General features: G+C 69.8%; 61 protein-coding genes (2 of these 61 only partly in view). 42 read left to right on the forward strand and 19 right to left on the reverse strand.

The window, feature by feature from the left end; all coding sequences use genetic code 11:
• Nucleotides 1-435, forward strand: the 3' portion of a protein-coding gene (locus tag QLQ12_RS17440; protein WP_282761140.1) for a response regulator. Its footprint begins 285 nt before the window's first position; 435 of the gene's 720 nt are visible here — the last part of the coding sequence; its start codon lies beyond the left edge, outside the window; the stop codon is at nucleotides 433-435.
• Nucleotides 436-488: 53 nt separating this feature from the next.
• On the opposite strand, the gene QLQ12_RS17445 is transcribed toward QLQ12_RS17440, so the two are convergent.
• Nucleotides 489-1,952, reverse strand: coding sequence for a peroxidase family protein (locus QLQ12_RS17445; RefSeq protein WP_282761141.1), 1,464 nt, complete (start codon nucleotides 1,950-1,952; stop codon nucleotides 489-491).
• A gap of 195 nt (nucleotides 1,953-2,147) precedes the next feature.
• Between QLQ12_RS17445 and QLQ12_RS17450 the strand changes: the two genes are divergently transcribed.
• From QLQ12_RS17450 to QLQ12_RS17485, 8 genes are all read left to right on the forward strand, one after another.
• A complete protein-coding gene (locus tag QLQ12_RS17450; protein WP_282761142.1) occupies nucleotides 2,148-2,924 on the forward strand; it encodes an AfsA-related hotdog domain-containing protein in 777 nt (258 codons plus the stop codon).
• Nucleotides 2,921-3,634, forward strand: coding sequence for an HAD family hydrolase (locus QLQ12_RS17455; protein WP_282761143.1), 714 nt, complete (start codon nucleotides 2,921-2,923; stop codon nucleotides 3,632-3,634). The genes QLQ12_RS17450 and QLQ12_RS17455 overlap by 4 nt, the downstream gene beginning before the upstream one ends.
• Nucleotides 3,631-4,563, forward strand: coding sequence for a 3-oxoacyl-ACP synthase III family protein (locus QLQ12_RS17460; protein ID WP_282761144.1), 933 nt, complete (start codon nucleotides 3,631-3,633; stop codon nucleotides 4,561-4,563). Before QLQ12_RS17455 ends, QLQ12_RS17460 begins: the two co-directional genes overlap by 4 nt.
• A gap of 6 nt (nucleotides 4,564-4,569) precedes the next feature.
• Entirely contained in the window at nucleotides 4,570-5,550 is a 981-nt protein-coding gene (locus QLQ12_RS17465) for a ketoacyl-ACP synthase III family protein (RefSeq protein WP_282761146.1), read from the forward strand.
• Nucleotides 5,551-5,673: 123 nt separating this feature from the next.
• Nucleotides 5,674-6,045, forward strand: a complete 372-nt coding sequence (locus tag QLQ12_RS17470; RefSeq protein WP_282761147.1) for a hypothetical protein — start codon at nucleotides 5,674-5,676, stop codon at nucleotides 6,043-6,045.
• 30 nt (nucleotides 6,046-6,075) lie between these two features.
• Nucleotides 6,076-6,537: a DoxX family protein gene (locus tag QLQ12_RS17475; protein ID WP_282761149.1), complete on the forward strand. Its 462-nt coding sequence runs from the start codon at nucleotides 6,076-6,078 to the stop codon at nucleotides 6,535-6,537.
• Between the two features lie 380 nt (nucleotides 6,538-6,917).
• Nucleotides 6,918-9,605, forward strand: a complete 2,688-nt coding sequence (locus QLQ12_RS17480) for an RICIN domain-containing protein (protein ID WP_282761151.1) — start codon at nucleotides 6,918-6,920, stop codon at nucleotides 9,603-9,605.
• Nucleotides 9,606-9,628: 23 nt separating this feature from the next.
• On the forward strand, nucleotides 9,629-11,047 hold the full coding sequence (locus tag QLQ12_RS17485; protein WP_282761152.1) for an endo-1,4-beta-xylanase: 1,419 nt from the start codon (nucleotides 9,629-9,631) through the stop codon (nucleotides 11,045-11,047).
• Here the strand turns inward: QLQ12_RS17485 and QLQ12_RS46890 are convergent.
• Complete coding sequence (locus QLQ12_RS46890) at nucleotides 11,030-11,224, reverse strand: RCC1 domain-containing protein (protein ID WP_328518287.1); 195 nt, start codon at nucleotides 11,222-11,224, stop codon at nucleotides 11,030-11,032. The two genes, QLQ12_RS17485 and QLQ12_RS46890, sit on opposite strands and share 18 nt — an antisense overlap.
• Before the next feature lie 92 nt (nucleotides 11,225-11,316).
• On the opposite strand from QLQ12_RS46890, the gene QLQ12_RS17490 reads away from it, so the two are divergent.
• The 9 genes from QLQ12_RS17490 (at nucleotide 11,317) to QLQ12_RS17530 (ending at nucleotide 18,131) form a co-directional block, all read left to right on the forward strand.
• A complete protein-coding gene (locus QLQ12_RS17490) occupies nucleotides 11,317-11,841 on the forward strand; it encodes a hypothetical protein (RefSeq protein WP_282761153.1) in 525 nt (174 codons plus the stop codon).
• Between the two features lie 233 nt (nucleotides 11,842-12,074).
• Complete coding sequence (locus QLQ12_RS17495) at nucleotides 12,075-12,560, forward strand: TIGR03618 family F420-dependent PPOX class oxidoreductase (RefSeq protein WP_282761154.1); 486 nt, start codon at nucleotides 12,075-12,077, stop codon at nucleotides 12,558-12,560.
• Nucleotides 12,561-12,671: 111 nt separating this feature from the next.
• On the forward strand, nucleotides 12,672-13,547 hold the full coding sequence (locus QLQ12_RS17500; RefSeq protein ID WP_282761156.1) for an alpha/beta fold hydrolase: 876 nt from the start codon (nucleotides 12,672-12,674) through the stop codon (nucleotides 13,545-13,547).
• 156 nt (nucleotides 13,548-13,703) lie between these two features.
• Entirely contained in the window at nucleotides 13,704-14,501 is a 798-nt protein-coding gene (locus QLQ12_RS17505) for a phytanoyl-CoA dioxygenase family protein (RefSeq protein WP_282761157.1), read from the forward strand.
• A gap of 185 nt (nucleotides 14,502-14,686) precedes the next feature.
• Nucleotides 14,687-14,833: a hypothetical protein gene (locus QLQ12_RS17510; RefSeq protein ID WP_282761158.1), complete on the forward strand. Its 147-nt coding sequence runs from the start codon at nucleotides 14,687-14,689 to the stop codon at nucleotides 14,831-14,833.
• Between the two features lie 28 nt (nucleotides 14,834-14,861).
• The gene (locus QLQ12_RS17515) at nucleotides 14,862-15,158 is read left to right on the forward strand and encodes a GAF domain-containing protein (RefSeq protein WP_282761253.1); all 297 of its coding nucleotides are present in this window, start codon (nucleotides 14,862-14,864) and stop codon (nucleotides 15,156-15,158) included.
• 57 nt (nucleotides 15,159-15,215) lie between these two features.
• Complete coding sequence (locus QLQ12_RS17520; RefSeq protein ID WP_282761160.1) at nucleotides 15,216-15,632, forward strand: methyl-accepting chemotaxis protein; 417 nt, start codon at nucleotides 15,216-15,218, stop codon at nucleotides 15,630-15,632.
• Between the two features lie 167 nt (nucleotides 15,633-15,799).
• Nucleotides 15,800-17,527, forward strand: a complete 1,728-nt coding sequence (locus QLQ12_RS17525) for a hypothetical protein (protein ID WP_282761161.1) — start codon at nucleotides 15,800-15,802, stop codon at nucleotides 17,525-17,527.
• Between the two features lie 244 nt (nucleotides 17,528-17,771).
• Nucleotides 17,772-18,131: a hypothetical protein gene (locus QLQ12_RS17530; RefSeq protein WP_282761163.1), complete on the forward strand. Its 360-nt coding sequence runs from the start codon at nucleotides 17,772-17,774 to the stop codon at nucleotides 18,129-18,131.
• A gap of 178 nt (nucleotides 18,132-18,309) precedes the next feature.
• Here QLQ12_RS17530 and QLQ12_RS17535 read toward each other — a convergent pair whose 3' ends face one another.
• Together QLQ12_RS17535 and QLQ12_RS17540 are read right to left on the reverse strand one after the other, a co-directional pair.
• Nucleotides 18,310-18,888 carry a hypothetical protein gene (locus QLQ12_RS17535; protein WP_282761164.1) on the reverse strand — a complete coding sequence of 193 codons (579 nt, stop codon included), beginning with the start codon at nucleotides 18,886-18,888 and terminating at the stop codon, nucleotides 18,310-18,312.
• Between the two features lie 9 nt (nucleotides 18,889-18,897).
• A complete protein-coding gene (locus tag QLQ12_RS17540) occupies nucleotides 18,898-19,197 on the reverse strand; it encodes a choice-of-anchor L domain-containing protein (RefSeq protein ID WP_282761165.1) in 300 nt (99 codons plus the stop codon).
• 39 nt (nucleotides 19,198-19,236) lie between these two features.
• Between QLQ12_RS17540 and QLQ12_RS17545 the strand changes: the two genes are divergently transcribed.
• The 4 genes from QLQ12_RS17545 to QLQ12_RS17560 all read left to right on the forward strand — a co-directional run bounded on the left by QLQ12_RS17545 (nucleotide 19,237) and on the right by QLQ12_RS17560 (nucleotide 21,988).
• A complete protein-coding gene (locus tag QLQ12_RS17545) occupies nucleotides 19,237-19,407 on the forward strand; it encodes a hypothetical protein (RefSeq protein WP_282761166.1) in 171 nt (56 codons plus the stop codon).
• 66 nt (nucleotides 19,408-19,473) lie between these two features.
• On the forward strand, nucleotides 19,474-20,193 hold the full coding sequence (locus QLQ12_RS17550) for a hypothetical protein (protein WP_282761167.1): 720 nt from the start codon (nucleotides 19,474-19,476) through the stop codon (nucleotides 20,191-20,193).
• 172 nt (nucleotides 20,194-20,365) lie between these two features.
• Complete coding sequence (locus QLQ12_RS17555; RefSeq protein WP_282761169.1) at nucleotides 20,366-20,692, forward strand: type VII secretion target; 327 nt, start codon at nucleotides 20,366-20,368, stop codon at nucleotides 20,690-20,692.
• Between the two features lie 27 nt (nucleotides 20,693-20,719).
• On the forward strand, nucleotides 20,720-21,988 hold the full coding sequence (locus tag QLQ12_RS17560) for a DUF6973 domain-containing protein (RefSeq protein ID WP_282761171.1): 1,269 nt from the start codon (nucleotides 20,720-20,722) through the stop codon (nucleotides 21,986-21,988).
• Between the two features lie 60 nt (nucleotides 21,989-22,048).
• On the opposite strand, the gene QLQ12_RS17565 is transcribed toward QLQ12_RS17560, so the two are convergent.
• Nucleotides 22,049-22,603: an SgcJ/EcaC family oxidoreductase gene (locus tag QLQ12_RS17565; protein ID WP_282761173.1), complete on the reverse strand. Its 555-nt coding sequence runs from the start codon at nucleotides 22,601-22,603 to the stop codon at nucleotides 22,049-22,051.
• A gap of 93 nt (nucleotides 22,604-22,696) precedes the next feature.
• Entirely contained in the window at nucleotides 22,697-23,209 is a 513-nt protein-coding gene (locus QLQ12_RS17570; protein ID WP_282761175.1) for a hypothetical protein, read from the reverse strand.
• 205 nt (nucleotides 23,210-23,414) lie between these two features.
• Between QLQ12_RS17570 and QLQ12_RS17575 the strand changes: the two genes are divergently transcribed.
• Complete coding sequence (locus tag QLQ12_RS17575; RefSeq protein ID WP_282761176.1) at nucleotides 23,415-23,780, forward strand: YybH family protein; 366 nt, start codon at nucleotides 23,415-23,417, stop codon at nucleotides 23,778-23,780.
• Between the two features lie 93 nt (nucleotides 23,781-23,873).
• Nucleotides 23,874-24,161 (forward strand): DUF4287 domain-containing protein, encoded by a 288-nt coding sequence (locus tag QLQ12_RS17580; RefSeq protein ID WP_282761178.1) that lies wholly within the window; start codon nucleotides 23,874-23,876, stop codon nucleotides 24,159-24,161.
• Nucleotides 24,162-24,188: 27 nt separating this feature from the next.
• On the opposite strand, the gene QLQ12_RS17585 is transcribed toward QLQ12_RS17580, so the two are convergent.
• From QLQ12_RS17585 to QLQ12_RS17595, 3 genes are all read right to left on the reverse strand, one after another.
• Nucleotides 24,189-24,548, reverse strand: a complete 360-nt coding sequence (locus tag QLQ12_RS17585; protein WP_282761179.1) for a hypothetical protein — start codon at nucleotides 24,546-24,548, stop codon at nucleotides 24,189-24,191.
• Nucleotides 24,549-24,614: 66 nt separating this feature from the next.
• Entirely contained in the window at nucleotides 24,615-24,791 is a 177-nt protein-coding gene (locus QLQ12_RS17590) for a hypothetical protein (RefSeq protein WP_282761180.1), read from the reverse strand.
• Between the two features lie 84 nt (nucleotides 24,792-24,875).
• Nucleotides 24,876-25,427, reverse strand: coding sequence for a hypothetical protein (locus QLQ12_RS17595; protein WP_282761182.1), 552 nt, complete (start codon nucleotides 25,425-25,427; stop codon nucleotides 24,876-24,878).
• A gap of 179 nt (nucleotides 25,428-25,606) precedes the next feature.
• Between QLQ12_RS17595 and QLQ12_RS17600 the strand changes: the two genes are divergently transcribed.
• Nucleotides 25,607-26,185: a GNAT family N-acetyltransferase gene (locus QLQ12_RS17600; protein WP_282761183.1), complete on the forward strand. Its 579-nt coding sequence runs from the start codon at nucleotides 25,607-25,609 to the stop codon at nucleotides 26,183-26,185.
• 75 nt (nucleotides 26,186-26,260) lie between these two features.
• Here QLQ12_RS17600 and QLQ12_RS17605 read toward each other — a convergent pair whose 3' ends face one another.
• Complete coding sequence (locus QLQ12_RS17605) at nucleotides 26,261-26,869, reverse strand: YdeI/OmpD-associated family protein (RefSeq protein WP_282761184.1); 609 nt, start codon at nucleotides 26,867-26,869, stop codon at nucleotides 26,261-26,263.
• Nucleotides 26,870-27,184: 315 nt separating this feature from the next.
• On the opposite strand from QLQ12_RS17605, the gene QLQ12_RS17610 reads away from it, so the two are divergent.
• The 7 genes from QLQ12_RS17610 to QLQ12_RS17640 all read left to right on the forward strand — a co-directional run bounded on the left by QLQ12_RS17610 (nucleotide 27,185) and on the right by QLQ12_RS17640 (nucleotide 35,206).
• Entirely contained in the window at nucleotides 27,185-28,465 is a 1,281-nt protein-coding gene (locus tag QLQ12_RS17610) for a low temperature requirement protein A (RefSeq protein WP_282761185.1), read from the forward strand.
• Nucleotides 28,466-28,812: 347 nt separating this feature from the next.
• On the forward strand, nucleotides 28,813-30,600 hold the full coding sequence (locus QLQ12_RS17615; RefSeq protein ID WP_282761186.1) for an AGE family epimerase/isomerase: 1,788 nt from the start codon (nucleotides 28,813-28,815) through the stop codon (nucleotides 30,598-30,600).
• Between the two features lie 33 nt (nucleotides 30,601-30,633).
• Nucleotides 30,634-30,996, forward strand: coding sequence for an STAS domain-containing protein (locus QLQ12_RS17620; RefSeq protein ID WP_282761187.1), 363 nt, complete (start codon nucleotides 30,634-30,636; stop codon nucleotides 30,994-30,996).
• Nucleotides 30,993-33,134 carry a glycogen debranching protein GlgX gene (gene glgX / locus QLQ12_RS17625; protein WP_282761188.1) on the forward strand — a complete coding sequence of 714 codons (2,142 nt, stop codon included), beginning with the start codon at nucleotides 30,993-30,995 and terminating at the stop codon, nucleotides 33,132-33,134. Before QLQ12_RS17620 ends, glgX begins: the two co-directional genes overlap by 4 nt.
• A 52-nt stretch (nucleotides 33,135-33,186) precedes the next feature.
• A complete protein-coding gene (locus QLQ12_RS17630; protein WP_282761190.1) occupies nucleotides 33,187-33,507 on the forward strand; it encodes an anti-sigma factor antagonist in 321 nt (106 codons plus the stop codon).
• A gap of 2 nt (nucleotides 33,508-33,509) precedes the next feature.
• A complete protein-coding gene (locus QLQ12_RS17635; RefSeq protein ID WP_282761192.1) occupies nucleotides 33,510-33,935 on the forward strand; it encodes an ATP-binding protein in 426 nt (141 codons plus the stop codon).
• Nucleotides 33,936-33,979: 44 nt separating this feature from the next.
• Nucleotides 33,980-35,206 carry a PP2C family protein-serine/threonine phosphatase gene (locus QLQ12_RS17640; RefSeq protein WP_282761194.1) on the forward strand — a complete coding sequence of 409 codons (1,227 nt, stop codon included), beginning with the start codon at nucleotides 33,980-33,982 and terminating at the stop codon, nucleotides 35,204-35,206.
• A gap of 65 nt (nucleotides 35,207-35,271) precedes the next feature.
• Here QLQ12_RS17640 and QLQ12_RS17645 read toward each other — a convergent pair whose 3' ends face one another.
• Nucleotides 35,272-36,420 carry an IS701 family transposase gene (locus tag QLQ12_RS17645; RefSeq protein ID WP_282761254.1) on the reverse strand — a complete coding sequence of 383 codons (1,149 nt, stop codon included), beginning with the start codon at nucleotides 36,418-36,420 and terminating at the stop codon, nucleotides 35,272-35,274.
• Between QLQ12_RS17645 and QLQ12_RS17650 the strand changes: the two genes are divergently transcribed.
• From QLQ12_RS17650 to QLQ12_RS17685, 8 genes are all read left to right on the forward strand, one after another.
• Nucleotides 36,346-36,516, forward strand: a complete 171-nt coding sequence (locus QLQ12_RS17650) for a hypothetical protein (protein WP_282761257.1) — start codon at nucleotides 36,346-36,348, stop codon at nucleotides 36,514-36,516. The genes QLQ12_RS17645 and QLQ12_RS17650 overlap by 75 nt on opposite strands.
• A gap of 508 nt (nucleotides 36,517-37,024) precedes the next feature.
• A complete protein-coding gene (locus QLQ12_RS17655; RefSeq protein ID WP_282761195.1) occupies nucleotides 37,025-37,852 on the forward strand; it encodes a type 1 glutamine amidotransferase domain-containing protein in 828 nt (275 codons plus the stop codon).
• A 5-nt stretch (nucleotides 37,853-37,857) separates the two neighbouring features.
• The gene (locus QLQ12_RS17660; protein WP_282761197.1) at nucleotides 37,858-39,504 is read left to right on the forward strand and encodes a thiamine pyrophosphate-binding protein; all 1,647 of its coding nucleotides are present in this window, start codon (nucleotides 37,858-37,860) and stop codon (nucleotides 39,502-39,504) included.
• A 31-nt stretch (nucleotides 39,505-39,535) separates the two neighbouring features.
• Nucleotides 39,536-39,967, forward strand: a complete 432-nt coding sequence (locus tag QLQ12_RS17665; RefSeq protein ID WP_282761198.1) for a nuclear transport factor 2 family protein — start codon at nucleotides 39,536-39,538, stop codon at nucleotides 39,965-39,967.
• A 20-nt stretch (nucleotides 39,968-39,987) separates the two neighbouring features.
• Nucleotides 39,988-40,359: a nuclear transport factor 2 family protein gene (locus QLQ12_RS17670; RefSeq protein ID WP_282761200.1), complete on the forward strand. Its 372-nt coding sequence runs from the start codon at nucleotides 39,988-39,990 to the stop codon at nucleotides 40,357-40,359.
• A gap of 13 nt (nucleotides 40,360-40,372) precedes the next feature.
• Nucleotides 40,373-41,965: a GMC family oxidoreductase gene (locus QLQ12_RS17675; protein ID WP_282761202.1), complete on the forward strand. Its 1,593-nt coding sequence runs from the start codon at nucleotides 40,373-40,375 to the stop codon at nucleotides 41,963-41,965.
• Nucleotides 41,958-42,563 carry a DJ-1/PfpI family protein gene (locus QLQ12_RS17680; RefSeq protein WP_282761204.1) on the forward strand — a complete coding sequence of 202 codons (606 nt, stop codon included), beginning with the start codon at nucleotides 41,958-41,960 and terminating at the stop codon, nucleotides 42,561-42,563. The genes QLQ12_RS17675 and QLQ12_RS17680 overlap by 8 nt, the downstream gene beginning before the upstream one ends.
• Entirely contained in the window at nucleotides 42,560-43,015 is a 456-nt protein-coding gene (locus tag QLQ12_RS17685; protein ID WP_282761206.1) for a VOC family protein, read from the forward strand. The genes QLQ12_RS17680 and QLQ12_RS17685 overlap by 4 nt, the downstream gene beginning before the upstream one ends.
• A gap of 240 nt (nucleotides 43,016-43,255) precedes the next feature.
• Here QLQ12_RS17685 and QLQ12_RS17690 read toward each other — a convergent pair whose 3' ends face one another.
• Entirely contained in the window at nucleotides 43,256-43,606 is a 351-nt protein-coding gene (locus QLQ12_RS17690) for a nuclear transport factor 2 family protein (RefSeq protein ID WP_282761208.1), read from the reverse strand.
• Nucleotides 43,607-43,975: 369 nt separating this feature from the next.
• Between QLQ12_RS17690 and QLQ12_RS17695 the strand changes: the two genes are divergently transcribed.
• Both QLQ12_RS17695 and QLQ12_RS17700 read left to right on the forward strand, forming a co-directional pair.
• Nucleotides 43,976-44,695 (forward strand): type 1 glutamine amidotransferase domain-containing protein, encoded by a 720-nt coding sequence (locus QLQ12_RS17695; protein WP_282761210.1) that lies wholly within the window; start codon nucleotides 43,976-43,978, stop codon nucleotides 44,693-44,695.
• A 118-nt stretch (nucleotides 44,696-44,813) separates the two neighbouring features.
• Entirely contained in the window at nucleotides 44,814-45,119 is a 306-nt protein-coding gene (locus tag QLQ12_RS17700) for a putative quinol monooxygenase (protein ID WP_282761211.1), read from the forward strand.
• Nucleotides 45,120-45,182: 63 nt separating this feature from the next.
• On the opposite strand, the gene QLQ12_RS17705 is transcribed toward QLQ12_RS17700, so the two are convergent.
• The 7 genes from QLQ12_RS17705 to QLQ12_RS17735 form a co-directional block, all read right to left on the reverse strand.
• Nucleotides 45,183-47,498, reverse strand: a complete 2,316-nt coding sequence (locus tag QLQ12_RS17705; protein ID WP_282761212.1) for a CDGSH iron-sulfur domain-containing protein — start codon at nucleotides 47,496-47,498, stop codon at nucleotides 45,183-45,185.
• Nucleotides 47,499-47,835: 337 nt separating this feature from the next.
• Entirely contained in the window at nucleotides 47,836-48,993 is a 1,158-nt protein-coding gene (locus QLQ12_RS17710) for an XdhC family protein (protein WP_282761213.1), read from the reverse strand.
• Nucleotides 48,986-49,801 carry an FAD binding domain-containing protein gene (locus QLQ12_RS17715; RefSeq protein ID WP_282761215.1) on the reverse strand — a complete coding sequence of 272 codons (816 nt, stop codon included), beginning with the start codon at nucleotides 49,799-49,801 and terminating at the stop codon, nucleotides 48,986-48,988. Before QLQ12_RS17715 ends, QLQ12_RS17710 begins: the two co-directional genes overlap by 8 nt.
• Complete coding sequence (locus QLQ12_RS17720) at nucleotides 49,801-52,197, reverse strand: xanthine dehydrogenase family protein molybdopterin-binding subunit (RefSeq protein WP_282761216.1); 2,397 nt, start codon at nucleotides 52,195-52,197, stop codon at nucleotides 49,801-49,803. Before QLQ12_RS17720 ends, QLQ12_RS17715 begins: the two co-directional genes overlap by 1 nt.
• Complete coding sequence (locus QLQ12_RS17725) at nucleotides 52,190-52,666, reverse strand: (2Fe-2S)-binding protein (protein WP_282761218.1); 477 nt, start codon at nucleotides 52,664-52,666, stop codon at nucleotides 52,190-52,192. Before QLQ12_RS17725 ends, QLQ12_RS17720 begins: the two co-directional genes overlap by 8 nt.
• A 204-nt stretch (nucleotides 52,667-52,870) precedes the next feature.
• Nucleotides 52,871-55,036 carry a xanthine dehydrogenase family protein molybdopterin-binding subunit gene (locus tag QLQ12_RS17730; RefSeq protein WP_282761220.1) on the reverse strand — a complete coding sequence of 722 codons (2,166 nt, stop codon included), beginning with the start codon at nucleotides 55,034-55,036 and terminating at the stop codon, nucleotides 52,871-52,873.
• On the reverse strand, nucleotides 55,033-55,602 hold the 3' portion of the coding sequence (locus QLQ12_RS17735) for an FAD binding domain-containing protein (protein WP_282761222.1). Its footprint extends 435 nt past the window's final position; the window shows 570 of its 1,005 coding nt (coding positions 436-1,005); its start codon lies beyond the right edge, outside the window — the gene reads right to left on this strand; it ends in the stop codon at nucleotides 55,033-55,035. Before QLQ12_RS17735 ends, QLQ12_RS17730 begins: the two co-directional genes overlap by 4 nt.

Raw genomic sequence — 55,602 nt, forward strand, 5'->3', positions numbered from 1 at the left:
GTGATCATCCTGACCGGGCTGGGCTCCGCGCCCGAGGACGTCTTCGCCGCGCTGCGCGCCGGCGCCTCGGGATATCTGCTGAAGGACGCCGCCCCGACCGAGCTGGCCGCCGCCATCGAGTCGGTGGCGGGCGGACTGGCCTACCTCGCGCCCACCGTGACACCGGGCGTGATCGCGGACATCGCCAGCCGGTCCGGCCCGGTCCGCCCGGTCGTCGGCATCGTCGACCGGCTCACGCCCCGCGAGCGGGAGATCCTGATCCACATGGCGCACGGGCTGGGCAACGACGAGATCGCGAAGACCCTCTTCCTCTCGGTCGCCACGGTGAAGACGCACGTCTGCCGGATCATCATGAAGCTGGAGGTCACCGGTCGTACCCAGGCGGTGGTGGTGGCCTATCAGAGCCGCCTCGTCGAGCCGGGCGAGTCGGCATGACGACCGGCCGCCCGCCATGTCGTGGCGAGCGGCCGGTCGCGGTCGGCGGCGGGTCAGGACGCCGGGCCGGTGACCTCGTCGAGGCCGAAGCCGGTGAAGGCGATCAGGTCGGGCATGGTGAAGTCGCCCGCCACGGCGGACGGCAGGAACGGCCGCCACCCGGGTTCGACCCGCAGGTACGAGCCCGGGTCCTGGGAGAGCAGCCCGAGGATCACCTCGGCGACGATCCGGCCGCCGGCGGGCCCGAGGTGGCGGCCCTCCGCGATCAGCCGCGCCTCGCGGAGCAGGTAGTACCACAACGGCGCCGGGCCGGGCTCCGGCAGTTCCAGCTCCGCCGCGGTGAGCACCGGCAGTCCCATCAGCCGTGCCACGTCCTGCCCGGAGGGCAGCCCCAGGCGGACGCCGCGGGTGAGGTTGCGCAACGCGAGGTTGCGGGTGCCGCTGGCCACCTGCTCCGGCGGCATGTTCAGCAGCGGCGGCGCGAGCCGGGTGTCGATGAGGCGGGCGGGCTGCACCAGCGCCGGGTCCGCTCCGGCCAGCGGGAACAACCGGCGCCACTCGATCTGCCAGTGCGGCGGCAGCTGCCGGAATCCACCGAAGTGGGCGAGCGGCTCCGCACGACTCGACGCGCTGGTGAAGATCGGCAGACCGCTGACGAACGTGTTCAGCGAATAGCGGGCACGAACCATCGAGTGGCCGAAGCGATATGCCGCCACCGAGAACTCGACCGGCATGAACGCGTCGTTGCGCCACCGGAAGAACCGCAACCGGACCTGCTCCACCGGCCGGCCGCCGCCGATCAGCGGCTCCTCGCGCAGCACGTCACCGAGCGTGGCGTCACCGACGATCCGGCGCAGGAAGTCGTGCACGACCAGCCACTGGTAGTGCCAGCGGACGATCCGCTGCGCCGTGGTGAACCGGGTCTCGTCCGGCCGCGCCTGCTCGGGGAACTCGTCCAGCCGATCGATGACCTGGTTGTGGAACAGCTGCATGGTCAGATGGAGTTGGCTGACGAAGACGTTCTCGTCGTTGCGCGGGTCGCCGATCAGCGCGACCTGCTGCTCGTTGCGGGGTAGGTCCAGCTCGTCGTCGTGCCGTCCGACCAGCAGCCGGCCGGGCGCGTCGAAGTCATAGAGGTACGGCTGGTCGGCCGGGCCCCGGCCGTACACGTTGTCCAGATCGAAGCGCGGGGACCGGAAGTCGACGAGCGCGTCCGGATCGGCCTGCCGGGTCAGGCTGGAGACCGGGTCGAAGGTCAGGTCGTGGTCGACGAACTGACCGAGGTAGGTGTAGCCGGACGGGATCCGGTCGTTGTCACCGGCCGGGTCTCGCGCGTCCACCTCCGCCATCACCCCGGCGACGGCGTCGAGCTGACCGTCGGAGAGGTGCAGCGCGGGCAGGTGCGGGAACATCCGCCCGAAGCGGCCCTGCGGCAGCCGGGACCCGGGCAGCTGCCGGAGGCCGCGCAGTTCGTGGCGTCCGTGCCCGCTGGCGGCAGGCGTGCTCACATCATTCATGTCAATCCCCCGATGAGAAGTGGTTGCCATTCCATAATCGCCGCGGAAAGGCTCCGGGATCGTCCATCCGGCGCCGTCATCCGACGTAATACCGCAGCGGTACGTCGGGCCCTCGGATATACCGTCAGCGGCGGTCGAAAGAGCGGGCCGTGGTCACGCACCATCGAATTCCACAACGACCACGGGGGATCGAATATGAATGAGATCTGGATTGTCGGGGACCGTTTCGGCGCGTTCGCCGGGCACGACGGCGTGCTGACCCTGACCGGCTTCGTGCGCGGTCTGACGGCGATCGCCGCCGGCCGGGACCTGCTGCGGGTCCGGCTCGGCCAGGGCATCGGCGAGCACGAGCGGGCGTATCTGACCGAGGCCATCGAGCGGCACGGGCTGCGGGATCGCGTACGGGTCGCCGAGTCCCGGCCCACCGCCGCCGGCCGAGACCTCGTGCACAAGCATCGCCTCACGAACGTCCTGCTGGAGGACGTCCGCGAGGCCGACGGCGACCGGTTCCACGCCGGGCTGCGGGTCGCGAGCGACAACGAGCTGCTCCTGGACCACGAGAGCGGCGGGCACGTGCCCGGCATCGTGGTGGTGGAGGCCGCCCGGCAGATGATCCTCGCGGCCATGGAACTGCGCTACTTCCGGCGGCTGCGCGAGGAGGGCCACCGCGGCGAGTGGGCGATGGTCTGGGACGACGTCGAGGTGCGTTTCGCCTCGTTCCTCTTCCCGCTCCCGGCCGAGGTGCACTGTGAGCTGGTCGACCCGGCGCCGGCCCGGATGATGGCCGACCGGGTGCGGTGCACCGCCCGCATCGTGATCGTCCAGGCCGGTCGCGAGGCAGCCACCGCGCTGATCACCTGCACCGCCTTCGGCGCGGACCGGCTGGCGGCGGTGGAGCACCGCCGTGGGCTCCGGGCCGTGGCGGAGATCTCCACCGGCCCGGACGACGCCTCGACCGGGCTGGCCGCGTGAGGCGCGCCGGGACTCGGCCGGTCGCGTTCTTCGACGTGGACGAGACCCTGATCGCCGTCAAGAGCATGTTCGACTTCCTGGACTACCACCGCCGCCACGGCGGCGCCGCCCGCCCGGTGCCGCCACTGCCCGCCGGGTGGCGCGGGTCGCGCACCGAGCTCAACCGGGCCTACTACCGCGGGTACGCGGGCGTCTCCTGGGCCCGCCTGCTGGAGGAGGGCCGACGATGGTACGCCGACCTCTGCCGGCGGCCGCGCCCGTTCATCGCCGGCGGCCTCGACGCCCTGCACCGCCACCGGGCCGCCGGCCACGCCGTCGTCCTGGTCTCCGGCTCCTTCCTGCCCTGTCTCGGCCCGCTCGCCCGTCACCTCGGCGCCGACAGCCTCGTCTGCGCGCGCCCCGAGGTGACGGCCCTCGGCACGCTCACCGGTGAGATCCGGCGCCCGGTGATCGGGCCGGCGAAGGCCGCCGCCGCCGACCGGATCCTCGCCGAACGGCAGGTCCACCCGGACGACTGCTTCGCCTACGCCGACCACGCCAGTGACCTGGACCTGCTCGACGCCGTCGGGCATCCGCACGTGGTGGGCGACGACCCGGTGCTGCGCCGGCACGCCCGCGAGCGGGGCTGGCCGGTGCTCCCGGCCCATCTCGTTCCGGCGCCGCCCGCGACTTGCGGCCCCCACCTCGACCTGGAGGAGATGACCTCATGACGATCGCCATCCTCGGAACCGGCGCCTGCCTGCCGGAGCACCGCGTCGACAACGACCAGGCGGGGGCGGCCGCCGGGGTCGACCACGAGTGGATCCTCCGCAAGACCGGCATCCGGCGCCGCCGCTGGGCGCCGGACGGCCTGGCCAACGCCGACCTCGCCACCGAGGCTGCCCGGGCCGCCCTGTCCCGCGCCGGTGTTCCGGCCGACCGGGTCGGCCTCATCGTGGTCGCCACCTCGACGCCGGACCAGACTCAGCCGCCGACCGCGGCCACCGTGCAGCACCGCCTCGGCGCGACGGCGGCGGCCGCGTTCGACCTCAACGCCGTGTGCAGCGGCTTCGTCTTCGCGCTCGCCACCGCCGCCCGGATGATCGCCGGGACCGGGGGATACGCGCTGGTCATCGGCGCGGACATCTACTCGCGCATCCTGGACCACACCGACCGGCGCACCGTGGTGCTCTTCGGCGACGGTGCGGGCGCGGCGCTGCTGGGGCCGGCCCCGGCGCCCGGCCGCGGACTGATCGCTACCCGGCTGCACACCTTCGGCGAGCACCGGGACCTCATCGAGGTGCCGCCCGGCGGACACTTCACCATGCAGGGTCGCGCGGTCCGTGAGTTCGTCACCGGCCGGGTGCCCGGCCTGGTCCGCGACTTCCTCGACGAGGCCCGCGTGCCCGCGGCGAGCGTCCGGCACATCGTCGCCCACCAGGCCAACGGGGTGATGCTGGACGAGCTGATCTCCGCGCTGGACCTGCCCGGCGCGGTCGCGCACCGGACGGTCGAGACGCTCGGCAACACCGGCGCCGCGTCCGTGCCGATCACGCTGGACAGCGCCGACCGCCGGGGTCTGCTGGGTCCCGGCGACCGCACCCTGCTCGTCGCGTTCGGCGGCGGCATGGCGGTCGGCCTGGCCCTCCTCGACCGGTGACCTCCGATGAGACTGACCGGTCTGTCGCTGCACGCCGCACACCTGCACCTGCCCGCGCACCGGGAGACGGCCGATCCACGCACCGTCTCGCGTGACGGGTACCGGGCCCTCACCGTCAGCGCGGACCTTCCGCCACCCGAGCTGGCGGTGCGGGCCGCGACCGGGGCGCTCGTCGCGGCCCGGTGGCCGGCGAGCACGTTGGATCTGGTGGCGCACGCCTGGATCCACCACCAGGGGCACGATTTCTGGTCGCCCGCCCACTACCTCGCCCATCGGCTCGGCGCGGCGCGGGCCCTGCCGGTCGGCGTGCGGCAGATGTGCAACGGCGGCGTGGCCGCGCTGGAGCTCGCCGCGACCCGGATCATGGCCGATCCCGCGACCGAGCGCGCCCTGGTCACCACCGCCGACCGGTTCGCCGCGCCCGCGTTCGACCGATGGCGGGCCGACTACGGCGTCGCTTACGGCGACGGCGCCACGGCGCTGCTGCTGGCCCGGGGCGACGGGCCGTACCGGCTGCTCTCGGTCGCCTCCACGGCGGCGCCGGAGCTCGAGCTGATGCACCGCGGCGACGACTCCTTCGGGGCGTCACCGGGTGCGGTGATCGACGTGCGCCGCACCAAACGGGCCTTTCTCGCCGCCGGGCACGGGCCGCGCTTCACCCGTACCGCGAACGACGCGGTGTGCCGGGTGGTGCGGCAGGCCCTGGCCGAGGCGGGCGAGCCGCGGGTGCACGCGGTGGCCCTTCCACGGCTGGGGGGCGCCGTGCTGGACGACGGCTACCGTCCCGGGCTTCGTGCCGCCGGGCTGCGCCGGGCGGCCGTCCTCCGTTTCGGCCGCGGCACCGGTCATCTCGGTGCCGGTGACGCCGCGGCGAACCTTGCCGAGATGGCACACCTGCGCCTGCTGCGGCCGGGCCAGGTCGCGCTGGTGCTCAGCGCGGGGGCGGGCTTCACCTGGTCGTGCCTCGTCGTCCGGTGTGCGTACTGAGCGCCGCCGGAATACCGCGGCGGATGTAGGGCCCGCCAACCGCCCCGGGCTGACGCGGGAAGTGCTGCCGGAGACCAGAATATTTCCTGACGCAGTAATCACCCGATCGTTATGGAGAAGGCCATGCACGAATTCGATCGCAGCTCATTCACGACCCGCGCCTACGCTATTTTCCTCAGCGCCCTGGAAAGCGATTCGGCGCCCACCGCCGGTCAGGCCCGCGAGGCCGCTCGCCGTTCCTTCCGCCGTTTCGGTGGCCCCGGCGGATGCGTCGCCGCGGTCGCCTGGGCCTACGGCGACCACCCGTCGGAAGCGGCCCGCCGGATGCGCTGGGCACTGACCGTCGCCCGGTCGGTGCCGTACGCGGCGCCGACCGCCACCGTCAGCGGCACGCGATCGGCCGGCGGGAGCCGCCGGCGCCGAACAGTGAGCCAGCGCCGGCGGGGACGGCACCGGCTGACACGGCACCGGCAGGCACGGACATCCATCGGCTGACCACGATCGCACCGGAAGGAAACGAACCCGATGACCAACCCCGACATCCCGATCTCCCGCGCCGCGAGCCGTCACGGCCCGCTCGCGATCCGGCTCAGTCTCGGCATCGTGCTGTTCTGGTTCGGCGTACTCAAGTTCGTGCCCGGCCTCAGCCCGGCCGAGTCCCTGATGATCCGGACCGTCGAGGCGCTGACCTTCGGCGTTCTCGTCGGCGACACGGCCCGGCTGTTCGTGGCGGCCGTGGAGACACTCATCGGGGTGGCCCTGCTCACCGGCCGTATGCCGCACACCGCGCTGGCGGCCCTCGCCCTCCAGATGGCGGGCACGTTCGCCCCGCTGCTGCTCTTCCCGGGCGAGATGTGGCGGCACCCCTTTGTTCCCAGCTTGGAAGGGCAGTACATCGTGAAGAACATCGTCCTGGTCTCGGCCGCGTTCGCCTTGGCCGCCACGGTCCTGACCCGCCTCCCCGAGGGGGTCCCGGTCGAGTCGTGAGGCCGGGCGGATGCCCGGTGACGGCAGTCCGTACGGCGACGGCACTTCCATCGCCTCGAGGCCGGCGAGTTCGAGCCGGCTTCGAGAGCGAGCGAGGTGCCGTCGTTCTCGTCGATGTTAGCCATCACAAAGCACTCGCCCAAAGGTCAGAGATATGAGCGACATGATTTTCCATATCATGGTAAATGGACTTGATGACTGGTCGGCAAAAAGTGTTATGCGATGCCTCTAGTGATGGTCGAGGCCATGCGTTCCTTTGAAGATTGAAGAGATCGCTAGTCGCTTCGCGTTGCGAAATAAGCATTGACTTACATCATTGACTAATCCGCCAGTTAACGCTAACTTGGCGGCCACATAAATGTCGAGACGGAGGAGTTCGCATGAGGAAGGCGCTTCTGGCGGCTGCCATGGTCGTCTCCGCCGTGTCGACGGTCGCAGCCGCCACCGGAACGCACGTCACGGCCGCGCCCCGGACGGCCGTGGCCGCGATCCAGGCGACCTTCTATGTCGCTCCCGACGGCGACGACGGCAATGCGGGATCGATCACGTCACCCTTCCGCACCCTGCAACGCGCCCGGGACGCCGTGCGCACGGTGAAGACCACCATGACCGGCGACATCCACGTCTATCTTCGCGGCGGCAGTCACCCGGTGAGCTCCACGATCGAGTTCGGGCCGGCCGACTCCGGCACCGGCGGCCACCGGGTCGTCTATGCCGCGTACCCGAACGAGGTGCCGGTGCTCGAGGGCGGTGTCCGGGTGACCGGATGGACCCAGCACAACGGCAACATCTGGAAGGCTCCGCTGGACCGTGCCAACAAGCTCCGGGCGCTGTACGTCGACGGCAAGCGTGCGCACATGGCCGCGAAGACGATCAGCTCGGCCGGATGTCACGGGACGTACAACATCACCGCCGGGCAGGCCGCCTGGGCGTGGGAGTCGGGGTCACAGTGCGCCGGCGCCCGATACAGCGCCTCCGACTTCCCGGCGATCGCCGGCAACCAGGACGATGTCGAGATCGAAACCGCGACGACCTGGACCTCGGCCGTCGTCGGCGTTCGTCAGGTGACCACCGAGGGCGGCAACCGGGTGGCGCACTTCCAGCAGCCGGGCGCGGCGATCGCCCAGGGTGCGTTCAACGGCAACGCGCAGGTCGGTGGCGCCCACAAGGTCATGAACGCGTACGAGTTCCTGGACGCCCCGGGCGAGTTCTACTTCGACAGGTCGGCCCGGACGGTGTACTACTACCGGGCCGGCGCCGAGAACATGCCGGCCGCGACGGTCTTCGCGCCCGCCAACGTGACGACCCTGCTGCGGGTGGCCGGCACCTCGACGAGCGATCACGCGCGCGACATCACGTTCTCCGGCCTCACGGTGCGGCACTCCGACTGGAACCTCACGAACGTGGCCGGTTCCTCGTACAAGCAGGCGCAACAGGGCAACCTCAGCGCGACCGCCTACGCGAAGCAGAACTTCCACGCCTACCACTACCGCAACGTCGACGTGACCCCCGGCATCGTCCACCTGCAGAACGCCGACGGGATCCTGCTGCAGCGCAACCGGATACAGCACACCGGCGCCGACGGGATCAACATGATCAACGACGTGCAGAACAGTCAGTTGATCGGCAATCGCACCGACGACATCGCCGGATCGGCGATCACGGTGGGGCATCCCCAGCACGTCTACATCGGGGACCACACGCCGGCCAACCGCGAGAAGTACCCGGCCGGCACCGAGGGACTGTGTAGGAACATCGAGATCAAGAACAACTTTCTGTACGACAGCGCGGTGCTGTTCAACGGGCACAGCCCGATCTCGGCGTACTTCGTGGACACGCTGACGGTGACGCACAACCGGATCGAGAAGGCGCCCTGGGCCGGCATCACGCTCGGCTGGGGATGGTGGAACTTCGACGGGTCCGCGGGCTCGATCCTGCCCAACCGGCCCACCACGACGGCGCGGAACAACACCGTCAGCCACAACCAGATCGTCGACACCGTCCAGCGCCTCGGTGACACCGCCCCCATCTACACGCTCGGCAGTCAGCCGGGGACCACGATCACCGGCAACTATCTGCAGGGCGTCCCGTCCGGACACAGGTACGGGCTGCATCCGGACGAGGGCTCGGCGTACATGACGTTCCGCGACAACGTGCTCAGCGTCGACAAGAACGTCACGTGGCTCGTCAACTCCGACGACTTCGGGCGCAAGCACGATCTGAGCGTCACGCAGACGTACGGGCCGATCAACAAGGTCTCCAACAAGAACCTGCCGAACAGCACGATCCAGGACATCCTCGTCTCGTCCGACTATGTCTGGCCCGCCGCCGCGTACGCCATCGCCGTGGACTCCGGGCTGGAGGAGCCGTTCCGGGACATCCTCGCGCCGGGCGGTCCCGCCCTGCCGGACCACATCCTGCCGGCCAGCACGTTCGTCGCCGCCGGGACATCGTCACTGCGGATCCGCGGTGCCGGTGACGCGAGCAGAAGGATCTGGCTGGCCCCTTCCGGCACGACGAATTTCGTCGCCGGACCGACGATGACGACCGTGGACGGCGCCGCCGGCTCGATCGCCGTTCCGTCCTCACCCGGCGACTACCGGCTGTTCGTCCTCGACGCCCAGGGCAATCGATCAGCGGAGTCCACGTCGATCGTCCGGCGGCAGGGCGGCGGTCAGCGGAACGGGCAGATCGTGGGCGGCCAGTCGGGGCGGTGTGTCGACGTGCCCGGCGCCGCGACCGCCAACGGCACCCAGGTGCAGCTGTGGGACTGCGCCGGCAGCGTGCAGCAGCGGTGGACCCACACCGCGGGCAGGCAACTGACGGTGTACGGGAACAAGTGCCTGGACGCCACCGGCAACGGCACGGCCAACGGCACCGCGGTCATCATCTGGGACTGCCATGGCGCGCTCAACCAGCAGTGGAACGTCAACGCCGACGGAACCATCACGAGCGCCCAGTCCGGGCTCTGCATCGACGCCAACAACGCCGCCACCGCGAACGGCACCAAGGTGATCCTCTGGTCGTGCAACGGCGGAGCGAACCAGCGATGGACCCTGAGCAGTTGAGACTCCCAGGAGGAAGCGCACCGATGAACGAGGTCCCCGCCCGCTCGAAACGCCGTACCGTCGGCCGCGCCCGGCTGCTCGCCGGCGGCGTCGTCGCCCTGGTGACGGCCGTGGCGTCGGTGGCCATGGCCACACTCGCCCACGCCGATCTCAGCGGCCCGCCCGGAACCACGCTGAAGGCGGCCGCCGAGCGCAGCGGCCGGTACTTCGGCGCCGCCATGGGGGGAGACCGTCTCAACGACTCGGGCTTCCTCACCATCGCGAACCGCGAGTTCGACATGATGACGGCCGTCAATGAGATGAAGCCCGACGCGACCCAGCCCAACCGTGGCCAGTTCGACTTCCGGGCCGGCGACGCCATCTACAACTGGGCCACCCAGCGCGGCATGAAGGTTCGTGGCCACACCCTGGCCTGGCACGCACAGCAGCCGAGGTTCTGGGGGAGCCTCAACGGCAGCGCCCTGCGCACCGCGATGATCGACCACATCAACGGTGTCATGGGCCACTACCGGGGCAAGCTCTACGCCTGGGACGTGGTCAACGAGGCCTTCGCCGAGAACGGCAGCCGGCGGTCGTCGAACCTGCAGTCCACCGGCAACGACTGGATCGAGGCGGCGTTCCGGGCCGCGCGTGCCGCCGACCCCGGCGTGCAGCTGTGCTACAACGACTACAACATCGAGAACCGGACGTACGGCAAGACGCAGGGCGTCTACCACATGATCAAGGACTTCAAGGCCCGTGGCGTCCCCATCGACTGCGTCGGCCTCCAGACCCACTTCACCGGTGGCAGTTCACTGCCCGGCAACTTCCAGCAGACGCTGTCGAGCTTCGCCGCCCTCGGGGTGGACGTGGCGCTGACCGAGGTCGACGTCACCAACGCCTCCAGCAGCCAGTACCAGGGTCTCACCCAGGCCTGCATGAACGTTCCCCGCTGCGTCGGCATCACGACATGGGGCGTGCGCGACAGCGACTCCTGGCGCGGCAACGAGAACCCGCTGCTCTTCGACCGCAACAGCAACCCCAAGGCCGCCTACACCTCGGTCCTCAACGCCCTCAACGCCGCCTCCACCACGGTGCCGGGGACGAGCACACCGAGCGGCAGCACGTCACCGAGCACGCCGAACGACCCCGGGCAGCCGGGCGTCTGCACCGCGACGTACCGCTCGGCCGGCAGTTGGGGCGGTGGCTTCCAGGGTGAGGTCACCGTGAGCAACAACGGCTCCACCACCCTCAACGGCTGGACGGTGCGGATGACGCTGGCCGGCGGGCAGACCATCGTCAACGTCTGGAACGGCGCCAACACCGGCAGCACCGGCACGGTCAGCGTGCGGAACGCCGCGTACAACGGCTCCCTCGGCGCGAACGCCTCGACCAGTTTCGGCTTCCTGGCCAACGGAAGCACCAGCACGGCGCCCGGCGACATCTCATGCACCAGCCCCTGACCGGCGGCCACGAACCACACCCACGTCAGGGCGCTGGTACGGGCCGCCGGTGACCGTGGAATCGCCCAGCTGGCCCACGTCGTTGAAGCCCCAGCACCTCAGGCTCGCATCGGTGCGGATGCCGCAGTTCGCCGACGAGCCGGCGGCGACCCTCGTCCAGTTCCGTTCGCCGATGATGAGCCGGGGCGCGCCGAAGAGCGGATCGACACGGCGGTTTCCCGGCCGCCCGGCAAGCGCTCGTCGAGGGAGTCATCGCCGCCAAACGCGAAGTGGCCCGGCTGGGGATCGACACCCGGATCGGCTGCAACTCCACCGCCATCTTCGATCCGGACCAGGAGTTCTGGACCGACCTGGGCCGCCGGGGCGGTGAGGAATTCCGGTCCGCTCTCGACTACGCCGGCCTGGACTTCTTTCCCGACGTATTCCAGCCCATCCCGGCCGATCGCCTTTCCGAGGCGGTCACGGGGGTGCTGGCCCTCTTCCGCCGACAGAGTCTCGCCGCGGCCGGCATCGCCGACTCCGTGCCCATTCACATCACCGAGCACGGCTGGGGCACCGGCGTCGGGCGGCCGTATTCCCGTCAGGCTGACGTGCTCGACACCGTCGTGCGCGCCATCGACGAGCACAGCGAAGAACTCAACATCACCACCTACGAGCACTTCGCGCTACGGGACGCCGACAGCGACCATGACCATCCTCTGTTCCAGCTCGGCATCCTCGACTCCCACTACGAGCCCAAGCCGGCAGCCGCCACCTACCGAAACCTCATCGCCGAGCTCAGCGTGAGGGCATGAGGCGGATTCCGTACGAGATGAGTGGTTCAAGGGTCAGGCCGGCTCGCCCCTCCTTCCCGCCCGCGTCAATAAAGTGCTGAACTAGATAGTCTGCAAGCAGATTATCCGCTAGTGTCAGAGGCGAGCGGAAACGCTCACGACACCATCGCCCATGTCGTTCGCGGGCCGTGTGACGCCGGCGCCGCACGTACCACCCTGCTGACATCGCACCTTCCGGAAGGATCGACTCGCTGATGAGTGAGACCCACTACGGCCCCGGCCAAGGCCCCAGCGCCCGCGCCCTCACCGACGACGAAGTGATCCGGATCCTCGGCTCGCAGCAGTTCGGCGTACTGGCGACCGTCAAACGGAACGGCCACCCCCACCTGGCCTCGATGGTCTTCACCTGGGACGCCGACGAGCGGCTCCTCCGGTTCTCCTCGGCCGCCGGGCGCATCAAGGTGAGCCATCTGCGCCGCGATCCACGAGCCACCCTGCACGTGCAGGGCGGGAACGTCTTCTCCTATGCCGTCGCGGAGGGCGAGGCGCAGGTGTCGGAGCCGAGTGTGGAGCCCGGCGACGCGACCGGACGGGAACTGCTGGCCATGGTCGGCGGCCTTGGCGATGCGGCAGACGAGACGGCGTTCCTCGAGCAAATGGTGAAGGATCGGCGCGTGGTGATCAGCCTCAGGGTGTCTCGCCTGTACGGGACCGCCCTGGACGGACCGGTCGAATCCTGAACAGCAGCTCCCGAGCCGGAGCGCGGAGCGGGCCCGGCCGGGCGCGCTAGGGGTGGCCGGGCCGCCGGTAATTGCCGGCGGCCGGCAGGAGGCAGCCGCTACCGTGCCTCCATGGTGGATGCGCACGAGCGATTCGTGGCCTCCGGGCCGCTGCGGATCTGGACCGAGCGGGCCGGCGATCCCGAGCTTCCCGCCGTCTTGATGGTCCTGGGGTCGGCTGCTCAGGGTGTCAGCTGCCCCGACGCGCTGGTCGGCCGGCTGGTCGAGCGCGGGGTTCAGGTGATCCGGTTCGATCATCGGGACACCGGCCGGTCCAGCGTCGTCGACTTCGATGCTCAGCCGTACACGATCGGGGACATGGCTCGCGACTGCCTGGCCGTACTGGACGGTTATGGACTGGATTCCGCTCATGTGGCGGGGGCCTCGCTGGGCGGCATGATCGCTCAGTGGCTGGGTGTGCACGCGCCGGACCGGGTCCGGTCCTTGACGGTGATGTCCAGCTCGCCGATGGGTCATGATCCGAGTCCGGTGTGGGCGCGGGCGCGGGCCGGGGAACCGCCCGACCCGGATGATCTGCCGCCGCCGGCGCCGGAGTTTCTCGCACATCTGGCCGCCGGGCTGCCGTCGGGTGTGGAGTCCGACGTGGCCTTGTTCCGGCTCTTCAACGGGCCGGTCCGGCCGTTCGACGAGCCGGCCGCCCGGGCGATGCTGGACCTGGCGCTGTCACGGGCCACCGATCCGGCGGCCGCGGCCAACCATCACCGGGCCGTCTGGAGGGCCGACCCTGGCCTGCTCGCCCCGCTGTCATCGATCACCGCGCCGACCTCGATCGTGCACGGCGACCAGGACCCGGTCTATCCGCTCGACCACGGGGAAGCCCTGGCTGCCGCGATCCCGGGCGCAATACTGCACGTCGTACCCGGGATGGGCCATGTCATGACATCACCGGGCCTGCCCGAGGAGGTCGCCGAGCTGATCCGGCTGTGACCCGCCGTGCGAAAGGCGGGCCGTGCCGGTGAACAGCCACACGGTGAACCACCCCGCGATTGATCCATCGTGCGCCGTCGCTGCCGCCGCACACCCGACAGAAGCGGCGCAGAAGGTGTCGGACGATCGGCGCCGATGCGGCCGCACCATGGGGGCATGGATGACACGACCTTGGTTTCCCGCTTCCTTCGCGACGGCTTCGTGAAGCTGGAGGGTGCCGTCGCGCCGCGGGTGGCCGCGGACTGCACACGGCTGCTGTGGCGAGAGACGGGCTGCGAACCGGACGATCCATCGACGTGGCCACAGCCCGTGCACCGGGTGGCCGGCATGGCACAGGGACCGTTCGCCGCCGCACCCAACTCCCCGTTCCTCCACCACGCGTACGACCTCCTGGTCGGCGCGGGACGCTGGGAACCGCGCTACTCGCTGGGCACGTTCCCCCTGCGCTTCCCGCACCGAGAGGAGCCGGACGACGCGGGCTGGCACATCGAGGGCAGTTACCTGCCGGAGGGCGAGAGCTGGTACTTCACCAATGTGCGCTCCCGCGGCCGGGCGCTGCTGATGCTGTTCCTGTTCAGCGAGGTCGGTGAACAGGACGCCCCGACGCGGATCCGGGTCGGCTCACACCTCGACGTGCCGAAGGTGCTGGAGAAGTACGGGGAGGACGGGGCGAGCGGACTGGATCTCGCGCCCGATCTGGTGGCGGCGTCCGACCACCGGCCACTCGCCCTCGCCACCGGGTCTCCGGGCGACGTCTTCCTGTGCCATCCATTCCTGGTGCACGCGGCGCAACCGCACCATGGGACCCGGCCGCGCTTCATGGCCCAGCCCCCGCTGATGCCGGCCGCGCCGTACGTATTGGAGCGCGCCGACGGCGCGTACTCGCCCGTGGAGATCGCGATCCGCCGAGGCCTCGGACAGGACACCCCCGGTCCGGACACCAGACGGCACTGACGACAACGCCGGGTGACCGCGCTCAGCGCGGACTCGCCCCGCTCGACCCCGGCGCCCTGGCCGCGGCATTTCGGCTCTCGCTCGGAGAACCAAGGGACACCCGGATTGCAATGGACAGACCGATTCTCAACGAATCAAGTACGGATAGCCGCGGCCGAACTGGCTTGCAACAAGAGAGCGGCAGTGTGAACGAGGAGTTCCGGAAGGTGACGCTGGATGCCGCGTTCGCCGAGGGCGTCGGGCTGTCGGGACGTACCTGGCGCAGCCGGGACCTGGTCTTCGTGCACAACATCGCGGACGTGACCGACTGCGTGCGAGATCGAATCCGGTGACGCGGGAGCGGAGTTCCGGCAGGTGACCATGTCGGCCTCGTTCGCGAAAGGGGTCGGCTTGTCCGGCCGGGCATGGGCGCGCGACGACCTCGTGTTCGTGGAGGACCTCGGTGAAATCACCGACTGCGTACGCCGTCCCGCTGCTCAGGCGGCCGGTGTCAAGTCCGGCGTGTGCCTGCCCATCAAGATCGGCGGCCGGATCGTCGGCACGATGGACTTCTTCGCCACCCGAACCCTGATCATGACATCGAGCCGCGAAGCCGCTCTGCGTAACACCGCTTTCCTGGTCGGTCAGGCACTGGAGCGCTTCGCCTCGACCGAGTAGCTGCACGCTGTCGGCCGTGAACTGCTCGACTCGATCAGCGAGGTTCAGCGCAACGTCATGTCGGCCGAGTCCGTCGCCCACGAGGGCGGACGGCTCACCGACGAGGCGAACAAGCAGGTCGCCGCACTAGGCCAGGCCAGTGCCGAGATCAACCAGGTGGTGAAGACGATCCAGTCCATCGCCGCACAGACCAATCTCCTCGCCCTCAACGCGACCATCGAGGCAGCCCGGGCAGGCGACGCAGGCAAGGGCTTCGCCGTCGTCGCCGGCGAGGTCAAGGAGCTGTCCAGCGAAACCGAACGCGCCACGACCGAGGTCAGCACCAAGGTCAATGCCATCCAGGCCCGCGTCGACGCGGTCACCGCCTCGCTGGCCGACATCCACTCCGCGGTGGAGGAGATCAACCTGACGCAGAAACTGATCAGCGGCGTACTCACCGAACAGGTCGCCGTCACCGGCGCCATCCTCACCTGATGGGAGCCCTCAACCTCTGGTAGGCGCGCTGTACCACAGAGGTTTACCCAAGGATCAATCGCCCGATGGATGCATCGCCATGCATTGATCGCTAGCGTCGCGGCATGGCCGACGTCTGGGAGCCCCGATCCGATACCGCCGTCCATGTGGCGGGACCATGCATAGTGGTGTCCAGTGTGGTGGCGCTCTGTGCGCCCGGTTGGTTCGGAGTCGCCGCCCTGGCCGTGGTCTCCTTCACGATCGGCTATCTGATATACGGCACCGCGCGACACGGGAACCGCCTGACCAAGACGATCACGGTGGTGGGCGCGGTGGGCGTGCTGCTCGCGGCCGACGTGGCGGTGGGACTGGCCCTGCGCGGGATCATGCCGGACGCCTACCGGAAGATCGCGGGCACCCAGGTCGTGGTGCAGGCGACCGCGGACTGCGACATCGACCGGGGTCTGCCGACCCGGGTCCGGCGGCGTGCCGCGCGCACCAACACCAGCCCCGTCGACACCGTCCAGCCCACCGACGAGGCCAGTTGCAAGAACTCCACCTGGACCATCAACGGCCAACAGGTGGTGGGCACTGTCGAGGTCCGCGCCGGGGAGCTGCCCGACCCGCGCGGCCCGTTCCAGGTGACGGCCTGGGCGCTGGGCGACCATGCCAGCGCGGAGTCGCGGACCGGCCGCCATCCGCTCTGGATGCCGGCGCTGGTGGCATTGCCGTGGTGGCTCCTGCCGGCCGGTCTACTGGTGGCGTACCTCGCGTACAAGGCGATCCCGCGAGTGCGCAGACGCGGCAGGCAGGCGTCCGCCTCGGCCCGGGGCTGGACCTACCGGGAGCGGGATGCCGCGCTGCCCGGCGCCATGCCGGTCGCGGCGAACCCCTCCTCGTCGGCCTACGACGTCGTGGAGGGTGACCTCGACGGCGTACGCTTCACCGTCTTCGACTTCTCGAGCGCGGACGAGCTGCGCCCGACGGCGTACACCGCTGAATTGCCCGCCGAGTTCCCTGACGTTCACATCGGCCCGTACGCCGTCGCGGGAAGGGTTGTGGTGCGCTCCGGTCCGCAGTGGTCGGACCCGGAGGAGCTGTTGCGGCGCGTGGCGGACGTCCAGCGGTTCGGCGCGGAACTCGTGGCCGCGGCCTCCGCCGCCGACCCCGAACAGCAGCTTGCCGAGCTGGTGCGGCGAACCCCGCCCGCGAACCTCACCCGGGTACCCGTGCGCGCGTATCTCGGCCCGTTCATCGGCCTGACGATCGGACTTCTCATCCTGGCCGGAGCGATCTGGCTGATCGACGCGGGGTGGCCGGTGCTCGGCGGCATCATCGCGTTCGTCGCCGGCCTCTTCCTGCTGACGGGCGCGCTGAAGGTCGTCTCCCGGTGGCGTGCCCGGCACGGCCGTCGCCGGCTGGCGGCTCGGCACGGCTGGACCTTCCAGGCGACGGACCCCACGTTCCTGCAGCGGCTGAACCTGCCCGACTTCGCCGACTGCAGGCCCTCGGCCACGTCGGTCCTCTCCGGAACGGAGGATGGCGTGCCGTTCGCCTTCTTCGACTACCAGCGGAAGAACGGCAGCCACGAGACAGCCTGGCTGGCCAAGCTCGCGGAGCCCGTACCGGAGATGGAGCTCTACGGCCCCGCGAGCCGCAGCCGGGTCGCGCCGGCCACCACGCCGGAGGGCAAGGCGCTACTCACCCCGGAGCTGCTGCAGCGGCTCGATGAGGCGTATCAGGGACGGTTCAAGGTGACCCGTGAGTGGATTCACGTCGACAACCCGGGCACCCTGAGCCCCACACCGCGCCAGGCGGAGGAGACGATCGCCGCGCTGGCCCGGGTCAGCGCCATCCTGGCCGCTGCCGCCGTGCCCGCTGCCGGAACGGTCGACCGGTCAGCGGGGCAACCGTAGCCCTGCCGGCCCCCGTGCACCGCGAGTGAGCCAAGCGGACCTGCTCCACGCCCCGCGCGAGTACGATCATGCCGTTCGGTGGGGAGCCCTCACGGGGGACAGCGGGGCGGGCGCCGTTACGGTCAGGGCCCGGATGGATCAGTTCATCGGTGCGAGGCGCTCACGTGGGCGAAGCGCGTCGGTCACTGGTGAGGATTTCGGCAGTTACGCTGGGTCGTCAGCGAACCGAGGAGTGTGACTGCAGATGATCAATGTGCAGGAATTCGCCCGGCGGCTCAGCACCCTCGGGGCCAAGGCGTTCACCAGTGACGACGTCGTGGACCTGGCGATCGCCGCCGATGTGCGCGTCAGCCCTGATCTCGGGATCGACGCCACTGTGGCCCAGCGGATACTCGACCACATCTCGCCGCCGGTGCCGGTGACCGGGGCGCAGATCGCGGCGTCGGAGTGGCCGCCGCCGACGTCCAGCCGCCCGGCGGCGCCTCCGGTGGTGTTTTCCAGTCCCGGCGCCGTCGAGGGCCCGGGTGATCAGTCGGCTCGGCCCCGCGGTTCGGGCCCGGCACGTGCGGGGCAGCGCCCCGGCTCCCGACGAACGGGCAGATGAACCGGCATCCGACCGGCGATCCTCCGGGCGGGCGGCGAGTGGCTACGACGGCAGCGGCGCCGCTGGGAGCGGCCTTCATCGGTGGATCGAGTCTCAGGGGCGACGGCCGGCGGGATTGACTAGAGGCGTCAGCGGAGTCTCCTAGGACGCTGGGAAGACCCCGCTGACGGTGCCGGCGCTATTTCCTGTCGTAGTGACCGAGCCACTCCAAGCCGGTCCACAGCTCCCAGCGCCCTGGGCGATGCGGAGACGGATACATTCCGGGCGGATCGCCGCCGGGGACCGGGCCGCGCAGCACCGCCCCCGTCGAACCGTCGAGCAGCCAGAGGCCCCGGTAATCCCAGCGTGACACGACGTCTCCGCTGATGCTGGTGTAGCCCTCGCCGACCCAGAAGGTGCCCGACGGCACTTCGAGCGTGGTGTAACCGTGTCGGAGTTCGGCGACCAGTTGGTCGCCGATGCGGGTCACGAGCCGAAGAATCAGAACGAACAACAGTGTGCCGCCCAAGCTCACCGCGACCGTGACCGCGACGTCGGAGCCGGTGACCCATTCCAGGATCTTGAGGAACAGGATCAGGGTCAGGATGCCGCCGACCGCTGTCCCCAGCAGGGTGCGAAACACGGCCCGCGCGGTGGGAGCCACCGCGAGGCGCGGCGGGGTGGCCGGCACCCGGGGAATGAGGCCGGCGGCCCACGCCTCGGCATAGCCGGGAACCTCCCGCGGCGGTATCTTCCTCGCATTCCGGCGAGTCGGCACGATACCCGCCTAGTCCGACCAGATGCCGTTGACCAAGATCGCCATGACGTCATTGAACGCACTCCCGTCGTATTCGGGGTGCTCTTCGCTCACGAAGGCGTCCTTGACGTTGAGCGTGGACCCGGTGGGGATGATCGGCGTGAACCGCCGGCCCGTGCGATCTTCGACCTTGGTGCCGAAGTCTCCCTGTCGCACGAACAAGTCCCGAGCCGCGTCGAGGACCGCCCGGCGGGTGGCCTCGGCGTATCCGGCACGCCGGCTCCGAGGGTTGGTCTCGTCACGGGCGGGCGGCGGTGCCGCCGTCGCCAAGACTCTCCTGTACCCCGCGACTTCCTGAGGAGCCCAGACATGCGCAACCTGTTCGCCAGTGTGCCGGCCGCCGGGCACCTACCTACCTGCCTGCTGCCATTGATCGAGGCCGCGGGCCGCGCCGGTCACGAGGTGGCGCTGCTCACCGACAGGTCGATGCGCGCTGTTTCGGCGGCCGCGGCGCGCTCGACCTCTCGGACGGCGGCGTAACAGCTCCGCCCGCTCGCCGGAGAGTCCGCCTGCCGACGGCTCGACGGCATCGGACATCATCGAGGCATGGGCGACCTTCTGATCAATTTGCTGGCGAGTGTCATCGCCGGTACGGCCGTCTGGCTCGCGGGGTTCGTGCTGCGCCGCCGCAAGCTGAACCGGGAACGCGCCTTCTTCGGCCTCACCGCCGGAGCGAGCTGCCTGCTGGTGGTGTCCCGGCACGCGTCGTCGCCGCGCGAGTTCAGCGTTCACCGCCGCGACGTCGCCGCGCTGGTGGAGCTGGCGACCATCGCCCGGGAGTGCGGCGCGCACGCCGATCGGGTCGGCGAGCACCAGCCGAGCGGGGAGATCGGCCGACTGACCGAATTCTGCGTCGGCGGCCCCGGCGGCGCCAGCCCGCGCAGCGCCACGCACGTGCGCACGATCCTGCGCGGCGTGACCTACGAGGTCTTCGACGAGGAGAAGCGCCGGATGTCGTTCACGGTCGGCGGCACCGAGTACACCCTCAGCCCGGAGATCAGCTATGTGCTGCTCGCCCGGTTCTGGGGTCCGGCAGGTGGGCACCCGGTGTTCTTCATCGGTGGCCTGAGCGCGGGCAGCAACCTCGCCGGCGCCCGCTATCTGGCCTCGCGCCACTCCGAACTCGACCGCAAGTTCGGCGCCGACCGGCCGTTCGCGCTCGTGCTGCGCATCGTCGAGCCGGCCGCATACGGCACCGACTTCACCGAGTTGGTCGCCGACGTGTCCGACGTCGCGTTCCAGCCTGTTCCGCAGCCGGTGGAGTAGACCAGAGCCATGGAGGTCCTCGACGGCGGCCGCCACGACCAGATTGTCGAGAGAGCAACGAAGCGGCTTCACCCGGTGGCACTGGGAGCCGCGTCGTCCGACGAGTCCGAGCCGCTGTTGCCCGATGGAATTATGGTGGCCATGGTGTGTTGCGGGTGACGGAGGAGGTGCCATGAGCCTTCACGCGGTACCGCCTTCCATGGAAGGCGACGCGAACCAGCTTCTGGGTCTGGCCGGCCTCTACCAGGCGGGCCGGCCGGAGATGTCGATGGCGGAAAGACTCAGGCCGCCGCGCGGCCCGGAGGAGGTCGCCGCGGCGGTGCGGGACTTCGCCACATTCGCGAACGATCAGTACGAGGACGCGGTGGCACTGCTCGCCGCGTTGTCGACCAAGCTGTCGGAAGCGTCCGCCGCGTATGTGAAGGCGGACGACGAGGCCGCCCGGGCGATCGACGGGATCCTCATCGGGCCGAGATACCAGCCGGGCCACGAGAACTGACGTTCCTCCAGTCGACAGGGGGCGACCATGGCGACCTTCCGTGACGACGTCTTCTACATCGAGGAGATGCGGCCTGAGTACGTCGCCATGGCCGCCGACGATTTCTTCCGCGTCGCCCGGGTGATCGAGTCCGGCCTGCCGACACTGGACGGTCTGGTCGGCACGGTCGAATGGGGCGGAGAGGCGCACGCTCTGTACGAGCAGCGCCTCGGCGAGGCTCTCGACCTGGTGACCATGCTCGGTATCGGCTACCGCAGGGCGGGTGCGGCCCTGGAGGACTACGGTTCCGCCCAGCAGGCCGCGAAGGATCTCGTCAACACCGGGATCGTGATCGAGCGCCGCTTGGGTGACCTGATCGCGCCGCTGGTGGCCGTGCACGCCGGTATCAGCGCGGTCAGCCCGATGGCGCAATGGGACTTCCTGATCGGGCCGTCCGCCCTCGGCGGCGCCGAGATCGATCAGCAGCGGGAAGCGGTCCGCGATGAGGCCGACTACCTCTTCCGTGAGGCGGAGGGCTGTTACGCGAGGGCCATACCCACCGAGGGCGGCGCGCGGACGACGGCCGTCGCCGCGTTGCGGGCGGCGCGAGCCTTCCTGCCGGACTACCTGGCGGACAGCCGGAACACCGCTCGGGTCATCGCCACCGCGCCGGGGTTGAAGGAGGAGGTCTACCAGGCCGCGAAGCTGGATCCGAACGCCCGTAAGCCCGGCGAGCGGATCCTGAACGAATACCAGGTGGCCCCGGACGAAGGCCCGCGGCAGCAGTACCCGGGCGGCGGGCTCCTGGTCGATTTCGGGCTGGTCGAACCGTTGACCGTCACTCCGTCCGAGGCCCGCATCCTCAAGCAGATGCCGCTGGCCGACCAGATCACGTTCTACAACATCAGGCAGCAGGCCATCGACACGGCGAACGAGAACTTCCCCGAGGACAAGCAGGACGGCCACACCGACGCGTTCCGCCACGCCTACTGGAACGCCTTGCTGACCAGGCAGTTCGGCGAGGACTTCGCCAGGGCCATGACCACCGCGCACGAGGCCGTTCCGGACCACACCGCCGGCAGCGAGGCGATGGACCTGCACAATAACGAGGTGGGCCGGCAGATCGCCGTGGCGAACCCCGGCGCGTCACCGGAGGAACTGGCCGTCCTCATCCGCGAGGCCGTCGACAGCGGCCGCACCGTGGTCATCGACAAGGCGGGCGATCTCGCCTACAGCGACCAGGTGGCCCGCAACGACACCGGCCAGCCGAAGCCGGAGCAGCGAGAAGGAAAGCCGCAGCCCGACAGCGGCTACTGATCCCGCGTCCGACCCAGGGCGCCGAAGCCTTCGACCCGGCGGGAAATCCTTCCCCGGGGCCTAGGTGGTGGGGCGCAACGGCCTGATGCGGGTGTTCTGGAAAGAGGTGTAGAGCCAACGGCCGTGACGCTTCACGGCGACGTTCGTATTGACGGAGAGGGCCTCATCGGTGCAGGCCGTCTCACCCGGCCAGAGCACGCAGCCGGTCCGGACGATGACGGCCAGGTCGGGTTCGGGGAAGCGGATGCGCTCGTCCTGTTGGAGAAGGCGCGTGCCCTGCAGGTACGTCCTGAAGTAGTAACCCATTCCTTCCTCGATGCCGGCCCGGGTGCTCATGTGGTCGCCGTTGAAGGTGACCAGGTCGGCATCGGAGGTGTAGACCGCGGCATACGCTCGCGCATCGCCACGCTCCCAAGCCCGGTCCTGACGCTCTCGTAACTCCTGCAAGGCGACGAGGTCTCTGTCCTGCCCGGAGGTGGATGGGGGTTCGGCCGACGCGGAACCGGCTGAGCCGCCGAGCGCGGTGACGGGCACGGCGATCATGGCCACAACGGCGGCCTGCCACCTCGGAATGCGTTGGGCGGCGGTGATTGCGCGGTTGAGGTATCGACTCATGCCAAAACGGTAGGAGGCCCGACTGCTACGCCGAAACCTCCTGGAGAGGTATCTCGTAGTCCCCCTCGAGAGGTACGGATGTGGACGGCCCTTTCATGCGAGACTTTCCCGGCACGTCTCGTTGGTTCCATCCATGGGAATGGCAGGCGACGGTCGACCCGGTCGCTCGGAGTCAACCGTCCTCGAGTCGGCAGCTGGTGTAGAAACCGACGTACAGCCCGTGCCGCTCGCACGGCCGCAGGTACTCCGGATCGGGCGCGGCGGACCAGTCCTCACCGTCCGGACATAGTCATGGGCGTGCGGCGGGTCGTAGTCGAGTTCGTCCCACCGGTGTCGCGCGACGGCCAAGTCGAGCACGGCCAGAAAGAACGCCTTCTCGGCCGGCCAGTTCGCGGTCCACGGCAGCTCCGTCAGGTCGAACCCGGCCGTCCCCCGGTCGCCGCGGTGGCGGGTGGCGAACATGAGGATCAGGTGCTGCTCCCACGGGGTGCGCGCCAGGTGGCAGCCGGCGAGGGTGAGCACGTCGAACAGCACGTCGGTGCCGCCGTTCGACAGGTCGAGCATCGGACCGCCGCGTGTCCCGTCAGTTCTGAAGAGGTTGGCCACAGGCTCATACTCGCAGCGGCGGTCCATCGGCATCCTCGACGACCTTGGCATCGCCGGTGTCGCTCGACGCTCCTTGGAGCCGGCGGGCGATGCTCCGCGAAACTCCGACCCCGGAGAACCGCGGCAGGGACCCGCTTCATGTCTTACGCGCGGCGGCTAGATCAGTACGCCTTTCTTGTCGTACCCCACTGGCAGGATCGGCGATATGGATGCTGATGTGGAGCGCGCAGCGAGCCCCGAAGACCTCAGCCGCCTCATCGTCGCTCGGCTCAATGCCGGCGATGTCGACGGGCTTATCGCCCTCTACGAATCGGATGCGGTTCTGGCCCTGCCCAACGGTGAGGTCGCGAGCGGATCGGAGGAGATTCGCGGAGCCTTCCAGCGCTTGCTGGAGGGGCGGCCTTCTTTCGAACCGGGCACCCCACGTCCCACCCTGCGGGCCGGCGAGCTGGCCCTCACGTCGGCTCGACTAGCTGACGGAACCGTGACCGTCGAGGTCGCGCGCCAGCAAGAGGACGGAACGTGGTTGTGGGCAATCGACCAACCCGCTTTCACTCAGCCGAATACATGAGCCACGTCACATCGGTCCCACCGATGACATTTCTGCCTCGGGACGGTCTGACGACATGTCCCGAACGAACTTCTGAAGCGGAAGGCAGCAACCATGAGCTTCCAGGCGTACCTCGACAACATCGAGGCCAAGACCGGGCTGACCCCTCGCCAGTTCATGACGCTGGCCCATGAGCGCGGCCTCGACGAGCCATCGACCAAGGCGGGCCAGATCATCGCATGGCTGAAGGCGGACTACGGTCTCGGACGGGGACACGCCATGGCCCTGGTACACGTGATCAAGAACGGCGCCAAGATCAGCGACAAGCACGTCGGTAGGTCCGGCTCCCACCGCGACGACTCGGACAGGCTGTGGCTCGACGGCGTCGAGAACCGCCCCTGAGCCATCCCGGATGCGCCCACGACGCCGTCAATCGGCGGTCTGCCGGGCCAGCCACGTCGCGTAGGCCGCGGCCTCGGTCAGCGCGAACTTGATCTGCTGGCACGTCGGGCAGTCATGCTCGCCGCAGTCGCTGTGGGCCTTCGCGATCCCCAGCACTCCGGTGAGCAGCGTACTCACCATCCCGCTGCTGACGGCTTGGGCGGCGATTTCGCGGCCGTGCGGTGTTTCGGCCTTCGAGAGTTGCTCTGCGTACCGTGCGGAGATCTCCGTGAAGCAGGCCGCTACCTGCTCGGTCAGCTGGTAATGGGCGGCGATGAGGTCGAACTGGTTCTGCCGCCGCACGTCATCCTCGTGAAGTACAGCGATCAAATCATCTATCTCGCTCACGGGCGGAACCTCTCGGTTAGACGGCGAGGGTGGGCGTGTTCGCGCCTATCCGATCGTTTCACCTGGTCACCTCGGCAGCAGCGGAAACCGGCCCGATTGTTCGCTCACCCGGCCGAGGATGGTGGGGGCGTCGCCGCCGAGGCCGGTCAGGATGTGGGTGCCGTGCCGGACGATGCGCCGGGCTGGCGACAGGAAGGCCCGGGCCGCACTCGTCGACCTGCTGAAACAGCAAGAGTCTGCCACGTTTTCATCCCCCGCCCCGGGAACCGGTGCTACGACGGGAACGATCACACCGACAGCGCCGGTGCCGGGCCTGGCCGCCGCGAGTTACGTCAACGACGGTTCCTGGTCCGGCCGCCGAGCTCGGCGACGGACGTAGGCGACGGTCACCATCGTCACCAGCACGGGCCACAACGCGGCAGGCAGGTAACAGGCCGTCGCCAGCATCGTCCAGCCCGACGGCGGCCGCCCCGCCGCCCCGATGAGCACGTCCCAGTTCGCGGCGCTCATCACCACGATGACGGCGAGCGGCACCACACCGGCCGCCGCCAGCCCGGCCACCAGCCACGTGGGATAGCGACGGCCGCCGATCACCGGCACCCGGGCGGGGACTCGTTCGCCCCACGGATAGACCAGACCCAGCGTCAACGACGCGAACGCGATCGACAGAACACTGAGCGACAGCACGTAGACGGTGCCAGGACCTGGGATCTGTTGCAGTTCGCGCCACTGGTCGGACATGCCGAGCCCCGCACCGAGACCCACCGCGGACCGCCACACCGACGACGGGATCACGCACCACACCGTCGCCCACGCCGCGACCACCGCCCATCGCGGTGTCCCCGCCACGGGCCCCGATTCACCATCGATCAATCGCACGCACAGCCTCCCCGAAGGCATCACCATATCCACATGCGAGGATTCGGCGGGTCCCTTGCCAGGCGCCCGCATCTCGTTACGCGGGACGCGTTGCAGCACGCCTTGACGAGCCCTCCGATCTCCCCGCGTGCCGATCTGCCGTCCGAGGCGTCCGCCGGGCTCCCCTTAAGATCCGCTGCATGCCGACCACCACCACCCGGTTCGTCTGGCCGATCGGGGACGACGCCGTCCTGATACCGCGGACGCCGGCGATCACCACCGCCTACCACGCCCTGCTGGCCGCCAACCATGCCCGCCTGGCGGTCTGGTCACCGGCCTCCGAGAAGCCAACGCCGGAGACCACCCGCGCCGCGCTGGAACGCTCCGGGAGCGCCTGGCTTGACGGCACCCGCCTTCCGCTGGCGATCGGTGTGCGCACCGACAGCGGCCACCGCCTGGTCGGCGCGATGAATCTGACCATCGACAAGGCCGAGGGAAGCGCCGAGGTGGGTTTCTGGATCGACGCCGCCGCCGAGGGCCGGGGACTGGTCACCCGGGCGCTGCACGCCGTCCTCGGCCACGGCTTCGGCGACCTCGGTCTGCACCGTGTCGAGATGCGGACGCTGACCACCAACGACCGCAGCCGCCGCTTGGCGGAACGCCTCGGCTTCACTCTCGAGGGAGTCCTGCGCCGGGCGATCCGGTTCCCGGATGGTTACCGGGATGTGGCGGTGTATGCCGTCCTCGCCGACGAGTTCGCCGGGCCGGCGCAACCATAGACCGCCTCATCGGCGCCGCGAAACATCCGGCGCCGCCGCACGACATCCCCGGCCGGCCGCGGATGAACGGCAAGCTCAGGGACGAGGCGCCGCGGGCTTGGCCTTCTGCGGGTAGATGGTCTCGTGCCGGGCCAGCATCGCGACGAACTCGGCGATCTTCCGCTCGCGGGTCTCGGCCCGTTTGACGGCGTTGAGGCGGTGGATCAGGGCGAAGCGGTTGGTCTTGGTGAGGACGTCGAACATGGCCTGTGCGGCCGGATCGGCGGCGATCGCGGTCATGAGGTCGGCCGGCACCTCGGCCTCCGACGGCGGGGCGTACGCGGCCGCCCATCGCCCGTCCGCCTTCGCGGCCTCGACCGCGGCACGGCCCGCGGGCATCATCCGCCCCTCGGCCTCCAGCCGGGCGACGTGCATGACGTTGCGCTGTGACCAGATGCTGCGGGGCCGGCGCGGAGTCAACCGGATCCACGAGGTCTCGTCGTCACGCTTGCGGGCCTGCCCGTCGATCCAGCCGAAGCAGAGGGCTTCGTCGACCGCCTGCTGCCAGGTCAGCGTGGTGACGGTGCCGCCCTTCCTGGTCAGCGCCAGCCACACCCCCGGCGACGTCCCATGGTGAGCCGACAGCCACGTCCGCAGCTTCCCGGCGTCCGCGACGATCAGTTCTTCGAGCTCGGCACTTCCCATAGGGGGGAGGTTACCGAGCCGTCGCGCCGTTACCGGGTCGGGAGCGCTCTGCCATGTCGATGTCATGGTGTCAGTCTGCCCGCCATTGCGGTCGGAACCTGACCGTATCTCTGGGCCGACCGGCGTGAGCCGACGGTCGTGAGGACAGGCGGATCTGACGTACTACACCGCTGGACTTCCTTGTCTACGCGGAGGCGGTGTGACTACGCGCGGAGAGGAAGCCACTACGCTTCCATACTGCTACGGCGGGCACGGGGGTGAATTTCGCCCGAATAGCCACGCCGAGGACCAGCAGAGTGCCAGGGAGGGCATGAAGTGAGTCAGGACAGAGTTCCGGACCAGGACACGGACGGGCCGGCGTCACGCCCGAAACGAGCGGCCGGTGTGCTGTCGCGGCCGGTGTCCGAGGGTGATTCGGTCACCACCCTAGAGTTGTTCTTCGATCTCGTCTTCGTGTTCGCGCTGACCCAGGTGACGGCCAAGATGGCCGACGACCTCACGGTCGGTGGCCTGGTCCGCGGGCTGCTCATCATCGCGTTGCTGTGGTGGAGCTGGACCGCCTACGCGTGGCTGGGCAACCTCGTGCGCGCCGACGAGGGGATCACCCGGATCGGCATGTTCGCCGCGATGGCGGTCATGTTCGTGCTGGCGCTGAGCATTCCGGAGGCCTTCGACGACGCGCCGGGCGGTTTGAGCGGGCCGGTCGTCATCGCGGTGTGCTACTTCCTCTTCCGGGCGTTGCACCTGCTGTTGTTCTATGTGTCGTCGGCCGGCGACGCGGGTCTGCGGGCCCAGCTGCTGCGCTTCACCCCGGCGATGCTGGCCGGCACCGCGCTGCTGCTGGTCGCCGCGGCCACCGACGGCCCGGCGCAGACGTGGCTGTGGGTCGCCGCCCTGGCCGCCGACTATCTGGGCACCTATCTCGGTGGCGCGCGCGGGTGGCGGGTCGCCTCGCCGGGCCACTTCGCCGAGCGGCACGGGCTGATCGTCATCGTCGCTCTCGGCGAGTCCATCGTGGCGATCGGGGTCGGGGTGGCGGAGCTGCCCATCTCCTGGCCGATCGTGGTGGCGTCGGCGCTGGGCCTGGCCCTGGCCGGCTCGCTGTGGTGGGCGTACTTCGACGTGTCGGCGCTGGTCGCCGAGCACGCGCTGACCGCCGCGACCGACGAGCGGCGAGCCAACATGGCCCGGGACGCCTACAGCTTCGTACATCTGCCGCTGATGGCCGGCATCGTCATGCTCGCCCTCGGGCTGAAGAAGGTGCTGCAGTACGTCGGCGATGTGCATCACCACGATCTCGGCGACCCGCTCAAGGGCGTCGGGTTGGCCGCTCTGGTCGGCGGTGTGGTGCTGTACCTGATCGCGCACGTCGGCTTCCAGTTGCGCACCACCGGCCGGCTCAACCCGGCACGGCTGGTGGTGGCCCTGTTGCTGGTGCCGTTGGCTCTGCTCGGAAAGTCTCTGCCGGCGCTGGCCACGCTGGCGGTGCTGACCGCGATCGTCGTCGCGCTGATCGCCTACGAGTCGGTCCGTTACGCCGCGGACCGTCACCGCGCGCGCAACCACCACCGGCACGGCGTGGTGGCGTCCGAGTAAGACCCACGTCACAGGACCGCCGGACGCCGCCGCGTCCGGCGGTCCTTTGCGTCGCGGCCTTCTGCCGGATCGTCGCGGGGCGATGCGTGCCGCGAGTGTCCATAGACTTTCGAGCGACTTGACGAAGAGGACGCTGTAAGTGTTCTCCCTGCGGCCCGGCCTGGTTCGGAGCGTTGACGCCGTTTGTGCCCGAGCCGATGATTCATCAGGTATTCGAATCCGATGTCTCGGCGCCGCCGAGGGCCGGCTCGCCGAATTTCGGCGGCCGATGATCCGTTCACGTCGGTGACGAAACAATGTCCGAGGGCAACGACCAGACGGCAGGGGCCACCATGCATTTCCCTTTCATGGACACTATCGCCGGTTACGTCACCTCGTACGACGAGGACCGTGGCGTATTCGAGATGAGCACGAGGGCCGGCGACACCTATACGGTCCACATCACCAAGGACTGTTCGGCGGAGCTGCTGCGCAACCTCGACGAGCCCTACGTGGACGCGTGCTCGCATCTGCCGCAGATGCTCACCGCGGGTACCCACCTCTTCGTGTACGGCGTGTTCTACCCCGAGGGCGACGGTTACACGTTCGAGGCGAAGCGGATGGTCTTCCTCGGCCGCCAGCCCGGCGACTACAACTTCGAGAAGCACGGCTGGTGGATCAACCAGCTCGACTCGCTGGCCGGCTTCTACCGCAAGGCCCAGTTCGGCGCCGGGCCGGTCGACTACCGGCAGTACCGGACCAACATCCGGCTCGGTGGCGAGCGCACCGACAGCCACGTGCAGGAGACCGACACGATCTCCCGCATGGTCTACGGCATGGCGTCGGCCTACATGCTGACCGGCCGTGACGAATACCTGGAGATCGCCGAGAAGGGCACCCAGTATCTGCGGGACCACATGCGTTTCGTCGATTCCGACAACGACATCGTGTACTGGTACCACGGCATCAAGGTCGAGGGCGACTACGAGACGAAGCTGTTCACCTCGGAATTCGACGACGATTACGACGCCATTCCGATGTACGAGCAGATCTACGCGCTGGCCGGCCCGACGCAGACGTTCCGAATCACCGGCGACCGCCGTATCTCCAGCGACATCGATCACACGATGCGCCTGTTCGAGAATCACTTCCGCGACGTCGAGGGCGGGGGCTACTTCTCGCACATCGACCCGGTTCTGCTCAGCCCGGACCACGAGTCGCTCAAGTTCAACCGGGCCCGGAAGAACTGGAACTCCGTCGGTGACCACGCGCCCGCCTACCTGATCAACGCCTACCTCGCCACCGGCGAGGAGAAGTACCGCGAGATGTTGGAGCGCACGTTCGACACCATCGTGAAGTACTTCCCGGACTACGAGAACAGCCCGTTCGTCAACGAGCGGTTCTTCACCGACTGGTCGCACGACCTGGAGCACACCTGGCAGGGCAACCGGGCGGTGGTCGGACACAACCTGAAGATCGCCTGGAACCTGATGCGGATGAACTCCGTGACGCCGAAGGACGACTACAAGGCGCTGGCCGAGAAGATCGGGGCCATCATGCCGCCGGTCGGCAGCGACCAGCAGCGCGGTGGCTGGTACGACGTGGTCGAGCGGTTCAAGCAGCCGGGCCAGGAGTGGCACCGGTTCGCGTGGCACGACCGCAAGGCGTGGTGGCAGCAGGAGCAGGCGATCCTCGCGTACCTCATCCTGGCCGGCACGGTCGGCGGCGACGCCAACCTGGAGGAGGCGCGGCAGGCCGCGGCCTTCTACAACACCTTCTTCCTCGACCACGACGAGGGCGCCGTCTACTTCAACGTGCTCGCCAGCGGCATGCCGTACCTGCTGGGCACCGAGCGGCTCAAGGGCAGCCACTCGATGAGCATGTACCACTCGGCCGAGCTGTGCTTCCTGGCCACCGTCTACACCTCGCTGCTGATCACCAAGCAGCCGCTGGACCTCTACTTCAAGCCGCGCCCGGACGCCTCCCGGCTGCTGCGGGTCGCGCCGGACATGCTGCCGCCCGGCAGCTTCCGGCTGGAGAAGGTCGAGATCGACGGCAAGCCGTACGAGGTGTTCGACGCCCAGAACGCCACCGTGGAGCTGCCCGCCTCGACCGAGAGCCTCAGCGTCAAGGTGCAGCTCGTCCCCGTCAGCTGAAAGCCCGATGCCTCAAAGGAGGTGGCATGACAGATGGACATCAAGCAGAGCAGAAGTGACGACATCCTCGTCCTGAAGCTGATCGGTGATCTCGACGGGCGGACCGCTCCGGCGGCGCAGGCGCAGATCCTGGAGGTGTTGCCGTCGGACGAACGCGTCCTGCTCGACCTGAGCGAGCTGGGCGTGGTGACCAGTGCGGGGCTGCGGACGATGCTGCTGGTCTACCGGCAGGCGCAGGCGCGCAACAGCACGGTCGGCCTGGTGGGACTGTCGCAGGAACTGCACGGCATCCTCTCGGCGACCGGATTCCTCACCTTCTTCGTCGTCAGCGACACCGTCGACGACGGGCTCTCCGAGCTCGCCGACGTCCCAGCCCAGCGAAGTGGTGTGCGATGACCGATGTGATCCGGGCCGATCTGGACTGGGTGGACTCGTTCCCGACCCAGCAGGTGGCCGGCTACGACGTGCGGCCGGGCCGCACCATGCCGTTCGGCGCGACCCTGGTCAGCGGCGGCGTGAACTTCTCGATCTACTCCAGCGCGGCCAAGGCCGTGACGCTCGTGCTGTTCAAGCAGGGCGAGCCGGAGCCGGTGGCCGAACTGCCCATCCCGGACGAGTTCCGGATCGGGTCGGTGTGGTCGATGACCGTCTTCAACCTCGACTACGAGGGCATCGAGTACGGGTACCGGGTGTACGGGCCCTCCGAGGTGGACTTCCGCGACCGGTTCGACCACACCCAGATCCTCGCCGACCCGTACGCCCGGGCCTTCTCCGGCCGCAACGAGTGGGGCCAGGAGCCGGATCGCAGCAACATCTACCCGTACCGGTCCCGGCTGACGTTCGAGGACTTCGACTGGGAGGGCGACCAGCCGCTGCGGATCCCGTCGGTGGACCTGGTGATCTACGAGCTGCACGTGCGCGGTTTCACCCGGGACCCGTCGTCGGGCGTCGCCCAGCCGGGCACCTACGCCGGGCTGATCGAGAAGATCCCGTACCTCAAGGAGCTCGGCGTCAACTGCGTGGAGCTGATGCCGGTCTTCGAGTTCGACGAGTTCGAGAACAGCCGGATCAACGCCGAGACCGGCGAGCGGCTCTACAACTTCTGGGGTTACTCCACGGTGGGCTTCTTCGCCCCCAAGGCGGGGTACGCGGCCACCGGCAAGTTCGGCATGCAGCGCGACGAGTTCAAGAACCTGGTCAAGGAGTTCCACAAGGCCGGCATCGAGGTCGTCCTGGACGTGGTCTTCAACCACACCGCCGAGGGCAACGAGTACGGCCCGACCATCCACTTCCGCGGGCTGGACAACCGGACCTACTACATGCTCACCCCGGAGGGCTTCTACTACAACTTCAGCGGCACGGGGAACACGCTGAACTGCAACAGCCCGATCGTCCGCGAGTACGTGCTGTCCTGCCTGCGCTTCTGGGCCAGTGAGTACCACGTCGACGGGTTCCGGTTCGACCTGGCCGCCATCCTCGGGCGGGGCCCGGACGGCGCGCCGCTGGAGAACCCGCCGCTGCTGGAGTCGATGGCCTTCGACCCGGTGCTGACCGACTGCCTGCTGATCGCCGAGGCGTGGGACGCGGGCGGCCTCTACCAGGTCGGCTCGTTCCCCAACTACCGCCGCTGGTCGGAGTGGAACGGCAAGTACCGGGACACGGTACGGAAGTGGATCAAGGGCGACGAGGGTGTCGTCGGTGATCTGGCCACCCGGCTCGTCGGCTCGCCGGACCTGTACTGGGCGCGCGGCGCCTGCTCGTCGATCAACTTCATCACCTGTCACGACGGTTTCAACCTGGCCGACATGGTGTCGTACAACGACAAGCACAACGAGGCCAACGGCGAGCACAACAACGACGGCGCGAACGACAACAACAGCTGGAACTGTGGCGCCGAGGGCCCGACCGACGACCCGGAGATCCTGCGCACCCGCACCCGGCAGATGAAGAACGCGATGGTGCTGCTGCTGACCAGCCAGGGCGTGCCGATGATCCTGGCCGGCGACGAGGTCGCCCGGACCCAGCACGGCAACAACAACGCCTACTGCCACGACAGCGAGCTGACGTGGATGGACTGGAACCTGGTCGACGAGAACCAGGAGATGCTGCGGTTCGTCAGCAACATGATCGCGTTCCGCAAGGCGCACCCGTCACTGCGGGAGGGGCACCACCCGCACGGCGGCGACCCGGTCGGCTGCGGTTATCCGGACGTCAGCTGGCACGGCATCCGGGCCTGGCAGCCGGACTGGTCGCCGCAGAGCCGGCTGATCGCGATGATGCGCAACGGCCACAACATCGAAGGCGACGACAACCACGTGTACGTCGCGTCGAACACGCACTGGGAGGACCACCGCCTGGAGCTGCCGGGCCTGCCGGACGGCATGCGATGGCACCTGTTCGCCGACACCGCCGCCGAGGCGCCGGCCGACGTGGCCGTCCCGGGCCGGGAGCCGGTCCTCGCCGACCAGCACGGCATCTCGGTCGGCGCCCGATCCTCCGTCGTCCTGGTCGGACGCGCGGTAGCGCCGTCGTGACCGGGCGACGGTCGCAGGCAGGACCCTTCCCGTTGATCAGAGGAGCATGACCGTGTCGTTCACCACCACCCTGACCCGTAGCGGAAACACTGTGATCATCACCCTCGTGGGCGAACTGGACGCCACGACGGCGGTGGCCTTCCGCCAGGAGGTCGACCGCGCCGCCGAGGGCGACGTGGAGACGCTGGTCCTGGACATGAAGGACCTCACCTACCTGTCGTCGGCCGGACTGCGCGGACTCGTCTTCGCCAAGCAGAAGATGAGTGACGGAGTGAAAATCGTGCTGGTCAAGGCCAGTGACGAGGTCGAGCGCACCATCCGGATGGTCGGCTTCCACCACAGCGTGGTCTTCAGCGACCACGTGCCCGGCTGAGGATGAGCCAGCTCAAGCTGCCGGCGGTCATCGGCTCGCTGCGGGAGGCGGTCCAGTACGTGGACGACCTCGCGCGGGCCGGTGGCCTGCCGGCCGTCCGGGCCGGACGCCTCCGGCTCGCCGTCGAGGAGCTGGTAACCAACACCATCGTGCACGGCTACGGCGACAGCCGGGGGGCCTGGCAGCAGCTGCTGCTGGACTCCGGCGTCGAGTCCGACCAGGTCTGGGTACGTATCGTCGACGACGCGCCACCCTTCGACCCCACCCGGTGCCAACCTCCCCGTGATCTGGACAGTCCGCTGGCCGATCGGACCCCCGGCGGGCTGGGCCTCTATCTTGCCGGCCAGTCGGTCGATCGGATGACTTACGAATACTCCGGTGGGCGTAACCGCGTAACGCTCTTCATGAACCGGTCGAACACGCGGTGATCCGGTCCCACGCGGGCCGGTGCAACAAGCTCGGAGGTACGCCCATGCAGCTGACGCTGCTGGTCAGTAAGCCGTCAGACACCGCCGACCATCTGCGGGCGGTGCTCGCCAGTGACGGGATGGACGTTCGTCAGCTGACGCCGGAACAGGCTCTCACCACCGAATGGGGCCCGCCCGGCGGCGTCCCGGACCTGCTGCTGGTCAACGCCGGGCTGGACCTGGTGACCGTCCGGTCGCTGCTGCACCGGCTCGGCCGGGCGGCGGACCGGCCGCCGACAGTGGTGACCTTCGTCGACGACCGGTACGCCGATCTGGAGCCGTACGTGCGGGCGGGCCTGGACTACATCGTGCCGCCGTACGTGCCGAAGCAGGTCCGGGACCGGCTCGTCGCCAGCCAGCTGCGCCAGCTGATCTGCCCGGACTCCGGCGACCTGCAGAGCACCACAGCCCTGTTGCGTTACGAGCAGGAGCTGGCGATCGGGCGGGAGATCCAGCTGGGTTTCCTGCCGGACGGGCTGCCGACGCCCGCGGGCTGGAACTTCACCGCGCGGTTCCTGCCGGCCCGGGAGGTCTCCGGCGACTTCTACGATGCCTTCGAGATGCTCGACGGGCGGCGGATCGCGCTGGTGGTCGCCGACGTCTGTGACAAGGGCGTCGGCGCCGCCCTGTTCATGGCGCTGATCCGCAGCCTGCTGCGGCACACCGCGGTCTATCTGGAGACCAGCACCCGGGACCGGGCGGGTCACCCGCCCGACGCCGATGCCGAGCGGCGCCGCGACGAGGAGATGCTGATGCGTGCCGTCACCTCGACCAACGACTACCTCATCAAGAACCACATGCGGCAGGCGTACTTCGCGACGTTGTTCTTCGCCATCCTCGACCCGGAGACCGGCTCGCTGGTCTTCGTCAACTGCGGGCACAACCCGCCGCTGATCCGCCGGCACAACGGCGACGTCATGCTGCTCCACCCGACCGGGCCCGCGCTGGGGCTGATACCACAGGCGTCGTTCCGGCCGGCCAGCACCACGCTGGAGCCGGGTGACCTGTTCTTCGGCTACACCGACGGGGTGACCGAGGCCCGTAACACCGCGGGGGTGCTGCTCGGTGAGGCGAAGATGACGGCGATCGTGTGCACGGACGCCACCAGCGCGCGCGAGACGCTCAACTGTGTCGAGCGCTGCATCAACGAGCACGCCGGCGTCGCCGAGCAGGCCGACGACATCACCATGATGGCCGTGCACCGTGACCTGGCGGTGATGCCGGTCCGGTGACCGCGGCCGACGGGCCGCAGCCGCCGATTCGGCGCCGAATCGGCGGCTCCTGCCGGCTCCTTCGCTCAGAAGCCGGTGCTGTGGCCCATGGCGTCCAGCAGGGAGAAGATGTAGGCCGCCGACACCAGGGTCACGTGGTGGTGCCAGCCGGCGAAGGTCCGGCCCTCGTAATCGCGCAGGCCGAACTTGTCGGCGAACTCCTCCACCCGCTCGTCGACCAGCCGCGGGAGCTTGATCAGGCTGACCAGGTCGGCCAGGGGCCGGTCGTCGACGTTGGTGATCCAGTAACCGCGTGGCTGCGGCTTGCCGAACGGCCACTCGACGACGAGCTGGTAGTCCGGTTCCTGTCCGGGTATCCGCGCCGGGTTGTCCGGGCGTACCGGCATGATGGGCACGGTCAGGAACTGCGACCGGTGTTTGTGCTCACCGTCGGCGTCCGGCCAGCTCACCGTGGTGCGGCCGGCGTCCGGCAGCTTCTGCACGAGGTCACCGACGGCTCCCTTCCAGATCATCGGGCGGGCGCCGGGCCGCAGCACCGGCATTCCGCCGGCCACGCGCTGGTGCTCGGGCGCGTAACGCACCTGGAGGTTGCCGCTGACGTGCACGACGTGCTGCAGGTCGCGGTCCGCCAGGGCGCCCAGCAACAGGTTGACCGTGGTGAGCTGCCGGGCGTCGACCACCACCGGCGCGGGGGTCATGCCCCAGTCCAGGGTCATGTCGTCGATCGTCTCCACCTGGTACTGCCAGTAGGGACGCGGTTTCTCGTGGTCGGGGAGCCGGGCCCGGGCGCGGCGTTCGTTGTCGGCGCCCCATGGCTCCGGGAGCACCAGCCGCCAGTTGACCGGGATGCTGTACTCGGGCGAGGCGAGGATCGCCACGGCCGCCAGCTGGCAGTTGCTGACCTTCTGTTGTGAGCGCACGTACTGGCGGTGGACAGCCGCCGAGTACCTGCCGTGCTTGGGGAACGCCACCTCGCCGATCACCCAGGCGGCCGGCTTGACGGCTCGGACCAGCCGGTTCAGCAGCCGCTCGCGGATCGGGCGGTAGTCCCAGGGGCTCTGGTTGATGAACTGCTGCAGTGACTGCTCGGAATGAGTTCCCGGAGTCATGCTGGCCATTCGGCGGATCGACTTGCGACCATGGCAATGGAGCAGGCCATGCAGGTACGTCTCGCCGGCGCGCCGCTGGTCGGCCCGGTTCAGGGCCTGGAAGATGTCATCGCAGAAGTCCTTGAAATGATCATCGGAGCGGTGCGCCGGCCGTTGGCCGTACTGCGCCATGTTTCCCCCATGTTTCCTATCGAAGAATGAATTTGTGGTCTTAAAGACCAGCCCATTGATCTCCGTAGACGCGTTCCTTTGTAGCGAATGAATTAGGCCGAGGCAAGGAGCCGCGCCGTGAACTCTGGGCAATCCGCAAAGATGTCAAGTCCGAGAAATCACCCGTGTCACGCTATGTTCTCGCCGAGCGCGCAAATATGTGCGGGTTAACATTCGCATATCGTTCGAAGTGGACATTATGTCTTCTGTGTCGGGTCTTTGTCGTTGCCCACGGTGATGATCCGCGTGCTGAACGTGCGATCAGTGATGCGCGGGTTGCATCGCCACGCGGGCCCGACACCTGCCCCGTGCCTGCGTCCGGCCGCCGTCCAGGCACTGTCCGGCCCCGAACTTGACGTAATTCGCCGGCTGAGTTCCCTCGGTCTCAGCAGCCGTTATGGGTCCTGTTGACTTGCCCCGGCGTGCACACAAGTATTCGAATGTCACCGGTTCCTGCCGTGCGTCCACGCCGCCGAACCGAATTCAGCGAGGAGTTCCCATGACAAAGAAGGTGCTCACTGTGCTTTCCGAGTACGGCTATTGGGGAGAGGAGTTGATCGGCCCGCTGCATCATTTCGACGAACGTGGATATGACGTCGTATTCGCGACACCGAAGGGGCGACGCCCGCACGCCCTCCCGCCGAGCCTGGAACCCGACTCGATCGACCCGCCGCTGGGCCGCAGCGTCGTCTCCGTCGAGGTCGCCAAGGCCGCCCGTGACCTCGACGAGTCGTCGCGACTGGACAACCCGCTCGACCTGTCCACCTGGGTGCCGGAACGCCCGTACACCAGCGACGCCGATTACCTGCGGCAGCTGGAGCGTTACAACCAGGCGGCCGGCCAGCAGCTCGACGAGCGCATCGCCGAGTACGACGCGATGATCATCGTCGGGGGCAGCGGCCCCATCGTGGACCTGGCCAACAACGGCCGCATCCACGACATCATTCTGGCCTTCCTGCGCGCCGGCAAGCCCATCGGGGCGGAATGTTACGGCGTCACCTGTCTCGCCTTCGCCCGGGACTGGGAGGACCGCAAGAGCATCATCTGGGGCAAGCACGTCACCGGCCACTGCAAGGAATACGACTACAAGGACGGCACGGGCTTCCTCACCACCGACTTCAACATGGGGCCGCCGCCGTACCCGCTGGAGTACATCCTGCGCGACGCCACCGGCCCGGACGGCCGCTACCACGGCAACTTCGGCAAAGAGGTGTCGGTCATCGTGGACTACCCGTTCGTCACCGGACGGTCCACCGCGGACTCCTTCACCACCGGCGCCAAGATGGTCGAGGTCCTCGAACACGGCCTCCGCCGCTACGGCTGGTAACGGCGGTGGCCAGGACCGGCAAAGAGGCGATGATCGAACAGTTCCTCGCCGACGGCATCACCCACATGTTCGGCAACCCGGGAACCGTCGAACAGGGCTTCCTCGACGCCCTGGAATCCTTCCCCGACTTCCACTACATCCTGACGTTGCAGGAGACGGTGGCCGCCGGAGTCGCCGACGGGTACGCCCGGGCGACCGGCGGCCCCGCCGTGCTGCAACTGCACAGCGGCGTGGGCCTGGGCAACGGCATCGGCATGATGTACCAGTCCAAGCGGGGACACACCCCGCTGATCGTGATCGCCGGCGAGGCCGGCGTCGCCTACGACGCGATGGACGCGCAGATGGCGGCCGACCTGGTCGCGATGGCCCGGCCGGTCACCAAGTGGGCGACCCGGGTGGTCGACTCCCGTTCGCTGCTGCGGATCCTGCGGCGGGCCGTGAAGATCGCCATGACGCCGCCGCGTGGCCCGGTGTTCGTGGCCCTGCCGATGGACGTGCTGGACGAGCTCAACGACGAGCCGGTCACCGCGACCGTCATCCCGCACACCCGCACGCTGCCGCCGCCGGACCTGGTGGCGCAGGCGGCGGCGCTGCTGGCCGGCGCGCAACGGCCGCTGCTGATCGTCGGCGACGGCGTCACGGTCTCCGGCGCGGAGCCCGAGCTGGCCCGGGTGGCCGAGAAGCTCGGCGCCGACGTCTGGTACGCCGACTCCTCCGACGTGCAACTGCCCGCCGGGCACCCGCTCTCGCGCGGCGCCCTCGGCCACATGTTCGGGCCGGTCAGCCGGGCCGCGGTCCAGGCCGCCGACGCGGTCCTGGTGGTGGGCACCTACGTGTTCCCGGAGGTGTTCCCCGACCTGACCTCGCCGTTCGCCGAGGACGCGTCCATCGTGCACGTCGATCTCGACGCGTACGAGATCGCGAAGAACCACCCGGTGACGCTGGGCCTGGTGGCTGACCCGAAACCGACCCTCGCGGCGATCGCCGACGTGCTGGACCGGCTCCGCACCCCGGAACAGGACACGGCGGCGGCCGTACGGATCGAGGCCCGTCGAGCCGAGAAGACGGCCGCCGCCGCAGTCCCCGACGACACCCTGATCGCCGCGTTCCTCACCGAACTGGCGTCGCGGGCGCCGGCGGACCTGATGGTGTTCGACGAGGCGCTGACCGCCTCGCCCTACCTCACCCGGTACTTGCGGCCCAGCCTGCCCGGGCACTACCTGGTCACCCGGGGCGGCTCCCTGGGCGTCGGCATCCCGGGCGCGGTGGGCATGAAGATCGCGCACCCGGACCGGATGGTCGTCGGGTTCGCCGGCGACGGCGGCAGCATGTACACCTACCAGGCGCTGTGGACCGCCGCCCGGCACGATGTGCCGGCCGTCTTCGTGGTCTGCAACAACCACCGCTACCAGCTCCTGAACGCCAACATCGACGAGTACTGGCGCGAGCAGGGCATCAGCGGCCGCCCACACCCGCGGTCGTTCGACCTCGGCCACCCCGAGATCGACTTCGTCGGGCTGGCCCGGTCGCTCGGCGCCGACGGTCTGCGCGTCGACAAGTCCGAGCAGATCGCCGACGCCGTCGAGCGGATGCTCACCACCCGCCGTCCGCTGCTGATCGAACTGCAGACCGACGACACCATCGGCCGCTGAACCGCCGGCGACCCGAAAGGAAGGGCGCGACATGGCACTGACCGACGAAGGCATCCGCGAACTGGTCACCGAGTGGTACCGCGCGCTGGACCGGCACGACGAACTGGCCACGGTGCTGCCGTACCTGCTCGACGACGGCCTGGAGATGCGGTTCCCGGAGACGACCGCCCGCGGGCACGCCGGCTTCTCCGACTGGTACAAAGCCGTCACCAACCGCTTCTTCGACGAGGTGCACACCGTCACCTCGGTCGAGATCACGCACCTCGGCGAGCGCGACGCGACCGTGCGGGTCGTCGTCAACTGGCAGGCCAAGATCTGGAACCCGCCGGCCGCCAAGAGCGAATGGCTGGGCTTCGACGCCTACCAGACCTGGGAGCTCGTCGCGGCGCCCGGCGACGCGGTGAAGCTCAAGACCTACATCGTCGACCGGCTGGAGCCGATGCCCGGCTCCGGCTCCCTCTAGAGACTGCAAAGGAGACGACCGTGGACACCAGAGCCGTCGTCACGCGGTACTACGAGCTGGCCAACGCCGGGAACTGGGACGAGTGGTGCGACCTGTTCGCCGAGGACCAGGTGATGGACGAACAACTCGCCGGGCACGTCGAGGGCCGGGAGACGCTGCGCAAGATGATGGCCGGATTCCCCGGCATGTACGCGTCGTTCCAGAACAGCCCCAAGGAGATCATCGTGGAGAAGGAGCGGGCCGCCGTGGTCTCGCACATCTCCGCGGTCACGCCCGACGGCAACCGCATCGAGGCCGACGTGATGAACTTCTACCGGGTCTCCGGCGGCGTCATCGTCTACATGGCCAACTTCCACGACACGCAGCCGTTCCGCGCGGCGCTGGGCTCGTAGGGGAGCGGGCGCCGTGACGACACCCGAGGAATACGACTACGTGATCGTCGGAGGTGGCACCGCGGGATCGGTGCTCGCCAACCGGCTCAGCGAGAACCCCGGCACCAGGGTCCTGGTGCTGGAGGCGGGCAGCGACTTCGTGCCCGCCAACGTGGACGTCGCCCCGCTGTGGTTCACCCTGCTGGGCAGCACCGTCGACTGGGGTTACCAGACCGTCCCGCAGCCCGGCCTGGGCGGGCGCCGCGTCTACGAGCCACGGGGCAAGCTGCCCGGCGGCAGCAGCAACCTCTACATCATGATGCACGTCCGCGGGCACCCCTCGGACTTCGACAACTGGGCCTACCAGGGAGCGGCCGGCTGGTCCTACGCCGACCTGCAGCCGTACTTCGCGCGGCTGGAGTCGCAGGAGGACCAGACCGATCCGCGGATCGGCACTAGCGGCCCGCAGACCGTGACCAACGCGGGGCGGCACGACCCCAACCCGATGTCGCAGGTCTTCATCGACGCCTGTCGCGAGCTGGGCCACCGCGAGGTGCCCGACTTCAACGGCCCGGAGATGATCGGTACGGGCTGGCACCACATCGACGTCAAGGACGGGGAACGCCGCGGGGTGCTCAAGTCGTACCTCGAACCGGTCCTGGACCGGCCCAACCTGACGCTGCGCACCGACGCGTACGCGATGAACCTGGTCTTCGAGGGCACCCGCTGCGTCGGCGTCCGCTACCAGCAGCAGACGCCGCCCGCCCCGCCGGCGGAGGGCCGGCGTCTCAGCGGCGCCACCCCCGCCGAGCCGGGGGTGCGGGTGGTGCGCTCCACCGCCGAGACGATCGTCTGCCTGGGCGCCATCGAGTCGCCCAAGCTGCTCCTGCTCTCCGGCCTGGGCGGCGCCGAGCAGTTGCGCAGCTATCGCCTGCCGGTGGTCGCCGACCTGCCCGGGGTGGGGGAGAACTTCCACAACCACGTGCTCACCGGCCTGATCGCCGAGACGGTCGAACCGGTACCGCAGGGCCGGCAGAACCTGTCGGAGTCCGCGCTGTTCGCGCGCTCGCAGCCCGGGATGCTCGCGCCCGACCTGCAGCTCGCCTTCGTGCACGTGCCGTTTGACATCATCGTCGGCCAGCAGCACCCCAACGCGGTCTCGATCCTGCCCGGCGTGGTCCGCCCGCAGTCGCGCGGCACCATCCGGCTGGCCTCGACCGACCCGCTGGTCGCGCCGCTGATCGACCCCAACTATCTCGGCGACCAGGCGGACGTGCGCCGCATGGTGGAGGCCGTGAAGATGTCGCGCGACATCTTCGCCTCGTCCGCGTTCAAGGGCCATCTCAAAGGTGAGCTGATGCCCGGCGCGCAGGTCCGCACGGACGCCGAGATCGAGCAGTTCGTCCGCGAACGCGCGGACTGTTACCACCACCAGGCCGGTTCGTGCCGGATGGGCATCGACGACCTCGCCGTGGTCGACCCCCAGTTGCGGGTGCGCGGCGTGGAGGGCGTCCGGGTCGTCGACGCCAGCGTCATGCCGGCCGTGCCCTCGGGCAACTGTCACACGGCGATCGTCGCGATCGCCGAGCGCGCCGCTGACCTGATCAAGGAGGCCGGTCATGGCTGACGTGACCCTGCGGGAGGGCCCGCTGTCCGGAACCCGGATCGCGGTCCTCATCGAGAGCGATTTCTTCGAGCCGGAGATTCACTACTACCAGCGCCGGTTCGCCGAGGAAGGCGCCGAGGTGCATTTCCTGACCCGCCTCTGGGGCCAGGACTCGATCACCTTCCTCGGGCACGAGTGGCGGGCGCCGTTCTCCGCCCACCAGAGTCTGGAATGGATCGACGACGACACCCTGCGTTCGTACGCCGCGGTCATCGTCCCGTCCGGGATGGTCTCCGACCGGCTGCGCTACACCGAGGACGTCAACCAGCTCGCGCCGGCGGCCGAGTTCGTCCGCCGGGCGTTCGCCGAGCCGGGAATCCTCAAGGGCGTGATCTGCCACGGTTTCTGGCTGCTGGCCTCCATTCCGGAGACCATCCGGGGCCGCAAGGTGGTCTGTCACAACAACCTGGTCGGCGACGTCCGCAACATGGGCGCCGAGTACGTCGACGCGGACGTCGTGGTCGACGGCGACGACCTGGTCACCGGCCGCACCGGCATGCACGCGCACCTGTTCGCCCGGCAGATCATCGACATTCTCATCGACCGGGGGCGGCGGTGAGCGCGCCGCAGACCACCATACGCTGGTCGCACATCGCCCTGAACTGCCGTGACCAGGCCGCCACCGAGGCGTTCTACCAGCGGCTGTTCGGGTTCCGGCGGGCCCGCGTGGTGTCGCTGGACCACGGCGAGATCGTCTTCCTGCGGCAGGGCGAGGTGTACCTCGAACTGTTCTCGTCCGCGGCGCCGTCGCGGGTGCGCGGCGCCGCCGACGGGCCGCCGGACCCGGGCATCATCCGGCACCTGGCGTTCCAGACCGACGACCTGGACGGCTTCCTGGAGGCGGCCGCCGGCGTCCCGGTCTCGCTCGGGCCGCTGAGCTTCGACGACTTCATCAAGGGCTGGCGCAGCGTCTGGCTGACCGACCCGGACGGCCTGGTCGTCGAGGTCAGCGAGGGCTACCGCGACGACGACCACCTCGCGCGGCACGCCGCGGCCCACGAGCACGGCTGAGCACGGTTCTCCGCGGCGGGGGGGGGGGGGGGGGGGGGGGCCCCCCCCCCCCGGGGGGAGGGGGGCGGAGGAGGGGGGGGGGGGGAGGGTGCCCGGGGGGCCGTCACCCCGTCGGGGCCCCCCCCCCGCTTCCTGGTGTACGGCCGCTTCTCGGTGTGCGGCCGCTTCCTGGTGTGTGGCCGCACGGCAACGGCCCCGGAGGATGTCCTCCGGGGCCGGGACGTGCGCGAGGGGCGTGGCTCAGGACTCGAACGGGCGCTCGATGAACGCCGCGCTCTGCCGCTTGATCAGGCCGTCCTCGAAGTACATCGTGCCGACGGCCCAGACCAGCTTGCCGCCCAGTCGCTCGGACGCCTGGTACACCAGGACGTCCTCGGTGACCTTCAGCGCGGCCAGATCGCCGACCTCGGGGTTCTCCTTCAGGTAGCCGTCGAACATCTCCTTGATCTGCTGACGGCCACGCGCCACGTAGTCGAACCGGACGAAGACGGCGTCCTCGGCGTAGCGGTTGGCGATGGTCTGCGTCTCGCCGGCCTGCAGCAGCTGGACCTGCGTGATCAGGAAGTCGTCGGCGATGGTGGTCGTGGCCATTGCGGTCTCCTTCTAGGGATGACGCCTGAACGTTCGGTGGTCGCATTCATACGGTCCACCGAATCGAATGGACAAATGATATCGTCCGAGCGGGGGAGCGGTTATCCCGCTGCGAATGTCGACGTCTACATCGTCAGGTCCGGGCGGGCTTTACCGCCGGCGGGCGACGGTTGCGCAGGGTATGAGGTACCCGGAGTTCCCCGACGTACTTCGTGAATACCGGCCTTGACACCGGATGCGGGCCGGAGAATATGCTCTCCATTGAGCCCGTGGTGTTCGCGGAGCCGGGCCGGGAACAGTTTCCCAGGTCGTCCAGCCTTTGCGAAACAATGAAAGGACGTGGCCCAAATGCCCACCATTCTTGTGTTGATGACGAAGTCGAAGAGCCTCGGTCTGCTGGACGGTCAGCAGCACGCGTCCGGATTCTGGGCCGAGGAGTTCGTCGTTCCCTACGAGGCTTTCGTCGCGGCCGGATTCACCGTCGACGTCGCCACCATCGGCGGTGTGCGCCCGACGCCGGACGCCGGCAGCCTCGACCCGCGCACCATCGGCTACACCCGCCCGCAGGGCTCGCCGGACAACGACGAGGCCAACGCCGCGCACTGGCGCGAGGCCGTCGAAACCATCGAAGTGCTCCAGAAGCCGGCCAACGTGAGCGACCTGACCAGGGAGAAGCTGGCGGCGTACGACGGCGTCTACATCAGCGGCGGGCACGGCGCCATGGACGACCTGCCCCACGACCCGGACATGACCCGGGTCGTGCGCTGGATCCTCGAACTCGACAAGCCCCTCGCCGTGGTGTGCCACGGCCAGTCGGCCCTGCTGCCGCTGCGTGACTCGCACAGCCGCTGGCCGCTGGAGGGATACCGGATGACCGCGTTCTCCCACGACGAGGAGATGGTCACCGACATGGCCGGAAAACTGCCGTTCGTGCTCCAGGTGGAACTGGAGCGGCTCGGTTCGAAATACGAGAAGGCGCCGGTGATCTGGGGTTCCTGCGTGGTCGAGGACCGCAACCTGATCACCGGTCAGAATCCGTACTCGTCGACCGCTCTCGCCGAGACCTTCATCAAGCGCCTGGGTGGATAGTGACGCCCTGTGCGGAAGCGATTCACATGTGATTTCGGGCGCGTGACCGGTTATTGTCGACCGGGTACGCGCCCGATGTGCGCCGGTGCCCGGCGCCGATCGAACAGGAGCTGATCGCATGATCGTCGAATACATCCGTTACCGGATGACGGAAGAGACAACCGACGATCTCCTGAAAGCCTACGAACAGGCCTCGGAACCGCTTCTGCAGTCTCCGCACTGCCTGTCGTACGAGGTTTCCCGGTGCGCCGAGGAACCCACGGTGGTCGTCGTCCGGATCGAATGGGACTCGGCCGAGGGGCACCTCGAGGGATTCCGTAAAAGCGCGGAGTTCCAGCGGTTCTTCGTCCTGGTGAAGCCGTTCTTCCAGCAGATCGAGGAGATGCGTCACTACGACGTCGTGGTGAGCCACACGCGTTCCTGAGACGACGACTTCGGTGAGGACTGACGATGCGGGGCCCGCCAGGCGGGCCCCGCATCGTCGATGTCAGGCCGGTTTGCCGGCGTCCACCCAGCGGCTGAAGACGGCCACCTTCTCCGGAGCCCAGGCGCCGTCGCAGGGCATGGACCCGTTCTGCAGGCGGTGCAGGATGGCGTCGGCGTGCTGCTGGACGTCCTCCACGGCCCACAGGTCGAAGACGAACTTCATCGAGTTGCGGTCCTGAGCGCGGAACAGCTTCTTGATGTGCTGCTCGAAGGAGAGCTCCACGTCATCGCCGGGCAGCTCCACCTCCTCCTCGACCACGGCCGGCGCCAGCGCGGAGATGCGGGCCGCCGGCGTGGCGTCGCACACCCACCACCAGCGGGGCACCGTCATGCCCGCCGGGGGGCGCGCGTCCTGTTGCGAGTTCTCCACCGCGATCCGGGTGCCCCACTCGATGTAGGCGATGAAGGCGGCCCGGAACTCGGGGTCGATGGGCAGGCCGGCCTCGTCGGCCGCCTGGCTCATCAGGGCCGCCCAGCGGGACCGTTGCTTCTCGGTCAACCGCTTGCCGACGTGCTCCGAGATCATGTGCGAGTAGCCGCCGTGCCGCTCGGAGTAGTTCGGCGGGCCGCCGAACACCTCACTCAGCCACGCCGCGACATGCTCCGGGTGACCCGGGTTCATGTCGGCGAACAGCCGGCTGAGCTCCGGGTCCTGCGGGGCGTACTTCGAATAGAACAGGTTCGTCATCCGGCGGAACGCCGGTAGCCCGCCGGCCCACTCGAAGATGGTGGGCTCGTAGTCCTCCGGGTGCACCGGGTCGTGGAAGTCCACGTACCAGTGCATGCCGCTGCAGAACGGCTTGTTCTGCGACTGCCCGCACCGGCAGAGGCTGTAGTGCTCGTGCGAGGCGCCGGCGTTGCGCGGGTGGTCCTCGCCCTGGCGGCCGGTCAGAGCGATGCCGCCGGTCACGCGGTAGGGGCCGTCCTTGGAGATCTCGATAGCCGGCGGGCGGTCCGGGTCGACGACGTCGCGGATCTCGTTGTCGCCGATCGCCATGCTCAGCGCCCCGGACGGGCAGGCCCGCACCGCCTGGGTGATCTCGTCGAACCGGCCGCCGCTGGGCAGCACGAACGGTTCCTCCCGCAGCCGGAACACCGACGACAGCCGGTCGGTGCAGAACCCCGAGTGCGCGCAGGTGCCGCGGTTGTCGAAGATGGTGGCCTGCAGGCCGCGGTAGGTGTCGCGCTGGTCGGGGATCCGCTTCGGGCTCTTGGCGCCGGTGAAGCCGGTGCGGGCGTGGGCGCCGTCGCAGTACGGCTTGGTCTGCGAGGCGCCGCAGCGGCAGAGCGCCACCTGCGGGGGCATGGAGATCGTGACGCCGAGCCAGTCATGGATGTCGTCGACGTTGGTCACCAGATAGGGCCCGTCGGGTGCGGGCTCGATGCCGGGCGGCGCGGCACTCTGCAGGCGGCGCAGCTCGGCGATCCGCTCCAGCCGGTTGCCGGGACCGTCGGCCGGCGCCAGCCGGCAGGCGAGATCCTGCAGGGCGGCCACGGCCTCCAGCATCTCCGCGGGCTCACCGGGGGAGGGCCGCAGCCCGGTGGCCTCCCGGGCCAGCCGCCAGATCTCCTCGTCGACCGGCGTGCCGTCGGCGGCGGATCCGTTCCCGGCCGGGCGGTCCGGGGCGGCGGGCAGCCGCGTCAGCGTCTCGCCCAGCGGCCGCAGGACCGAGTCGAACAGCCGGCGGACGGTCCACGCCAGGTCGGCCGTGCCGTCGGCGTCCTCGCCGGCCCGGGCCAGCCGGGCCAGCAGGGTCTGGAGCAGCCGCCAGCCGTCGGCGGCGATCGTGTCGACCGCGGCGGCGTCGGAGGCCAGCGTGCCCGCGGCCGCCGGGGCGACGGCGGGGCGGACCGGATCGAAGGCCGCGTCTCCGGCCGTGGCCGCGAGATATTCGGCCTCGACAGCGGCCAGGCCGGCGCCGGGCTCATCCGGCGCCAGCAGGGAGAGGGCCCCGGCCGCGGGAACAGATTCATGATCGAATTCGGCCGCCGGCCGCTGCAGTCGCCGGATCAATTCGAGGGAGAATGACGGGCGTTCGGCAGTCGGCGGAAATGAATACGAAACATTGACGTGATTCGAGTCGGCCGAGAGCCCCGCCGCCTTGATCAAATAGTGCATCGAGGCCGACAGGAGCTGCGCTTTCCAGTTGCGGACCGCGGTGACCTGGACGTCGGTCAGGCCACCCTCGCCTGCGGAGGACTTGAGTGAAGCGCTCGCGGACCAGCAGCTCACGGCCGACTCCAGCATCGTGCCGAGGGTGTCCTGCCTGCTGGCGGAGGTGTCGTGGGTCATGCTGATCGAGCTTTGATCGGTCACTTCTCATCCCCCGCGTGAAGTGGGCTGCCGCCAGATGAGTGGGCACCGGAATCGCCTGGGCATAGGCAATGCCACGGCGCAATTCTGGCCGGTCCGACCCTAGCATGCAAGGTGCGGACATTGGCCGGCCCCGGAGTCCGGATAAGAACTCCATGTAAACAGAATGAATACGGATGGCGTACTGATGTCAGATCTTCGACAGCATTGCTGAATGTGTCGTGACCTGCAGTTTCGCCGGTGCCCGCGCATTGTTCCCGCGCGCGGCACGGCCGGTGGCCGGCCCGGGCTTTCGGCTCATAGCTGAACGCCCGGGTCCGGTCGCCGGCCGGCTGTGCCGTCAACCCGCCAGCGCCCGCACCGGCCGCGCCCCGGCCGGGTCCGGCGTCTCCGGGCCCGCGCCGTGGATGGCGCCGCGCAGCAAGGACAGCCGGGCCCCGGTGCCACCGCGGGACAGCGCGACGATCTCGGCGACGATGCTGACCGCCGTCTCCGCCGAGTCGACGCCGCCGAGATCCAGGCCGATCGGAGCGCTGACCCGGTCGAGCGCGCTCACGTCGGCGCCGTCGGAGACCATCCGGTCCCGCAGATCGCGTTGCGCCCGCCGGGAACCCAGCACCCCGACGTACGCCAGCGGCAGCTCCGTCGCCACCCGCAGCGCCGGCACCGCGGTCCGGGCCTCGTGCGTCATCACGCAGACCACGTCGCGGCCACCGAGCCGACCCGCGTCCGCCTCCGCCCGCAGGTACACGTCGGGCCACCCGACCACCACCTCGTGCGCGCCCGGGAACCGCCGTGCGGTGGCGAACACCGGGCGAGGGTCGCACACCGTCACGTGATAGCCGAGAAAGGCGCCCATCCGCGCCACCGCCGCCGCGCCGTGCGCGCTGCCCAGCACCAGCATCCGCGGCGCCGGCGCCCAGGTCGCCACGAAGAACCGGGCGGCGCTCGACCGGCTGGGCCGTACCAGGCCGCGGCGGTCCTCGGCGAGCATCCGGCGGGCCTGGCGCACCAGCGTGTCGCGCAGCCGCCCGGGCGCCGGCCCGCCGGTGGCGCCGTCGGCGGTGACCACCAGGCGGGTGCCCGCCCGGTGCGCCCCGGCGCCCTCGACACAGGTGACCAGAGCGACCGGGACGCGCCCGGCGATGGCGGCGGCCACCCGGCCGAACTCCGGGAACGAGACGCGGTCGACGCGCTCGACATAGACGTCGAGCTGCCCGCCGCACGGCCGGCCGACCGCGAAGACGTCGTCCGGGGACGCGGCGAAACTGCCCGTGCGGGGCTCGCCGTCGGTGGCCGCCTCCCGCGCCAGGTCGTAGACGGAGGCCTCCACACAGCCGCCGGACACGCCGCCGGAGACCGTGCCGTCCGGGCCGACCGCCATGACGGCGCCCACCGGCCGCGGTGATCCGCCGGTGGTCGCCACCACGGTCGCCAGGCCGGCCGGGCCGGCGTCGCCGGACCACCAGGCCAGCAGGTCGTCGAGCACCTCACGCATCGCGGGACCCGGCGCGGCGGATCGCGGCCCCGATCAGCGTCCTGGTCAGATGCGCCCGGTACGCGGCCGACATGACGTCGTCGTCGACGAACCGAGAATCCGGCCCGACGTCGATCCCGGCGCCCTCCGCGCCGGCCGGCAGATCGGCCAGCAGCGCCGGCCACCGGGTCGCCCCGGTCACCGCGACCCGCGCCGGCCCGCCCGCCGCCGGCACGCTGACCGCCACGCCGACCAGCGGGGCCAGGGTGGCCCGGTCGGCGCGGCGCTCGTACGCCGTCCGCCAGCCCGCGACCGGGGCCGGCAGGTTCACCGCGACGACGATGTCGGCGGTGGCCAGATCCGGCCCGTTCAAAGTGTAGAAATGGGTCATCGCGACGGTGCGCGCCCCGGCCGGCCCGATGACGTCGAGGGTGGCGTCGTACACCAGCAGGGCGGCCGCCAGGTCGGACGCGGTGAAGTGGTCGACGAGGGCGCCGCCGACCGTGCCGCGGTTGCGGACCTGCGGGTCGGCGATCGCCCCGGCGGCCTCGGACAGCGCCGGATACCGTTCGGGCAGTCCCGGCACGTCGGCGAGCTGGGTCAGCGTGGTCATCGCCCCGATCCGCAGGCCGCCGCCCGGCGATTCGGCCACGCCCTGCAACTCGGGGATACGCCGCAGGTCGACGATGCGTGGCGGGGCCAGCCGGCCCAGCTTCATCGCGGTCAGCAGCCCCTGCCCGCCGGCCAGCGGCCGGGTGCCCGGCAGCCCGAGGTCGGCGATCGCCTCGCGGCTGGTGACCGGCGCGGTGTAGTCGAATCTGGACAGCATCACTGGGCCTCGCTCCGGCTCGTGGTGGCGGCGTTCATCGCCCGCCACACCGTCTCCGCGGTCAGCGGCATGTCGATGTGCTGCACCCCGAACTCCGCCAGCGCGTCACAGACCGCGTTCGTCACCGCGGCCGCGGTCGGCACGGTGGCCGCCTCGCCGGCGCCCTTGGCGCCGAGCGGGTTGTGCGGGGTCGGGGTCTCCATCCGGTCCAGCTCGAAGAACGGCACGTCGGCGGCGCGTGGGATGGCGTACCGGTCCAGGTTGGCGGTGAGCAGGGCGCCCGTCTGGTCGTACTGGGCCACCTCCATCAGCGCCTGGCCCACGCCGTGCACGATGCTGCCCTCGATCTGCCCGTCGACGACCAGCGGGTTGCCCACCGGGCCGACGTCGTTGACCGCGATGTAACGCACCAGCTCGACGTCGCCGGTGACCTCGTCCACCTCGACGACCGCGATGTGCGCGCCGTACGGGTAGTTGAAGTCGGCCGGGTCGAACGTGGTGGTGACGTCGATCGCCGGTTCCATGCCGGGCGGCAGGTCCCAGCCGTACCAGAGGGCCATGGCCATGTCCTGGAACGTCTTGGTCTTCTCCGGGTCGCCCTCGACGAGGACCGAGCCGTCCCGGAACACGACGGCGGAGTCGTCGACGCCGAACATGTGCGCCGCGGCGAGCCGCATCTTGTCGGTCACCTGGCGCGCGGCGATCTGGACCGCCGGGCCGCCGACGCTGTAACTGCGGCTGCCGTAGGTGCCCTGGCCGTACGGCGCCTTGGTGGTGTCGGAGTGCAGCACCTGGACGGAGTCCACGGCTACGCCGAACTCCTGCGCGACGATCTGCGCGAAGGTCGTCTCGTGGCTCTGCCCGGTGCCGGTGACGCCGATGGTCAGCGTGACCTCGCCGGTCGGGTGCACCCGGATGTTCGCGCTCTCCCACGAGCCGCCGAGCATGCCCTCCTTGGCGATCCGGGGCGACGGGCCCACCCCGCACACCGCCACGAAGGTGGAGATGCCGACGCCGAGCAGCTTGCCCCGGGCGCGGGCGGCGCGCTTGGCGGCCTCCCGGTCGGCGTAACCGGCCATCTCCAGAGCCCGTTCCAGGGCGGCGCCGTAGTCGCCGGAGTCGTACAGCCAGCCCATCCGGTTGTCGAACGGCTGCTGCTCCGGGCGCACCATGTTGCGCCGCCGCACCTCGGCCGGGTCCATCCCGATCGTCGCGGCGAACCGGTCGACCAGGCGCTCGATGAGGAACGTCGCCTCGGCCCGGCCCGACCCGCGCTGGGCGCCGAGCGGAACCGTGTTGGTGAACGTCGCGAACACCTCGCAGAACGCGTGCTCGATGTCGTACGTGCCGGTGATGCTGCGCCCCATCAGCGCGGTCGCCACACCGGGGCCGATCGTCGACGGGTAGGCGCCGAGGTTGGCGTAGCTGGTGCACTTCAGCGCGGTGATCTTCCCGTCCCGGGTGCCGGCGATGCTGGCGTACTGCCGGTGGTCGCGGCCCTGCACGGTGGAGCACATCAGGCCCTCCCGGCTGTCCTGCCACTTGACCGGCCGGCCCAGCTCCTTGGCGAGGAACAGCACCAGCGGCATGTCCGGGTAGAGGTAGCCCTTGGTGCCGAAGCTTCCGCCGATCTCCGGCGCGACCACCCGCAGCTTGTTGAACGGGATGCCCAGCACCAGCGCGGACAGCAGGAACCGGTGGTTGTGCGGCGACTGGGTGGTCGCGTAGAGGGTGTACTCGCCGGTCAGCGGGTCGTAGTCGCCGACCGCCGCGCGCGGCTCCAGCGGACTGTTGATGGTGCGCCGGTTGTGCAGATCCAGCTTCACCACCACCTCGGCCTCGGCGAGCGCCGCCTCGGTGCCGTCGGCGTCCCCGCACGTCCACCGGGCGTTGAGGTTGCCGGGAACCGCGTCGTGCAACTGCGGCGCGCCGTCGGCGAGGGCCTGCTCGGGAGTGATGACCGCCGGCAGCACCTCGTAGTCGACCCGGATCGCCCGGGCCGCGTCGGCCGCCTGCGCCCGGGTCTCGGCCACTACGGCGGCGACCGGCTCACCGATGAACCGCACCCGGCCGGTGGCCAGCGCGGTGCCCGCCCCCGGCAGTCCGTACGGATGCGGCGGGAAGTGGCTCTCCACCCCGCCCGGCACCCAGATGCAGGGCAGCGGCATCAGGTGGCCCTCCAGGTCCGCGCCGGTGACGATCCGCAGGACGCCCGGCATGGCCTGCGCCTCGGTGACGTCGATGCCGCGGATGGTGGCGTGGCCGTGCTCGCTGCGCAGGAACTCCATGTGGACCGTGCCCGGGAGGGCGATGTCCGCCGTGTACTGCCGTTCCCCGCGCAGCAGGGCGGGATCCTCGCGGGGCTTCAGGCCGGCCCCGAACACACGCTCAGACATCGTTGCGACCGCCGTTCTGTCCGGTGAGCGCCAGCGTCGCCCGCACGACGCTCTGGTAGCCGGTGCAGCGGCACAGGTTGCCGGCCAGGCCGCACCGGATCTCCTGCTCGGTCGGCGCCTTGTTGGTGGCGAGCAGATCCTGCAGCGCCAGCACCATGCCGGGGGTGCAGTAACCGCACTGGACGCCGTGTTCGGCCCAGAGCGCCTCCTGCAGGTCGGTCAGGCCGGTCTCGGCGTTGGCGCCCTCGATGGTGGTGACCCGGGTGCCCTCGGCCTGCACGGCCAGCATCGAGCAGCTCTTCACGGCGCGGCCGTCGAGCAGCACCGTGCAGGTCCCGCACTGGCCGGTGTCGCAGCCCACCTTGGTGCCGGTCAACTTCAGGTCGTCGCGGATCAGGTCGACGAGCAGGGTTCGCGGTTCCACCGTGGACTCGACGGATCGATTGTTGACGGAAAGGGAAATTCGCATCCGGACCTCCCAGAGCATGAGCCGCGCGCCGCCCTCCGGCGGCGGAACGCCGTGACGGGCGGCTGGCGCGGGTGAATGGGGCGACGCTACCGCCGGGGACCCTGGTCGCCGGGGCCCCCGGCAAGTCCGGTGCAGGCCACGGCAACTTCGCCGGGGGTCTTCGTCAAGTTCCTGATCGACGACAGTGCAGAGGCCGCACGGACGTCACCGCACGAGCTCGGCGGGGCTGATCGGCAGCGACCGGACCCGTACCCCGGTGGCATGGAAGACGGCGTTGCCGATGGCCGGCGCCATCCCGGTGATGCCGATCTCGCCCAGGCCGCGGCAGCCCAGCGGGTTGAAGGCCAGGTCCGGCGCGCCGATCCAGGAGACGTCGATCGCGGGTACGTCGGCGTTCACCGGCACCAGATATCCACCCAGGTCGGCGTTCACCGGCAGCCCGTGCACCGGGTCGTAGATCAGGTTCTCGTGCAGGGCCTGCCCGATGCCGAAGATGATCGCGCCGATGAACTGGCTGCGCGCGGTCGTGGCGTTCAGGACCCGGCCCACGTCGAAGACGCTGACCACCCGGGACACCCGGATCCGGCCGATCTCCGGCCGCACCCGCACCTCGACGAAATGGGCGCCGAACGACTGGTACGCGAACTCGCCGTCCCGCAGGAACAGCGGGCTGGTGCTGGCCTCGGCCGTCAGGGTGGCCCCGGGGACCTCGGCGAGCAGGTCGCCGTCCGCCATGTTCGGCCGGCCGCCTGCCAGCCGGGCGAGCTGGACGCGGATGTCGAGGCAGGCGTCGCGGACCGCCGGGGCGGTGCTGACGGTCAGGCTGGACCCGCCGGTCTGGGCGCTGGGCGGCAGGCCGGTGTCGCCGAGCTCCACCGTCACCCGCTCGACCGGGAGGCCGAGGCCCTCGGCGGCGGTCATGGCGAGCATCGTGTACGCCCCGTTGCCGACCTCGCTGCCCGACGTGGACACGGTGGCCCGCGGCCCACCGGCCGTGCCGCTCAGACGCACCCGTGCGGTGGCGCCGAACCGCCAGCCCGGGTAGGTCGCCGTCGCCATGCCCCAGCCGATCAGGTCGGGGCCGTCCCGCAGGGACCGCGGGGCGTCCGGGCGGCGGTCCCAGCCGAACCGGCGTGCGCCCTGCTCGTAGCACTCCAGCAGGTGTTTCGAAGACCACGGGAGGTCGTGGTGCGGGTCACGGCCGGCGTGGTTGCGCCGGCGCAGCTCCAGCGGGTCGGCGCCGACCTCGTACGCCAGCTCGTCGAGGGTGCTCTCCAGCGCCCACTGGCAGGTCGCCTCGCCCGGCGCGCGCATCCAGCCGGGCGCCATCACGTTGAGCCGGGCCGACTCGTGCGTCGCCGAGTATGCCGGCACGTCGTAGAGCAGCCGTGACATCGTGCTGGTCGGCTCGTGGAACTCGCTCGGGTTGCCGTCCTCGTTGACCGCGGCGTGCGTGCGGGTGTCGTGCCGCAGCACCGCCAGCGACCCGTCCGGCCCGGCGCCCACCCGCATCCGCTGCACGGTCTCCGAGCGGTGGCCGACGTTGGTCAGCACCTGCTTGCGGGTCAGCACGATCTTCACCGGCCGGCCGATCCGCCGGGCCGCGAGCGCGGCCAGGATGGTGTGCGAGCCGGTGGCGATCTTCGAGCCGAACATGCCGCCGACGTACGGCGCCCGGACCCGCACGGCTTCGGGCGCCAGGCCGAAGGCGGCGGACAGCACGGCCTGGTCGCCGCGGACCCACTGGGTGGAGTCGTGGACCAGCAGCGTTTCGCCGTCCCACTCGGCGACCGTCGCGTGCGGCTCCAGGGCGCAGGGGTGGTTGTTGGGTGAGGTGTAGGTGACGTCCAGGCGCACCGGCGCGTCCGCCCACGCCGTGTCCGGGTCGCCGCGGCTGATCTGCATCGGCTCGCCCATCACCTGCTCGGGCCGGCTCACCACGGTGGCGTCGTCCAGCGCGGTGGCGAACGGCGCGGTCTCGTAGCGGGCTCGTACCAGTGACGCGCCGTACTGCGCCTGTTCCAGCGTCTCGGCGACGACCAGGGCGATGTACTGACCCCAGCGATGGATCGTGTCGTCGGCCAGCGGCGGGCGGGCCTCCGGCGGCCAGCCGTCGTACCGGGTGCCGTCCGGCAGCTGCCCGAGCCGGCCGCGGTTGGCCGGGGTGAGGACCAGCAGGACGCCGGGCGCCGCCGAGGCCGCCGCGGTGTCCAGGCCGGTGACCCGTCCGCTGGGGACGGTCGCGCCGACGAGGACGGCGTGGGTGAGCCCGGGCGGGTGGTGGTCGGCGGTGTACAGGGCCTGCCCGGTGACCTTGGCCCGCCCGTCGACCCGTACGTGCGCCGGGCTGTTCTCCTGTGTGGTGGTCATGATGACGGCTCCTCGGTTGGGCGGCTCGCCAGGTCGGTCAGGGCGGTGATCAGGGTCTGCTCGGCGAGCCGCACCTTGAAGGCGTTGCCCGCCAGCGGGCGGGCGCCGGCGAGTGCCTCGGCCGCCGCGCCGGCGAACCGTTCGGTGGTGGCCGGCCCGCCGATCAGCGCCTCCTCGGCGGCGTGGCTGCGCCACGGGCGGGTCGCGACACCGCCGAGCGCGATCCGTGCCGCGGTGACGACCCCGTCGGTGATCTCGAGGGCGACCGCCGCCGATGCCAGGGCGAACTCGTAGCTGGTGCGGTCGCGCACCTTCAGATAAGCCGACCGGCGGGCCGCCGGCAGGTCCTCGACGACCAGCCCGGTGATCAGCTCGCCGTGTTCCAGCACGGTCTCGACGTGCGGGGTGTGGCCGGGCGCGGTGTGCAGCTCGGCGAAGTCGATGACCCGGGTGGCGCCGTCGGGGCGGACCGTGTGCACCGTGGTGTCCAGCATCGCCAGGGCGGTGCAGGCGTCCGAGGGGAAGACCGCGATGCAGTCGTCGCTGCCGCCGAGCACGGCATGGTC

It is taken from the genome of Actinoplanes sandaracinus (genome assembly GCF_030009775.1).
Classification (GTDB): Bacteria; Actinomycetota; Actinomycetes; order Mycobacteriales; family Micromonosporaceae; genus Actinoplanes; species Actinoplanes sandaracinus.

Coding starts and splice junctions, on each gene's coding strand:
- QLQ12_RS17445 (WP_282761141.1), bottom strand. CDS start 1,952: ATGAATGATGTGAGCACGCCTGCCGCCAGCGGGCACGGACGCCACGAA.
- QLQ12_RS17450 (WP_282761142.1), top strand. CDS start 2,148: ATGAATGAGATCTGGATTGTCGGGGACCGTTTCGGCGCGTTCGCCGGG.
- QLQ12_RS17460 (WP_282761144.1), top strand. CDS start 3,631: ATGACGATCGCCATCCTCGGAACCGGCGCCTGCCTGCCGGAGCACCGC.
- QLQ12_RS17465 (WP_282761146.1), top strand. CDS start 4,570: ATGAGACTGACCGGTCTGTCGCTGCACGCCGCACACCTGCACCTGCCC.
- QLQ12_RS17470 (WP_282761147.1), top strand. CDS start 5,674: ATGCACGAATTCGATCGCAGCTCATTCACGACCCGCGCCTACGCTATT.
- QLQ12_RS17475 (WP_282761149.1), top strand. CDS start 6,076: ATGACCAACCCCGACATCCCGATCTCCCGCGCCGCGAGCCGTCACGGC.
- QLQ12_RS17480 (WP_282761151.1), top strand. CDS start 6,918: ATGAGGAAGGCGCTTCTGGCGGCTGCCATGGTCGTCTCCGCCGTGTCG.
- QLQ12_RS17485 (WP_282761152.1), top strand. CDS start 9,629: ATGAACGAGGTCCCCGCCCGCTCGAAACGCCGTACCGTCGGCCGCGCC.
- QLQ12_RS17495 (WP_282761154.1), top strand. CDS start 12,075: ATGAGTGAGACCCACTACGGCCCCGGCCAAGGCCCCAGCGCCCGCGCC.
- QLQ12_RS17500 (WP_282761156.1), top strand. CDS start 12,672: ATGGTGGATGCGCACGAGCGATTCGTGGCCTCCGGGCCGCTGCGGATC.
- QLQ12_RS17505 (WP_282761157.1), top strand. CDS start 13,704: ATGGATGACACGACCTTGGTTTCCCGCTTCCTTCGCGACGGCTTCGTG.
- QLQ12_RS17515 (WP_282761253.1), top strand. CDS start 14,862: ATGTCGGCCTCGTTCGCGAAAGGGGTCGGCTTGTCCGGCCGGGCATGG.
- QLQ12_RS17520 (WP_282761160.1), top strand. CDS start 15,216: ATGTCGGCCGAGTCCGTCGCCCACGAGGGCGGACGGCTCACCGACGAG.
- QLQ12_RS17530 (WP_282761163.1), top strand. CDS start 17,772: ATGATCAATGTGCAGGAATTCGCCCGGCGGCTCAGCACCCTCGGGGCC.
- QLQ12_RS17545 (WP_282761166.1), top strand. CDS start 19,237: ATGCGCAACCTGTTCGCCAGTGTGCCGGCCGCCGGGCACCTACCTACC.
- QLQ12_RS17550 (WP_282761167.1), top strand. CDS start 19,474: ATGGGCGACCTTCTGATCAATTTGCTGGCGAGTGTCATCGCCGGTACG.
- QLQ12_RS17555 (WP_282761169.1), top strand. CDS start 20,366: ATGAGCCTTCACGCGGTACCGCCTTCCATGGAAGGCGACGCGAACCAG.
- QLQ12_RS17560 (WP_282761171.1), top strand. CDS start 20,720: ATGGCGACCTTCCGTGACGACGTCTTCTACATCGAGGAGATGCGGCCT.
- QLQ12_RS17565 (WP_282761173.1), bottom strand. CDS start 22,603: ATGAGTCGATACCTCAACCGCGCAATCACCGCCGCCCAACGCATTCCG.
- QLQ12_RS17575 (WP_282761176.1), top strand. CDS start 23,415: ATGGATGCTGATGTGGAGCGCGCAGCGAGCCCCGAAGACCTCAGCCGC.
- QLQ12_RS17580 (WP_282761178.1), top strand. CDS start 23,874: ATGAGCTTCCAGGCGTACCTCGACAACATCGAGGCCAAGACCGGGCTG.
- QLQ12_RS17600 (WP_282761183.1), top strand. CDS start 25,607: ATGCCGACCACCACCACCCGGTTCGTCTGGCCGATCGGGGACGACGCC.
- QLQ12_RS17605 (WP_282761184.1), bottom strand. CDS start 26,869: ATGGGAAGTGCCGAGCTCGAAGAACTGATCGTCGCGGACGCCGGGAAG.
- QLQ12_RS17615 (WP_282761186.1), top strand. CDS start 28,813: ATGGACACTATCGCCGGTTACGTCACCTCGTACGACGAGGACCGTGGC.
- QLQ12_RS17620 (WP_282761187.1), top strand. CDS start 30,634: ATGGACATCAAGCAGAGCAGAAGTGACGACATCCTCGTCCTGAAGCTG.
- glgX (WP_282761188.1), top strand. CDS start 30,993: ATGACCGATGTGATCCGGGCCGATCTGGACTGGGTGGACTCGTTCCCG.
- QLQ12_RS17635 (WP_282761192.1), top strand. CDS start 33,510: ATGAGCCAGCTCAAGCTGCCGGCGGTCATCGGCTCGCTGCGGGAGGCG.
- QLQ12_RS17640 (WP_282761194.1), top strand. CDS start 33,980: ATGCAGCTGACGCTGCTGGTCAGTAAGCCGTCAGACACCGCCGACCAT.
- QLQ12_RS17650 (WP_282761257.1), top strand. CDS start 36,346: ATGGCAATGGAGCAGGCCATGCAGGTACGTCTCGCCGGCGCGCCGCTG.
- QLQ12_RS17655 (WP_282761195.1), top strand. CDS start 37,025: ATGACAAAGAAGGTGCTCACTGTGCTTTCCGAGTACGGCTATTGGGGA.
- QLQ12_RS17665 (WP_282761198.1), top strand. CDS start 39,536: ATGGCACTGACCGACGAAGGCATCCGCGAACTGGTCACCGAGTGGTAC.
- QLQ12_RS17680 (WP_282761204.1), top strand. CDS start 41,958: ATGGCTGACGTGACCCTGCGGGAGGGCCCGCTGTCCGGAACCCGGATC.
- QLQ12_RS17690 (WP_282761208.1), bottom strand. CDS start 43,606: ATGGCCACGACCACCATCGCCGACGACTTCCTGATCACGCAGGTCCAG.
- QLQ12_RS17695 (WP_282761210.1), top strand. CDS start 43,976: ATGACGAAGTCGAAGAGCCTCGGTCTGCTGGACGGTCAGCAGCACGCG.
- QLQ12_RS17700 (WP_282761211.1), top strand. CDS start 44,814: ATGATCGTCGAATACATCCGTTACCGGATGACGGAAGAGACAACCGAC.
- QLQ12_RS17710 (WP_282761213.1), bottom strand. CDS start 48,993: ATGCGTGAGGTGCTCGACGACCTGCTGGCCTGGTGGTCCGGCGACGCC.
- QLQ12_RS17715 (WP_282761215.1), bottom strand. CDS start 49,801: ATGCTGTCCAGATTCGACTACACCGCGCCGGTCACCAGCCGCGAGGCG.
- QLQ12_RS17720 (WP_282761216.1), bottom strand. CDS start 52,197: ATGTCTGAGCGTGTGTTCGGGGCCGGCCTGAAGCCCCGCGAGGATCCC.
- QLQ12_RS17725 (WP_282761218.1), bottom strand. CDS start 52,666: ATGCGAATTTCCCTTTCCGTCAACAATCGATCCGTCGAGTCCACGGTG.
- QLQ12_RS17730 (WP_282761220.1), bottom strand. CDS start 55,036: ATGACCACCACACAGGAGAACAGCCCGGCGCACGTACGGGTCGACGGG.